The sequence below is a fragment of the Micromonospora yasonensis genome, assembly GCF_026013475.1.
GTDB classification, from domain to species: Bacteria; Actinomycetota; Actinomycetes; order Mycobacteriales; family Micromonosporaceae; genus Micromonospora; species Micromonospora yasonensis.
The window spans coordinates 1-49,997 of record NZ_JAPDPH010000026.1 but is presented as its reverse complement, the minus strand read 5'-3'; the positions used below and the strand labels follow the sequence as shown (position 1 = coordinate 49,997).

Annotated in this window: 44 protein-coding genes; 22 read left to right on the top strand and 22 right to left on the bottom strand. The window is 73.7% G+C overall.

Translation table 11 applies throughout. From position 1 onward, the window contains the following. Window positions 1–994 (bottom strand): aminoacyl--tRNA ligase-related protein (locus ONA70_RS08615; RefSeq protein WP_265005815.1); only part of this gene is annotated, 994 nt, incomplete at its 3' end. A gap of 505 nt (window positions 995–1,499) precedes the next feature. Between ONA70_RS08615 and ONA70_RS08610 the strand changes: the two genes are divergently transcribed. Together ONA70_RS08610 and ONA70_RS08605 are read left to right on the top strand one after the other, a co-directional pair. Then, the gene (locus ONA70_RS08610) at window positions 1,500–2,120 is read left to right on the top strand and encodes a DedA family protein (RefSeq protein WP_265005814.1); all 621 of its coding nucleotides are present in this window, start codon (window positions 1,500–1,502) and stop codon (window positions 2,118–2,120) included. Between the two features lie 86 nt (window positions 2,121–2,206). Continuing rightward, window positions 2,207–2,896 (top strand): DUF998 domain-containing protein, encoded by a 690-nt coding sequence (locus ONA70_RS08605; RefSeq protein ID WP_265005813.1) that lies wholly within the window; start codon window positions 2,207–2,209, stop codon window positions 2,894–2,896. Here ONA70_RS08605 and ONA70_RS08600 read toward each other — a convergent pair. Further along, the gene (locus tag ONA70_RS08600; RefSeq protein WP_265005812.1) at window positions 2,874–4,277 is read right to left on the bottom strand and encodes an NAD(P)H-quinone dehydrogenase; all 1,404 of its coding nucleotides are present in this window, start codon (window positions 4,275–4,277) and stop codon (window positions 2,874–2,876) included. The genes ONA70_RS08605 and ONA70_RS08600 overlap by 23 nt on opposite strands. Before the next feature lie 106 nt (window positions 4,278–4,383). Here ONA70_RS08600 and ONA70_RS08595 point away from each other — a divergent pair, with 106 nt between their 5' ends. After that, window positions 4,384–4,839, top strand: coding sequence for a gamma-glutamylcyclotransferase (locus ONA70_RS08595; RefSeq protein WP_265005811.1), 456 nt, complete (start codon window positions 4,384–4,386; stop codon window positions 4,837–4,839). A 74-nt stretch (window positions 4,840–4,913) separates the two neighbouring features. Here ONA70_RS08595 and ONA70_RS08590 read toward each other — a convergent pair whose 3' ends face one another. From ONA70_RS08590 to ONA70_RS08575, 4 genes are read right to left on the bottom strand one after another with little or no spacing between them, the layout of a single operon-like run. Beyond that, window positions 4,914–5,876, bottom strand: a complete 963-nt coding sequence (locus tag ONA70_RS08590; RefSeq protein ID WP_265005810.1) for a GNAT family N-acetyltransferase — start codon at window positions 5,874–5,876, stop codon at window positions 4,914–4,916. A gap of 42 nt (window positions 5,877–5,918) precedes the next feature. Next, window positions 5,919–6,659, bottom strand: coding sequence for an SCO6745 family protein (locus ONA70_RS08585; protein ID WP_265005809.1), 741 nt, complete (start codon window positions 6,657–6,659; stop codon window positions 5,919–5,921). A gap of 43 nt (window positions 6,660–6,702) precedes the next feature. After that, window positions 6,703–7,629, bottom strand: coding sequence for a coiled-coil domain-containing protein (locus ONA70_RS08580; protein WP_265005808.1), 927 nt, complete (start codon window positions 7,627–7,629; stop codon window positions 6,703–6,705). Between the two features lie 5 nt (window positions 7,630–7,634). Continuing rightward, complete coding sequence (locus ONA70_RS08575; RefSeq protein WP_265005807.1) at window positions 7,635–8,264, bottom strand: MBL fold metallo-hydrolase; 630 nt, start codon at window positions 8,262–8,264, stop codon at window positions 7,635–7,637. A gap of 196 nt (window positions 8,265–8,460) precedes the next feature. Between ONA70_RS08575 and ONA70_RS08570 the strand changes: the two genes are divergently transcribed. Continuing rightward, on the top strand, window positions 8,461–9,405 hold the full coding sequence (locus ONA70_RS08570) for a DUF4349 domain-containing protein (RefSeq protein ID WP_265005806.1): 945 nt from the start codon (window positions 8,461–8,463) through the stop codon (window positions 9,403–9,405). Here the strand turns inward: ONA70_RS08570 and ONA70_RS08565 are convergent. Next, window positions 9,362–10,621 (bottom strand): amidohydrolase, encoded by a 1,260-nt coding sequence (locus ONA70_RS08565; RefSeq protein ID WP_265005805.1) that lies wholly within the window; start codon window positions 10,619–10,621, stop codon window positions 9,362–9,364. The two genes, ONA70_RS08570 and ONA70_RS08565, sit on opposite strands and share 44 nt — an antisense overlap. A 706-nt stretch (window positions 10,622–11,327) precedes the next feature. Continuing rightward, on the bottom strand, window positions 11,328–12,911 hold the full coding sequence (locus tag ONA70_RS08560) for an acyl-CoA mutase large subunit family protein (RefSeq protein ID WP_265005804.1): 1,584 nt from the start codon (window positions 12,909–12,911) through the stop codon (window positions 11,328–11,330). Window positions 12,912–13,121: 210 nt separating this feature from the next. Here ONA70_RS08560 and ONA70_RS08555 point away from each other — a divergent pair, with 210 nt between their 5' ends. Beyond that, window positions 13,122–15,161, top strand: a complete 2,040-nt coding sequence (locus ONA70_RS08555) for a serine/threonine-protein kinase (protein ID WP_265005803.1) — start codon at window positions 13,122–13,124, stop codon at window positions 15,159–15,161. Between the two features lie 49 nt (window positions 15,162–15,210). After that, window positions 15,211–16,878, top strand: coding sequence for a phospho-sugar mutase (locus tag ONA70_RS08550; protein ID WP_265005802.1), 1,668 nt, complete (start codon window positions 15,211–15,213; stop codon window positions 16,876–16,878). An 84-nt stretch (window positions 16,879–16,962) separates the two neighbouring features. Here the strand turns inward: ONA70_RS08550 and ONA70_RS08545 are convergent, their stop codons facing one another. Together ONA70_RS08545 and upp are read right to left on the bottom strand one after the other, a co-directional pair. After that, window positions 16,963–17,637, bottom strand: a complete 675-nt coding sequence (locus ONA70_RS08545) for a GOLPH3/VPS74 family protein (RefSeq protein ID WP_265005801.1) — start codon at window positions 17,635–17,637, stop codon at window positions 16,963–16,965. 161 nt (window positions 17,638–17,798) lie between these two features. Further along, the gene (gene upp / locus ONA70_RS08540; protein WP_265005800.1) at window positions 17,799–18,431 is read right to left on the bottom strand and encodes a uracil phosphoribosyltransferase; all 633 of its coding nucleotides are present in this window, start codon (window positions 18,429–18,431) and stop codon (window positions 17,799–17,801) included. Window positions 18,432–18,567: 136 nt separating this feature from the next. Here upp and deoC point away from each other — a divergent pair, with 136 nt between their 5' ends. The 10 genes from deoC to ONA70_RS08490 all read left to right on the top strand — a co-directional run bounded on the left by deoC (window position 18,568) and on the right by ONA70_RS08490 (window position 30,163). Further along, entirely contained in the window at window positions 18,568–19,596 is a 1,029-nt protein-coding gene (gene deoC, locus ONA70_RS08535; RefSeq protein ID WP_265005799.1) for a deoxyribose-phosphate aldolase, read from the top strand. Window positions 19,597–19,601: 5 nt separating this feature from the next. Beyond that, window positions 19,602–21,032, top strand: a complete 1,431-nt coding sequence (locus tag ONA70_RS08530) for an aldehyde dehydrogenase family protein (protein WP_265005798.1) — start codon at window positions 19,602–19,604, stop codon at window positions 21,030–21,032. Further along, window positions 21,025–21,864 carry an aldehyde dehydrogenase family protein gene (locus ONA70_RS08525; RefSeq protein ID WP_265005797.1) on the top strand — a complete coding sequence of 280 codons (840 nt, stop codon included), beginning with the start codon at window positions 21,025–21,027 and terminating at the stop codon, window positions 21,862–21,864. The genes ONA70_RS08530 and ONA70_RS08525 overlap by 8 nt, the downstream gene beginning before the upstream one ends. 208 nt (window positions 21,865–22,072) lie before the next feature. Next, a complete protein-coding gene (locus ONA70_RS08520) occupies window positions 22,073–22,504 on the top strand; it encodes a BlaI/MecI/CopY family transcriptional regulator (RefSeq protein WP_265005796.1) in 432 nt (143 codons plus the stop codon). Between the two features lie 10 nt (window positions 22,505–22,514). After that, window positions 22,515–23,420, top strand: a complete 906-nt coding sequence (locus ONA70_RS08515) for a M56 family metallopeptidase (RefSeq protein ID WP_265005795.1) — start codon at window positions 22,515–22,517, stop codon at window positions 23,418–23,420. A gap of 90 nt (window positions 23,421–23,510) precedes the next feature. Then, window positions 23,511–24,758, top strand: coding sequence for a cytochrome ubiquinol oxidase subunit I (locus ONA70_RS08510; protein WP_265005794.1), 1,248 nt, complete (start codon window positions 23,511–23,513; stop codon window positions 24,756–24,758). A gap of 11 nt (window positions 24,759–24,769) precedes the next feature. Beyond that, window positions 24,770–25,777, top strand: coding sequence for a cytochrome d ubiquinol oxidase subunit II (locus ONA70_RS08505; protein WP_265005793.1), 1,008 nt, complete (start codon window positions 24,770–24,772; stop codon window positions 25,775–25,777). Then, complete coding sequence (gene cydD / locus ONA70_RS08500) at window positions 25,774–27,450, top strand: thiol reductant ABC exporter subunit CydD (protein WP_265005792.1); 1,677 nt, start codon at window positions 25,774–25,776, stop codon at window positions 27,448–27,450. Before ONA70_RS08505 ends, cydD begins: the two co-directional genes overlap by 4 nt. 101 nt (window positions 27,451–27,551) lie before the next feature. Continuing rightward, a complete protein-coding gene (gene cydC, locus ONA70_RS08495) occupies window positions 27,552–29,429 on the top strand; it encodes a thiol reductant ABC exporter subunit CydC (protein WP_265005817.1) in 1,878 nt (625 codons plus the stop codon). 62 nt (window positions 29,430–29,491) lie between these two features. Further along, the gene (locus ONA70_RS08490; protein WP_265005791.1) at window positions 29,492–30,163 is read left to right on the top strand and encodes a permease prefix domain 1-containing protein; all 672 of its coding nucleotides are present in this window, start codon (window positions 29,492–29,494) and stop codon (window positions 30,161–30,163) included. Between the two features lie 94 nt (window positions 30,164–30,257). On the opposite strand, the gene ONA70_RS08485 is transcribed toward ONA70_RS08490, so the two are convergent. Then, a complete protein-coding gene (locus ONA70_RS08485) occupies window positions 30,258–30,599 on the bottom strand; it encodes a PadR family transcriptional regulator (RefSeq protein WP_265005790.1) in 342 nt (113 codons plus the stop codon). 149 nt (window positions 30,600–30,748) lie between these two features. Here ONA70_RS08485 and ONA70_RS08480 point away from each other — a divergent pair, with 149 nt between their 5' ends. The 3 genes from ONA70_RS08480 (at window position 30,749) to ONA70_RS08470 (ending at window position 35,440) form a co-directional block, all read left to right on the top strand. Continuing rightward, window positions 30,749–31,729: a DNA primase gene (locus ONA70_RS08480; RefSeq protein WP_265005789.1), complete on the top strand. Its 981-nt coding sequence runs from the start codon at window positions 30,749–30,751 to the stop codon at window positions 31,727–31,729. 40 nt (window positions 31,730–31,769) lie between these two features. Further along, complete coding sequence (locus ONA70_RS08475; protein WP_265005788.1) at window positions 31,770–34,082, top strand: transposase; 2,313 nt, start codon at window positions 31,770–31,772, stop codon at window positions 34,080–34,082. A gap of 134 nt (window positions 34,083–34,216) precedes the next feature. Further along, on the top strand, window positions 34,217–35,440 hold the full coding sequence (locus tag ONA70_RS08470; protein WP_265005787.1) for an ABC transporter substrate-binding protein: 1,224 nt from the start codon (window positions 34,217–34,219) through the stop codon (window positions 35,438–35,440). Window positions 35,441–35,563: 123 nt separating this feature from the next. On the opposite strand, the gene ONA70_RS08465 is transcribed toward ONA70_RS08470, so the two are convergent. The 4 genes from ONA70_RS08465 to ONA70_RS08450 form a co-directional block, all read right to left on the bottom strand. Further along, on the bottom strand, window positions 35,564–36,157 hold the full coding sequence (locus ONA70_RS08465) for a GTP-binding protein (RefSeq protein WP_265005786.1): 594 nt from the start codon (window positions 36,155–36,157) through the stop codon (window positions 35,564–35,566). Window position 36,158: 1 nt separating this feature from the next. After that, window positions 36,159–36,536, bottom strand: coding sequence for a DUF742 domain-containing protein (locus ONA70_RS08460; protein ID WP_123242533.1), 378 nt, complete (start codon window positions 36,534–36,536; stop codon window positions 36,159–36,161). A gap of 100 nt (window positions 36,537–36,636) precedes the next feature. After that, a complete protein-coding gene (locus tag ONA70_RS08455) occupies window positions 36,637–37,041 on the bottom strand; it encodes a roadblock/LC7 domain-containing protein (protein WP_265005785.1) in 405 nt (134 codons plus the stop codon). After that, the gene (locus ONA70_RS08450; RefSeq protein ID WP_265005784.1) at window positions 37,038–40,544 is read right to left on the bottom strand and encodes a sensor histidine kinase; all 3,507 of its coding nucleotides are present in this window, start codon (window positions 40,542–40,544) and stop codon (window positions 37,038–37,040) included. Before ONA70_RS08450 ends, ONA70_RS08455 begins: the two co-directional genes overlap by 4 nt. A 343-nt stretch (window positions 40,545–40,887) precedes the next feature. Here ONA70_RS08450 and ONA70_RS08445 point away from each other — a divergent pair, with 343 nt between their 5' ends. Further along, the gene (locus ONA70_RS08445; protein WP_265005783.1) at window positions 40,888–41,343 is read left to right on the top strand and encodes an ATP-binding protein; all 456 of its coding nucleotides are present in this window, start codon (window positions 40,888–40,890) and stop codon (window positions 41,341–41,343) included. Here the strand turns inward: ONA70_RS08445 and ONA70_RS08440 are convergent, their stop codons facing one another. Further along, window positions 41,344–42,420, bottom strand: coding sequence for an adenosine deaminase (locus tag ONA70_RS08440; RefSeq protein ID WP_265005782.1), 1,077 nt, complete (start codon window positions 42,418–42,420; stop codon window positions 41,344–41,346). Window positions 42,421–42,464: 44 nt separating this feature from the next. Beyond that, window positions 42,465–42,878 carry a PPOX class F420-dependent oxidoreductase gene (locus tag ONA70_RS08435; protein ID WP_265005781.1) on the bottom strand — a complete coding sequence of 138 codons (414 nt, stop codon included), beginning with the start codon at window positions 42,876–42,878 and terminating at the stop codon, window positions 42,465–42,467. Window positions 42,879–43,007: 129 nt separating this feature from the next. Here ONA70_RS08435 and ONA70_RS08430 point away from each other — a divergent pair, with 129 nt between their 5' ends. Next, complete coding sequence (locus ONA70_RS08430) at window positions 43,008–43,493, top strand: MarR family winged helix-turn-helix transcriptional regulator (protein WP_265005780.1); 486 nt, start codon at window positions 43,008–43,010, stop codon at window positions 43,491–43,493. A 1-nt stretch (window position 43,494) separates the two neighbouring features. Then, entirely contained in the window at window positions 43,495–44,400 is a 906-nt protein-coding gene (locus ONA70_RS08425) for a putative RNA methyltransferase (protein ID WP_265005779.1), read from the top strand. A 1-nt stretch (window position 44,401) separates the two neighbouring features. On the opposite strand, the gene ONA70_RS08420 is transcribed toward ONA70_RS08425, so the two are convergent. The 5 genes from ONA70_RS08420 to ONA70_RS08400 form a co-directional block, all read right to left on the bottom strand. Continuing rightward, window positions 44,402–45,082: a DUF4272 domain-containing protein gene (locus ONA70_RS08420; RefSeq protein WP_265005778.1), complete on the bottom strand. Its 681-nt coding sequence runs from the start codon at window positions 45,080–45,082 to the stop codon at window positions 44,402–44,404. 102 nt (window positions 45,083–45,184) lie between these two features. Beyond that, window positions 45,185–46,465, bottom strand: a complete 1,281-nt coding sequence (locus ONA70_RS08415; RefSeq protein ID WP_265005777.1) for a thymidine phosphorylase — start codon at window positions 46,463–46,465, stop codon at window positions 45,185–45,187. Window positions 46,466–46,621: 156 nt separating this feature from the next. Then, a complete protein-coding gene (locus ONA70_RS08410) occupies window positions 46,622–47,329 on the bottom strand; it encodes a cytidine deaminase (protein WP_265005776.1) in 708 nt (235 codons plus the stop codon). 107 nt (window positions 47,330–47,436) lie between these two features. Continuing rightward, on the bottom strand, window positions 47,437–48,717 hold the full coding sequence (locus tag ONA70_RS08405) for an ABC transporter permease (RefSeq protein WP_265005775.1): 1,281 nt from the start codon (window positions 48,715–48,717) through the stop codon (window positions 47,437–47,439). Window positions 48,718–48,720: 3 nt separating this feature from the next. After that, window positions 48,721–49,908 (bottom strand): ABC transporter permease, encoded by a 1,188-nt coding sequence (locus ONA70_RS08400; RefSeq protein ID WP_265005816.1) that lies wholly within the window; start codon window positions 49,906–49,908, stop codon window positions 48,721–48,723. Between the last annotated feature and the right edge of the window lie 89 nt (window positions 49,909–49,997).

Here is a 49,997-nt window from a genome sequence, read left to right as displayed (position 1 = left end):
CCCGCAGCCCGGCCGCCTCGGCCCGGCGGGCCAGGTCCAGGGCGGCGTCGGCCTGGCCGTCGTCGACCGGCAGGAGCACCAGCTGCACCGGGGCGTACCAGGCCGGGAAGGCACCCGCGTGCACCTCGATCAGGTACGCGAAGAGCCGCTCCATGCTCCCGACCAGACTCCGGTGCACCATCACCGGCCGCTTCCGGCCGCCGTCCGCGTCGGTGTACGACAGGTCGAACTTCTCCGGCTTGTCGAAGTCGAGCTGGATGGTGGAGATGGTCGACTCCCGACCGGCCGCGTCGACGACCTGGATGTCGATCTTCGGACCGTAGAAGGCCGCCTCGCCGGGGCCCTCGGTGAAGTCGACCCCGTCGAGCGCGGCGCGGAGCAGGTCCTCGGCCCGCGCCCACTGGGCGTCGTCGCCGACGTACTTCTCCCCCGGCCCGCGCAGCGACAGCCGGAACCCGGCCGGCCGCACGCCGAGCGCCGCGTGCGCCTCGCGGATCAGCCGGAGGATCTCCCGTACCTCGTCGCCGACCTGCTCCAGCGCACAGAAGTTGTGCGAGTCGTTCAGCGAGATGGCGCGGACCCGGGACAGCCCGCCGAGCACCCCGGACCGCTCCGCCCGGTACATCCCGCCGATCTCGGCGACCCGCAGCGGCAGCTCGCGATAGGAACGGCCCCGGGCCCGGTAGACCAGGGCGTGGTGCGGGCAGAGCGCCGGACGCAGCACGAACTCGTCGTCCGCGCTCAGCCGCATCGGTGGGAACATGTCGTCGGCGAAGTAGCCGAGGTGGCCGGAGATCTCGAACAGCTCCCGTTTGCCCAGCGGCGGCGAGTAGACGTGCCGGTAGCCGGCGCGGCGTTCCAGGTCCCGCACGTACTCCTCGACCGCGTGCCGGGCGGCGGCGCCGGCCGGCAACCAGATGGGCAACCCGGCGCCCGCGAGCGGGTCGGAGACGAACAGCTCCAGCTCCCGGCCGAGTCTGCGGTGGTCGATCATGTCGCTCTCCTTGATCGGGTACGACCCGGAGGCGAGCTGGCCCGGAACGCCGCGAGGCCCCGGAGCGGTTCGCCCCGGGGCCTCGTCGACGGATACGTCAGTGCGGCGCGCCGGGGATTCCCGGCGTCGTGGTCACCACCGCGCTGCGCATGCCGCGACGGTACGCGCGACGGCTCGGCGGACGCATCCGGATTTCGAGGAGATGGTGCGGGTCGCCGGCTCGGGACCTGCCGGCGACCCGCCGCGACGCGGTCGCCAGGAACGGGGGACCCGGCGCCCACGCGGTCGCGTCCCGTCAACGGTACGCCGCGAATCGGCGATCCGCCGCCCACCCCGGCTCACGGCGCCACGCCGGCGTGGCGTCACATTTGGCGGCGCCGGTTCGTTGTCCATCGGTGGCTCTGCCGTGTCGGCGGTCACCGCCGGGCGGGGCTGCCCTCGGTGACGCCGGACACCCGGGCAGGCTCGGAACGGTTCATCGGGGGAATCCGGCGAGGTGGCGGTCGTGCCCGAACTCATCTCTGACGTCGCGTCGCCGGCGTGGGCGTACCTCGTGCTGCTGGCGCTGCTGGCCGCCGACGCGTTCGTACCGGTGGTCCCGACCCAGGTCATCATGATCACCAGCGGCGCGCTGACCGTCTACGGCGGACTGAGCCTGCCGCTCACCATCGCGGTCGGCGCGCTCGGCGTCTTCTCCGGCGACCTCGCCTGCTACCTGCTGGGGCGGCGCGCCCCGGACCGCCGGCAGGCCCGGCACGTCATGCCGGGGCGGGCCCGCCGGGCCGCCGCCCGGGTGACCCGGGGGCTGCGCGAACCGGGCCCCCTCGTGATCCTGCTCTGCCGTTTCGTGCCCGGCGGCCGGATGGCCGCCTGCTTCTCGGCCGGGCGCAGCCGGTACCCGTACCGCCTCTTCCTGCTCTACGAGGCCGCCGCCGCACTCGGCTGGGCCAGCTACGGCACGCTGGTCGGCCACCTGGGCGGCACGGCGCTCACCCAATCCGCGTGGCGGCTCGCGGTGATCGGCGCGGTGGCGGCGGCCGGGTTCGCCGCGGCCGGCTGGGCGATGACCGCGATCAGCGCCCGCAACACCCGTACCGAGACCCCGGTCAAGGTCCCGGCCGACTGAAGATCGGCCTCTAGGGGGCGACCCGGGGAACGAAGTGGGTGGCCGTCCCGGATCCGTTTCGGGTGGTTCCGGCGACAGGCTGAGGCATGCCTGCAACCCGGAGGAACGGCCTGCTGGCCCTCGGCGGGATCGCCCTGGCGGCGGTGCTCGCCGTGGTCGGCCACCTCGAGGTGAACGACGACCTGAACCCCTGGTCGCTGACCGTCAGCGACTTCGCCGTCTCCGACCGGGGCGGCGTCATCGACACGGCCATGGTGGTGCTCGCCGCGGCGAGCCTCGTACTCCGGTCGGCGCTGCGCCGGGCCGGAGCGCACCGGCCGGCGCGGGCGCTGCTCGCCGTCTGGGCCGCCGGCCTGCTGGTCACCGCCGTGGTCCCCACCAACGAACCCGGCACGGCCATGGGCACCGCCGCCTACCTGCACCGGTACGCCTCGGTGGTGGCCTTCCTCGTCCTGCCGGCGGCCGGCTGGCTGCTCGCCGGCTCGCTGGGCGGGCGGGCCACCGGCTGGCTGCGCGTCCTCACCCTGACCAGCCTGGTGCTGGCCGGGGCCATGGTCTGGTCGGCGTACCCGGGGGACCGGATGCTGATCGGCCTGGCCGAGCGACTGCTCATCCTCGCGGAGGTCGGGCTGCTCGCCGTGGTCGCGGCGACCCTGGTTCGCCGCCGCGAGGTCGGCGAGGTGACGGCATCCCGGGCCCCGGCACACCGCCAGCTCGCCGATGTGGCGCCCGGCGCCGGCCGGGCGCGGCAGATCACTCCAGCTCGTGGAGCATGAGCTGGCGGGCCGCCTCGGCGATCGAGCCCGACAGGCTCGGGTAGATGGTGATGGTCTGGGCCAGCTCGTTGACGGTCAGGTTGTTCTCCACCGCCATGGTGATCGGCAGGATCAGCTCACTGGCCTTCGGCGCCACCACCACCCCGCCGATCACCTGGCCGCTGGCCGGCCGGCAGAAGAGCTTGACGAAGCCGTCGGCCAGGTCGGCCATCTTCGCCCGGGCGTTGCCGGAGAGCGGCAGCATCACCTGGCGGGCCGGGACCTTGCCGGCGTCCACCTCGTTCTGCGAGACGCCGACGGTGGCCAGCTCGGGGTCGGTGAAGACGTTCGCCGCGACGGTACGCAGTCGCAGCGGCCGGACCGCCTCGCCGAGCGCGTGCCACATCGCGATCCGGCCCTGCATGGCGGCGACGCTGGCCAGCGGCAGCACCCCGGTGCAGTCGCCGGCCGCGTAGATGCCGGGGACGTTGGTCCGGGACACCCGGTCGACGGTGACGTAGCCGCCCCGGGCGAGCTGGACGCCGTACTCGGCGATGCCCAGGTTGGCGGTGTTGGGGATCGAGCCGACCGCGATCAGCGCGTGCGAGCCGACCACCACCCGGCCGTCGGCGAGCACCACCTCGACGCCGTCACCGATCCGGCGGACCGCCTCGGCCCGGGAGTTGTTGAGGATGGTCATGCCCCGGTTGCGGAACACCCGCTCGATCGCCATCGCGGCGTCGGCGTCCTCGTGCGGCATGACCCGGTCCCGGCTGGAGACCAGGGTGACCTGGACGCCCATCGCCAGGTACGCGCTGGCGAACTCGGCGCCGGTCACGCCGGAGCCGACCACGATCAGGTGCTCGGGCAGCTCGGACAGGTCGTACACCTGGCGCCAGGTCAGGATGCGCTCGCCGTCCGGTACGGCGGTGGGGAGCTGGCGCGGGGTGGCCCCGGTGGCGATCAGGACGGTCGACGCGTCGATCGCGTACTCCGCCGCGCCGCCGGCCGGGGTGACGATCACCCGGTGGGTGTGACCGAGCGTGTCCTCGCCCAGCCGGGCGGTGCCCGCCACGAACTCGACCCCGGACTTGACGAGCTTGGTGTGGATGTCGGCGGACTGGGCCAGGGCGAGCCGCTTCACCCGCTCGTGCACCGCCGGGGCGTCGACGGTGACCGCCTCCAGCCCGTCGGAGTGCACCCCGAACTCCTCGGTGTCCCGGTAGCCGGTGACCACCTCGGAGCTGGCGATGAAGGTCTTGGACGGGACACAGTCGGAGAGCACGCAGGCGCCGCCGGCCCCCTCCGCCTCGACCACGGTGACATCAGCGTCCAGCTGGGCGGCGACCAGCGCCGCCTCGTACCCGGCCGGTCCCCCGCCGATGATCACGATCTGGCTCACAGCGCTCGCCCCTCGTCAATGCTCACAGTGACTTTCTTCTCCCCATCGCGTTCGACACGCTCCGTCGTATTCTCCCCCACCCGCCCACCGGGCTATCGTCATCGCCGTGCGTCTGTACGCCGCTTATGGCTCAAACCTGGACCCCGCTCGCATGCGCGCCTACTGCCCGCATTCGCCGATGGTGGGCACCGGCTGGCTGGAGGGGTGGCGGTTCACCTTCGCGGGTGAGGGCGTCATCGGCTGGGAGGGCTCGGTCAGCACCGTGGTCGAGTCCCCGGGCGACCGGGTCTTCGTGGCGCTCTACGACATCAACCCGTACGACACCGCCCAGCTCGACGAGATCGAGGGCGTGACCGCCGGGACGTACCGGAAGCTCACCGTCCGCGTCTCGACGCTGGACGGGGACGTGACCGCGTGGGTCTACGTCTTCGACGGCTACGAGGGTGGCCTGCCGACGTCGTGGTACGTCTCGGAGATCGCGAACGCGGCGGAGAAGGCGGGCGCGCCGGACGACTACGTCACCGAGCTGCGGTCCCGCCCCACCGGCACCGCGTCGGCCTAGAGGCTCTGCCACGCGTCCAGTCTCCTCCGGCCGGTCCCCCGGGCGGGCGGCGACCCCGGAGCGCGGGTCGCGTGTCACACACCCGTGGCGGTGACGCTCCGCTCGTACATGTCGGTCCAGCGCGCCTCGCGCAGCCCGACCGAGCGGTAGAGGGTGACCGGGACGGTCGGGTTGGCCAGGTCGACCCCGAGCCCGGCACCGGACCGGCCCTTGGCGGCGTAGACGGCGAAGGCCCGGCGCAGCAGCGCCGCCCCCACCCCGCGCCGCCGCTGGGCCGGCAGCACCGAGAGCGTGCGTACCCAGCCCATGTCGTGATCGAGGGCCTGGTCGGAGGACTGGAGGGCGCCGGCCGGCACGCCGTCGACCTCGGCGACGAACCACTCGTCCCAGACCTTGCCGTACGAGGGAATCAGCTCCCGCCACTGGTCGAAGCCGAGCGGCTCGTAGTCCGGGGTGTCCCGGAACGCGGTGTCGAAGATCCGGTGGAACTCGCGCAGGTCCGACTCGTCGTCGGGGCGCAGCGGCCGGACGGTCACCCCGGGCGGTGCCGGCGGCTCGGCGGGCAGGTCGGCCAGCGACCGGGTCATCCGCACGTACCGCTTGATCCGGGTGAAGCCCGCCTCGACCAGCTCGGCGGCCCAGCGGGTCTCCGGGGCGAAGACGCCGGTGCGAGCGGTGAGGCCGGGCAGGCCGCGCTCGGCGGCCCGCTCGGCGACCCGGTCGAGCAGCCGCGCCAGCAGCGGGGCGCGCAGGTCTTCCCCGCGCTCCGGATCGACGTAGACCTCCACCCACTCCCGGCCCACGCCGGTGGGGTTGCTGAGGATGGTCCAGCCGACCGCGACGCCGTCCGGGTCGGTGACGAGCCACGAGTCGCGGGCCATGTCGACGAAGGGAGCGGTCAGGGCATCGCGGACGTCCTCGGCGTCGAAGTCCGGGTAGCCGACGGCGAAGGTGTCGGCGGCGTGCACCACCGCGAGGATCGCGGGCACGTCGTCGAGGGTGGGGCGGCGGGCGGTCCAACCGGCGGGAAGCGTCACGCCGGCGATCCTGGCAGCCCGTCCCGGCTTCGCGCCGCTGATTTATCCGCCGCGCAGGTGCAGCCGCGTGGCGGTGAGCAGGTTGAGCAGTTCCGCCCCCTCGCCGGGGTCGAGCGCCCGGAACGCGGTCGAGGCGAGCCGGTCGGTGACCGCCTCGGCCCAGAGCCGCCGCCGGACCAGCGGCCCCACCGGCGGGTACGGGGGTGACCAGCCGCAGGCCGCAGCCCCCGCCTCGCCCTCGGGCCCGGCCAGCACCGCCTCGAGCGGGGTCATCCCGGCGGCCCGCACGGCCAGCAGGTACGCCCCGGCGAAGTGCTCACGGAGCAGCAGCAGCGCCACCGCCACCCGGGCGCCCGGCGACCGGTCCGGGACCGGCATCGCCCGCCAGGCGGCGAAGAGCGGCATCCCGCTGCCCTCGGCCGCGTCGACCACCCGTTCCAGCAGGCCGGCCAGGCGGGTCGCCACGGGGGCGTCGCCGAGGCGGTCGGCGCCCCACCGGCAGCACTCGGCCAGGTTCGCCAGGGCGACCTCCAGCGGCCGGACGGTCCGCGCCGCCGCGTCCCAGCCGTCGGCGACGGCATCGGGGGCGATGAAGCCGAGCGCGGCGGCGACCGTCTCGGCGCGGACGTCCCCGAGCGCGCCGGCCCGGCCGGTAATGTAGAACGCCCAGCCGGAGATGCCGAGCAGCCGGGCCCGGCGCAGCGTCGACGGGGAGCGGGCGAACGCCTCCCCCAGCTCCAGCACCAGCGGCTTGCTGGCGGCGGCGACCTGTTCCGGAGTCATCGGCGCGGCACCGCCGCCCGTCCATCCTGGTCGTCCATCACGGTCAGTCTGCCCGGTGACCACCCTCCGCGGCATCCCCCTCTTCGGCGTCCAGCGCCTCCAGCGCGCCCTCCACCTCCCCGGTACGCCGGCGGGCCGCGGTGACCGACCGTTCCGCGCCCCGCCGGGCCAGCTTGGCGCGGCTCAGGTCCTGCTCGGCGACGGCCCGCCGGCGTTCCAGCTCGGCCAGCTCGGTCTCGATCCGGTCCAGGGCCGCGGCGCCGTCCTGCTCGGACCGGGTGGCCTCGGCCAGCTCGCGCTCGGCCCGGCCCTGGTCGTCGCGGGCCTTCGCGAGTTCGCGTTCCAGGGCCCGGCGGCGTTTCGCCCGTTCGGCCCGCGCGGCCCGTTCCGTGGCCCGCTCGTCGCGCGCCCGCCTGCTCTCCGGCCGCTCGGCTACGGGTGGCTCCTCGCCGCCCCCGGTGACCAGCCGCAGCTGTGGCCGGGGCACCTCGCCGAAGCCGGCGTAGTGCACCGACCGGAGCAGCCGGCCGGCCCGGATCTGCTCGGCCACCTCCGCGTCGGAGAGCGCGGCGTTGAGGGTCGCCTCCACCTCGGCCAGCGGCAGCTTCCCGACCGGCGGGGCACCCGGCTCGGCGGCGGCCAGCTTGCGTACCTCGGTGACGAGGGCACCAACCACGGCCCGGCGCTGCGCGGACAGCTCGCGCAACTTGGCGCCGCGCAGCTCACGCTGAGCGGTGCGCAGCGACTCGGCGAGCTGGGCGAGGTCGGCGACCAGTTCGGGGCGGCGGATGGCGAGCAGGTTGACCAGCCAGGCGGCCACGGTGGGCCGGCGCAGCCGGCCGATCTCCCGGGCCGCCTTGGGATCGCCGGAGCGGCGCGCGTCGGCCACGGCGGCGTCCCGGGCTGCGACGAACCGGTCCGGTGGGGTCGCGTACAGCCGCTGGACCGGGTCGGGGGTGGGTCCGGGCACGGTGGTCAGGCGTCGATCCGGGTGCCCGGTTCGAGTCGACGGTAGTCGGTGTTCGACAGCGCGGTGTACTGCCGGTCGAGCACGCCGAAACCGTTGGCGTTGAGCAGCCCGTCGTGCAGCGCGTACGCCCGTCGCGGGGCGACCGCCCGGATGAAGTCGACCACCTCGGAGAACTTGTTCCAGGGGGCGTGGATCGGGGCGAAGAGGGTGTCCACCTGGATGTCGTCCGGGACCACCAGCGAGTCCCCCGGGTGGTAGATCACGTCGTTGAACACGTAGCCCAGGTTCTGGATCACCGGGATGTCCGGGTGGATGACCGCGTGCTGGCCGCCGTACGCCCGGACCGGCACGCCGGCGGCGGTGAACGACTCGCCCGGCGCGACCGCGACCAGTGCCTCCGCCGCGTCGCCGAGGACGCCGGCGAGCGAGGCCGGGCCGTGGACCGTGGCCGGGCGGCGCTCCAGCGCGCGGGTCAGCGCCTCGACGTTCACGTGGTCGGGGTGCTCGTGGGTGATCAGCACCGCGTCCGCCCCGTCCAGCGCCTCGGGCTCGCTGTAGCCACCGGGGTCCACGACGACCACGCCCCCGTCGTGCTCGATCCGGAGGCAGGAGTGGCCGTACTTGGTGACCTGCATCGTGACTCCTCGATTATCGAATCGTGACGTCCTCGTCGCAGTCTGCCGGAACCGGCGCGATGGCGCGTCGCGTCCGAGGTATCGGCCCCGGCGCGGGGTCGTCGAGGAGCGGAGCGGGGATATGAGCGAGCGCGAGCGAGCGAATCATCAGTTGAGGGCACGAGGAAGACGCCGCGGGGGCGTACTCCTGGCCGCGATGGGGTTGGCCGCAGTGCTGGTCGCGGCGGGTTGCGGCGCGGACGGCGGGAACAGCGCCTCCGATTCCGGGCGGGCGCCGGCAGCAGGCGGCGTCGCGGACGCGGGGGCCGGCGCGGCCCCGGAGAAGGCGGCCCCGGCCGCGACCGGCTCGGGCGGAGCCGACCTGCGGGTGGACCAACGGTCGATCATCTACACGGGAACCATGCAGGTCCGGGTGGCGGACGTGGACCGGGCGGCCCGCAAGGCGACCGACCGGGTGACGGCGGCAGGCGGTTTCGTCGGCGGCGACCAGCGCAGCAGCGACTCCTCGGACGCCCGGGCCGAGCTGACCCTGCGGGTACCGGCGGACCGGTTCACCAGGGTCATCGACGAGCTGGCCGGCCTGGGCGAGCAGGAGCGACGGGAGATCCGGACGCAGGACGTCACCGAGGAGACGGTCGACCTGGACGCCCGGATCGCCACCCAGCGCGCCCGGGTGGACAGTGCCCGCAAGTTGCTGGCCCGGGCCACCACGATCAACGAGTTGGTCAACCTGGAGAACGAGGTGGGCCGGCGGGAGGCCGACCTGGCGTCGCTGGAGGCGAAGAAGCGTCGCCTGGCCGACCTGACCGCGCTCTCCACGATCACGGTGACCTTCCGCGGCCCCGATGCCACCACCGCCGACGAGGGACCGGAACTCGGCTTCCTGGTCGGGCTGAAGGGTGGCTGGGACGTCTTCGTCACCACGTTCTTCGTGCTGCTCACCGTGCTGGGCGCGGTGCTGCCGTTCGCGCTGGTGATCGGCGTACCGGTGGGGTTGCTGGTCCGGCGCGCACGCCGCCGACGGGCCCGGCGCGGGCCGCCGGCCGGTCCGACCCCGGCGGTGCCGGGACCGGCCGGTCCGGTCGATGGTCCGGCGCCTAGCGGGCCGCCGCCAGTGCCCGCAACGCGGTCTGCACCATGAGGCGTACGCCGACCGGGATGACGCGCTCGTCCACGTCGAACGAGGCCCGGTGCAGGTCCACGTTGGGCCCGTTCCGGCCGACGCCGAGGCGGGCGAGCGCGCCCGGCACGTGCTCCAGGTACCAGGAGAAGTCCTCGCCGCCCATGCTCTGCGGGGTCTCCGCGATCCCCTCGGGGCCCAGCGCCGCCGCGGTGGCGGCGGTGAGCACGCCGATAGCCCGGGCGTCGTTGGTCACCGGCGGGCGGCCGCGCAGGTACTCCAGGTCCACGGTGGCCCCGGTCGGGGCGATGACGTCCCGGACCACCTGCGCCACGATCTTCGGGGCCTGGTCCCAGGTGTCGCGGTCCATCACCCGCAGGGTGCCGGCGGCGCACGCCTCGGACGGGATGACGTTGTAGCGGGTGCCGGCCGACGCGTGGCCGAACACCAGCAGCAGCCCGCTGTTGGCCGGCACCCGGCGGCTGACCAGGGCCGGCACCTCGGTGACCAGCCGGCCGAGCGCGTCGACCAGGTCGACCGTCAGGTGCGGTCGGGCGGTGTGCCCGCCCGGGCCGGTGAGCCGGACGGTGACGTTGTCGGCGGCGGCGGTGATCGGGCCGACCCGCAGGCCGACCCGGCCGACCGGCAGGTTCGGGTCGCAGTGCACGGCGAAGATCTGCACCACGTCGTCCAGGCCGCCGGCCTCGATGACCTCCAGCGAGCCGCAGGGGAGGATCTCCTCGGCCGGCTGGAAGATGAGCCGGACCCGCCCGTCGAGCTGGCCGAGGTCGGCGAGCTGGGCCAGCAGCATGCCGACCCCGAGCATCACCGTGGTGTGCACGTCGTGCCCGCAGGCGTGGCAGACCCCGTCCACGGTCGACTGGTACGGCACGTCCTTCGGGTCGGTCAGCGGCAGCGCGTCGATGTCGGCGCGGAGCGCGATCACCGGGCCGTCCGGGCGCCCGTCGATGTCGCAGATGACGCCGTTGCCCTTGGGCAGCAGTCGCGGCTTCAGCCCGGCGAGGGAGAGTTCCCGGTGGATCAGGGCGGCCGTCTCGAACTCCTCGCCGGACAGCTCCGGGTGGGAGTGGATGTGACGCCGGGTGGCGATGAGCCCGGGTACCCGGAGGGCGAGCAGGTGATCCAGCTCGAAGGGCAGGGGTTGGGACCCGGATGGCGCCTCCGGCCAGGACGACGCCAGTGGGCTGCCGGACGGCAGCGTCAACGCACTCGTCACGTCGAATTCTCGATCACTAGAGATGGATGGATCTTCGGGAAGAACAGCCGACAGCCTAGACCTTCGACGGTGACGCTGTGCAACATCTTTCGGGTAACGGTCGGACCGCACAGCGTCACGAATGCCCTGGTGGGAGGGCTCGAATATCTGCGGGACAGCAGGTAGATCGGGGTTGAGTGCCGTCATCTGTCCCACACCTCCTACAACGCGTAACCGATTCAGCGGTCACAAATCCTGGGCCGCCGTTCCGAATTGTCGCATTAGTCGCGCCAATTAACTGCCGCTCGGACAATTGCGCGACAACGCTCAGCTGTCGAACGACTCCCGAGGGTGACACGGCGTTCCGGAGTGCGACCGCACACGCTGTCCGTCCCGATCACCCGATCGGGTTACCCGCATTCCGACCGACCACTCCGGCTCGGCGCGTCTGACGCCACGCCGCGACCCGCAGCAGTCGTCCGCACACGTGCCCGGGCGGCGGGCCGGGCCGGGCGACGTCGCCCGGGAGGGCCCGCATCGAAGGTGCCGCCGGCACCTTCGCGGAGCCGTCACCGCCCCGCCCGTGTACGGGGAGACGATCGACTGTACGCCCGCGAGGACCCCTGTGACGAGAGCATCCGCCCAGCTCAGGGGTTCCCCTAGCGAAAGCGGGCGGCCCACGCCGGGCACCCGGGGAGGTGCCGCCGCAGGCCGCCGTCGGAGCAGCTCAGAACCGGTCGCTCGGCCGGTACGTCCCCCACACCTCGCGCAGCGTCCCGCAGACCTCGCCGACCGTGGCCTTGGCGCGCAGCGCGTCCTTCATCGGGTAGAGCACGTTCCGGTTGCCCCCGGCGGCGGCACGCAGCTCGGCCAGGGCCCGTTCGACCGCGCCGGCGTCCCGCCCGGCGCGCAGCTTGGCCAGCCGCTCGGCCTGGGCGACCTCGATCGCCGGGTCGACCCGCAGCGGCTCGTACGGCTCCTCCTCGTCGATCTGGAACCGGTTGAGCCCGACCACCACCCGCTCGCCGGAGTCGATCTCCTGCGCGATCCGGTAGGCGGACTGCTCGATCTCCCGCTTCTGGAAGCCGGCCTCGATCGCGTCCACCGCCGAGCCGTGGTCGAAGACCCGCTGCATCAGCTCGTCGGCGGCCGCCTCGATCTCGGCGGTCATCGCCTCCACCACGTACGACCCGGCGAACGGGTCCACGGTGGCGGTCAGGTCCGTCTCGTACGCCAGCACCTGCTGGGTGCGCAGGGCCAACCGGGCCGCCTTCTCGGTGGGCAGCGCGATCGCCTCGTCGAAGCTGTTGGTGTGCAGCGACTGGGTGCCACCGAGCACCGCGCCGAGGCCCTGGATCGCCACCCGGACCAGGTTCACCTCCGGCTGCTGCGCGGTGAGCTGCACGCCGGCCGTCTGGGTGTGGAACCGCAGCATCATCGACTTCGGGTTCTTCGCCCCGAACTCGTCGCGCATCAGCCGGGCCCACAGGCGGCGGGCCGCCCGGAACTTGGCGACCTCCTCCAGCAGGGTCGTGCGGGCGACGAAGAAGAACGACAGCCGGGGGGCGAAGTCGTCCACGGCCAGCCCGGCCGCGAGCGCCGCGCGGACGTACTCCACGCCGTTGGCCAGGGTGAACGCGATCTCCTGCGCGGGCGTCGCGCCGGCCTCCGCCATGTGGTAGCCGGAGATGGAGATGGTGTTCCACTTCGGCACCTCGGCGCGGCAGTACGCGAAGGTGTCGGCGACCAGCCGCAGCGACGGCTTCGGCGGGAAGATGTACGTCCCCCGGGCGATGTACTCCTTGAGGATGTCGTTCTGGATGGTGCCGTTCAGCGCCGAGCCCGGCACCCCGGACTCCTCGGCGACGAGCTGGTAGAGCAGCAGCAGCACCGAGCCGGGCGCGTTGATGGTCATCGAGGTGGAGACCTTGTCCAGCGGGATGCCGTCGAAGAGCAGCCGCATGTCCTCGATGGAGTCGATGGCGACGCCGACCTTGCCCACCTCGCCGTGCGCGATCGGGTCGTCGGAGTCGTACCCCATCTGGGTGGGCAGGTCGAACGCGACGGAAAGGCCCATGGTGCCGGCGCGCAGCAGCTGGTGGTAGCGCGCGTTGGACTCGGTGGCGATGCCGAAGCCGGCGTACTGCCGCATGGTCCACGGGCGGGAGGTGTACATCGTCGGGTAGACCCCTCGGGCGTACGGGTACTCGCCCGGGGCACCCAGCCGCTCCGCCAGTTCCCCGGGCAGGTCCTCCGCCGTGTAGACGCCCTTGATCGGGAAACCGGACTCGCTCGACCGCCGTTCGCTCATCCCCGGATGGTAGGACGCGGCCAGACATCGACGAGTGAGGGATTCCGCACAATCGGGGCTGGTCCTAGGGGTGGTCGGCCGGTGAGTGGGCCGCCACGTACGGTCGAGTTAGGTAAAGGTCCGCCGCGTCGGGTTTCGCATCGGCCGTCGGAACCAGCAAGATAGGGGGGTTGTGTCCCAGCCCCCTCGATATCCCCCGGTGGCTTTTCAGTGACTCAGATCCCGACGTGGAGCAGCGGACCAGTCAGTCCCCCCACTGGACGTGCGGCACCCGGCACCACCATCGGTGGTCGCTACTCGCTGCGGTCGCCGGTGGGCAACGGTGGCATGGGCACGGTCTGGCGGGCGACCGACACGCTGCTGCGCCGCGACGTGGCGGTGAAGGAGGTCGTCCTGCCGCCAGGTCTGGCCCCCAGCGACCGCGACGCGATGTACGAACGGACGCTGCGTGAGGCCCGCGCCGCCGCCGCGATCCAGCACCCGGCCGTGGTCCAGGTGTACGACGTGGTGACCGAGGACGGCCGCCCGTGGATCGTGATGGAACTGCTGGACGCCCGCAGCCTCGCCGACATGGTGATCGAGGACGGGCCGATCGCGCCCCGGGCGGTCGCCAAGATCGGCATCGCGCTGCTCGGCGCCCTGGAGGTGGCGCACGCGATCGGCGTGCTGCACCGCGACGTCAAGCCGGCCAACGTGCTGATCTGCTCCGACGGCCGCTGCGTGCTGACCGACTTCGGCGTCGCCCGGATGCCCACCGACGTGCAGCTCACCACGCCCGGCATGGTGCTCGGCTCGCCGCACTTCATCTCCCCCGAGCGGGCCATGGGGCAGGATTTCGGCCCGCCCAGCGACCTCTTCTCGCTCGGCGTCACCCTCTACACCGCGGTCGAGGGGCGGCCCCCGTTCGACCGGGGCGACCCGATCGAGACCATGCACGCCGTGGTCGAGGACCCGCCGGCCACGCCCCAGCGCAGCGGCCCGCTGACCCGGGTGCTGATGGGCCTGCTGGAGAAGGACCCGGCCCGCCGGCTGGACGTGCACACCGCCCGCGCCATGCTGCGCGAGCTGCTCGCCGGCCCGCTGACCAGCACCGCCACCGCGGTCAACTCGGTCACCGACCCGTACGCGGTGGTGCCGGCGCAGCGGCCGGCCACGCCGCCGCCGGTCGCCCCGGAACCGAAGCCGAGCGGGCAGATCGGCGGCCGGGCGATGATCGGCCCCGGTGAGTCACTGACCGACCGCCTCGCCGCCCTGCGCCGGGGCGAGCGTCCCGAGCCGACGGCCGCCGCGCTCGACGACCCCAGCGCCGAGGCCCTGGCCGGCCCGCTGCACACCCCCACCGGCGCCATGCCGGAGGCGACCCAGCGCATCTCGCCGGACGCCACCCCGTGGGCCGGGGGCGGCACGACGCCGGACGCCACCCAGCGGATCACGCCCGGCGTGCGGCCCGACGCCACCCAGCGGATCACGCCCGGCTTCCGGCCGGACGCCACCCAGCCCGTCTACGGCCGGGGCGCCGAGGCCACCCAGCCCGTCTACGCCGGCAACCAGTGGTCGGTGCCGGGCACCGGCCAGCCGTGGGCCGCGCCGGCCCCGGCATCCGGCAGCGGCCCCGGCGGGGCCAAGGGCGTCGGCCAGCTCGTCGGCACGGTCAAGGGCTGGCCGCGCAAGGTGCAGCTCGCGGTGGCCGGCGCGGTGGCCGTGGTGCTGCTGGTCACGGTGATCGCCCTCTCCGGCGGCGACGACAAGACCCCGCCGCCGATCGTGACCTCGATGCCCAGCGGGACGGCCCAGGCCGCGCCCCCGGTGGACATGCAGGAGCAGTCCGTCAAGGGCGTCACCCTCCAGGTGCCGAAGGGCTGGGAGAAGAAGTCCGGCGGCGTCTTTGTCGACTTCGTCGACCCGCAGCAGGACGGCCGTAAGGTGCGGGTCCTCGCCGAGAAGTGGGAGGGCACCTCGACCAGCTGGGCGGAGTCCGCCTCCCGCAACCTGGGGACCAAGGCCAAGTCCTGCGTCAAGCCGTACGAGCAGCTCGCGATGACCGAGACGACGCTGGCCGACAAGCCGGCCGCCGAGTTCGAGTACACCTGCGGCGACGGCGACGCCAAGCGGCACGGGGTGTGGCGGGGCGTGGTGCAGGACGGCAAGGTCTACTCGTTCTTCCTGACCGCGAACGAGGCCGACTTCGCCGCCAGCAAGCCGATCTTCGACACGATGGCGAGTTCGTTCAAGTTCGGCGGGGGCAGCTGAGCCGAGGCCGACGGACCGTGGTGATCCGCCGCCGTGCTATCAAGAGGCAATGGCGGCGGATACCACTGATCTTGACGAACTTCGCGACCAGGCCCGGCGGTGGCTCGACGACGACCCCGACCCGGCCAGCCGCGACGAGCTGCACGCGGTCCTGGACGGCCTGCCGGGCACCGCGCCCGAACTGGCCGACCGGTTCGCCGGGCCGCTGACCTTCGGCACCGCCGGGCTGCGCGGCCCGCTGCGGGCCGGTCCGAACGGCATGAACCTCGCGGTGGTCACCCAGGCCGCCGCCGGGCTGGTCGCCTGGCTCGCCGACCAGGGTGGCGAGGGCCCGCTCGTGATCGGGTACGACGCCCGGCACGGCTCGCGGGCCTTCGCCGAGCGCACCGCCCAGGTCGCTACCGGCGCGGGTCGCCCGGCGCTGCTGCTGCCCCGCCCGCTGCCCACCCCGGTGCTCGCGTACGCCGTGCGGCACCTGGGCGCGGTGGCCGGCGTGATGGTCACCGCCAGCCACAACCCGCCGCAGGACAACGGGTACAAGGTCTACCTGGGCGCCGGCCTCGGCGGGGAACTCGGCGCGGGCGCGCAGATCGTGCCGCCGGCCGACACCGGCATCGAGACGGCCATCCGGACGGTCGGCCCGCTGGCGAAGGTCCCGCTCGGCCCGCCCGGCGAGGTGCTGGGCGACGATCTGGTCGCCGCCTACGTGCGGCAGGCCGCCGAGGTGGTCGACCCGACCGGCCCGCGCGACCTGAAGGTGGCGTACACCCCGCTGCACGGGGTCGGGGCGGCTGTGCTGACCGCCGCCTTCGCCCAGGCCGGGTTCGCGGTGCCGGGCGTGGTGCCCGACCAGGCCGAGCCGGACCCGGCCTTCCCGACGGTGAGCTTCCCCAACCCCGAGGAGCCGGGCGCGGTCGACAAGCTCGTCGCGCTGGCCGGCACGATCGGCGCGGACATCGCCATCGCCAACGACCCGGACGCGGACCGCTGCGCGGTGGCCGTCCCGGACGGCGCGGGCGGGTGGCGGATGCTGCGCGGGGACGAGGTGGGCGCGCTGCTCGCCGACCACCTGATGCGGCGCGGGGTCACCGGCCTGTACGCCACCACCATCGTCTCGTCGACCCTGCTGCGGGCGATGTGCACGGCCCGGGGCCTGCCGTACGACGAGACGCTGACCGGGTTCAAGTGGATCGTCCGGGCCGGCGGCAGGGCCGAGCCGCTGGTCTTCGGCTACGAGGAGGCGCTCGGCTACTGCGTCGCCCCGGAGCACGTCCGCGACAAGGACGGCATCACCGCCGCGCTCACCGTCGCCGAACTGGCGGCCGGCCTCAAGGCCCAGGGCCGTACGCTCACCGACCGGCTGGACGAGCTGGCCGCCGAGTTCGGCGTGCACCACACCGACCAGCTCTCGGTCCGGGTGGACGACCTGCGGGTGATCGCCGACGCCATGGCCCGGATCCGGGCGGCCACCCCGACCGCGCTGCTCGGGCACCCGGTCACCGAGGCGTCGGACCTGCTGCCCGGGGCGGACGTGGTGATCCTGCGCACCGATGCCGCCCGGGTGGTGATCCGCCCTTCCGGCACCGAGCCGAAGCTCAAGGCGTACCTCGAGGTGGTGGAGCCGGTCGCGGACGGCGACGTCGCCGCGGCCCGGCAGCGGGCGCACGCCGCGGTGGCCGCGCTGCGCACCGAGATCGCCACCGCCCTCGGCCTCTGAGACCCAAGCACGGGCCCCTTCTTAACACCTGCTTGTTAAAAGGGGGCCCGTGCTCTACCGGAGGCGTTAAGAAGGGGCCCTTCCTTACCGCTTGCCGAGGGCGGCGTCGACGGCCTGCGCCAGGGCCGCGATGACCAGGCTGATCGACGGGCGCACGACACTGTCGTCCAGGCTGATGTCGCCGGAGAAGCCGGCGCTGCTGGCGATCTCCTCCAGCCGCTTGCGGGCCTCCGCCGCGGCGGTCCCGCTCAGGCCGAGGGCCGGCTCCATGCGCAGCACCGCCACCAGGGTGGCGAGCGCGGCGGTCCGCTCGTCGGGGAGTTGCCCGCTGGTCAGCGCCTCCGCCAGCCGGCGCCGGATTTCCGCCTCCACGGAGGCGTCGGCCACCGGGTACCGGTGCACGTGGATGAAGCCCAACTCGGTCTCGTCGACGTCCCGCACCACGCCCCGGCCGCACAGGTCGCCGAGGATCCGGTCGCGCAGGCCGTGCCGCAGCCGCTGCACCCAGGACGACGGGGTGTGCGGGGTGTCGGCGGCGACCTTGGCGAGGACCGCGTCGGCGATGGGCTCGCCGGTCGGCGCCGGGTCGACGACCGCCAGGGAACCCTCGGCGTACGCGATCCGGCCGGCCAGGGCCAGCTCGACCAGCACCGCGGCGGCCATCCCGAGGTCCAGGCTGATCCGCGGCATGGTCGCCTTGCCGGTTTCGTCGTCGTAGGCGAGGAGCAGCAGCTCTTCGGCGAGCGCAACACCAGTCATGGCCCGGAACGCTAGCGCCTCTCCGCACCCCCGCGCACGGACTCGCCCACGCGCTCTCGGCACTCGCCTGATTCACGGAAAGAGGGCCAATCCGAGGCGGAATGAGCCCTCTTTCCATGAATCAGCGGCCTCGGGCCGGGACGCGGCCGCGCAAGCGAACGTCAGAAGCGGGGCATGCCGCCGAACTGGCGGTCGCCCGCGTCGCCGAGGCCGGGGACGATGAACATCCGGTCGTTGAGGCCCTCGTCGATCGCGGCGGTGACCAGGCGCAACGGCAGGCCGCTCCGCTCCAGCCGCTCGATGCCGACGGGCGCGGCGAGGACGCACAGCACCGTGATGTCGGTGCAGCCCCGGTCGGCGAGCAGCCGGCAGCAGTGCTCCAGCGAGCCGCCGGTGGCCAGCATCGGGTCGAGCACCAGCACCGGCAGGCCGGCGAGGTCCCGGGGCAGCGACTCCATGTACGCACGAGGCTCGTACGTCTCCTCGTCGCGGGCCAGGCCGACGAAGCCCATCGACGACTCGGGCAGCAGCCCGAGCGCGGCGTCGGCCATGCCGAGACCGGCCCGCAGCACCGGCACCAGCAACGGCGGGTTCGCCAACCGGGTGCCCTCGGCGGCGGTGACCGGCGTCTGGACCGGGTACTTCTCCACCGGGAACGAGCGCGCCGCCTCGTACACCAGCATCATGGTGAGTTCGTGCAGCGCGGCCCGGAACGTCGCCGAGTCGGTCCGGGCGTCCCGCATGGCGGTCAGCCGCGACTGGGCGAGCGGGTGGTCAATGACGTGTACGTCCACGATCGCTCAACCTACCGCGCTCCGACGCGCCGCAGTGCGGGTGCCGGTTCACCAGCGACGCCGCTCACGTGCCGCGCTCACGAACGGGCAGACGTGACCAAGATCACTCGACTCGCGGGTGCGTACTATTCGGGGCATGACGGCGACAGCGACGTCGGCCCGGTCGGACCTCTCCGAGCTGGGACGATCCGAGACCGCTCTGCGGACCTTCCTGCACGGCCTGCCCGGCGTGGACCAGGTCGGCGCGGAGCAGCGGGCGGCACAACTCGGCACCCGCTCCATCAAGACCACGGCCAAGGCCCAGGCCATCGACCTGGCGATCCGAATGGTCGACCTGACCACCCTCGAAGGGGCCGACACCCCCGGCAAGGTGCGGGCGCTCGCCACCAAGGCGCTGCGCCCCGACCCGGCTGACCCGTCCTGCCCGCACGTCGGCGCGGTCTGCGTCTATCCCGCGATGGTCCCGTACGTCGCCGAGGTGCTGCGCGGCAGCGGTGCCGGGTCCGGGCGGCCATCCGGCGGACCGGGACAGGCGGACGGCGCTGCGCCGGCCGGACTTGGCATTGTGCACCTGGCCAGCGTGGCGACCGCCTTCCCGTCCGGCCAGGCTCCCCTCGACGTCAAGCTCGCCGACACCCGGGCGGCGGTCGCGGCCGGCGCCGACGAGATCGACATGGTGATCAACCGGGGCGCCTTCCTGGCCGGCCGCTACCAGGAGGTCTACGACGAGATCGTGGCCACCAAGGAGGCCTGCGGGGACGCCCATCTCAAGGTGATCCTGGAGACCGGCGAGCTGGCCACGTACGACAACGTGCGGCGGGCCTCCTGGCTGGCCATGCTGGCCGGCGGCGACTTCATCAAGACCTCCACCGGCAAGGTCCCGGTCGCGGCCACCATGCCGGTGACCCTGGTGATGCTGGAGGCGGTCCGCGACTTCCGCGCCGCCACCGGGCGGCAGGTCGGCGTGAAGCCGGCCGGCGGCATCAAGACCAGCAAGGACGCGATCAAGTACCTGGTCATGGTCAACGAGACCGTCGGCCCGGACTGGCTGGACCCGGACTGGTTCCGGTTCGGCGCGTCCAGCCTGCTCAACGACCTGCTCATGCAGCGCACCAAGCTGACGACCGGCGTCTACTCCGGTCCCGACTACTTCACCCTGGACTGAGCGCGATGTTCGAATACGCCCCCGCCCCCGAGTCGCGCTCGGTGGTGGACATCAAGCCCTCGTACGGGCTCTTCGTCGACGGCACGTTCGTCGACCCGGTCGACGGCGGCAGCTTCAAGTCGATCAACCCGGCCTCCGAGGAGGTCCTCGCCGAGATCGCCGAGGCCGGCAACGAGGACGTGGACCGCGCGGTCCGCGCCGCCCGGAAGGCGTACGAGAAGGTCTGGGGTCCGATGCCGGGCCGCGACCGGGCCAAATACCTGTTCCGGATCGCCCGGCTCATCCAGGAGCGCTCCCGCGAGCTGGCCGTGCTGGAGTCGCTGGACAACGGCAAGCCGATCAAGGAGTCCCGGGACGTCGACGTCCCCCTGGTCGCGGCGCACTTCTTCTACTACGCCGGCTGGGCCGACAAGCTGCCCTACGCGGGGTTCGGCCCCGACCCCAAGCCGCTCGGTGTGGCCGCGCAGGTCATCCCGTGGAACTTCCCGCTGCTCATGCTGGCCTGGAAGATCGCCCCGGCGCTCGCCGCCGGCAACACGGTGGTGCTGAAGCCCGCCGAGACCACCCCGCTGACCGCGCTGCTCTTCGCCGAGATCTGCCAGCAGGCCGACCTGCCGGCCGGTGTGGTCAACATCGTCACCGGCGCCGGCGACACCGGCCGGGCGCTGGTCGAGCACCCGGGCGTGGACAAGGTGGCCTTCACCGGCTCCACCGAGGTCGGCAAGGCCATCGCCCGCGCGGTCGCCGGCACCCGCAAGAAGCTCACCCTGGAGTTGGGCGGCAAGGCCGCCAACATCGTCTTCGACGACGCCCCGGTCGACCAGGCCGTCGAGGGCATCGTCAACGGCATCTTCTTCAACCAGGGGCACGTCTGCTGCGCCGGCTCACGGCTGCTGGTCCAGGAGTCGGTCGCCGACCGGGTGCTGGAGTCGCTGAAGCGGCGGATGGCCCAGCTGCGGGTCGGCGACCCGCTAGACAAGAACACCGACATCGGCGCGATCAACTCGGCCGCCCAGCTGGCGAAGATCCGCGAGCTCTCCGAGGTCGGCGCGGCCGAGGGCGCCGAGCGCTGGTCGCCCGCCTGCGAGCTGCCGGACCGCGGCTTCTGGTTCGCGCCGACCATCTTCACCGGGGTCACCCAGGCGCACCGGATCGCCCGCGAGGAGATCTTCGGCCCGGTGCTGTCCGTGCTGACCTTCCGCACCCCGGCCGAGGCGGTGGAGAAGGCGAACAACACCCCGTACGGGCTGTCGGCCGGGATCTGGACCGACAAGGGCTCCCGGATCCTGTGGCTGGCCGACCGGCTCCGCGCCGGCGTGGTCTGGGCCAACACGTTCAACAAGTTCGATCCCACCTCGCCCTTCGGTGGCTACAAGGAGTCGGGCTACGGTCGCGAGGGCGGCCGGCACGGGCTGGAGGCGTACCTCAATGTCTGAGCGGGTCGCGGTACGCAAGACGTACAAGCTCTTCATCGGCGGGAAGTTCCCGCGCAGCGAGTCGGGACGGTCGTACATCGTGCAGTCCGGTGGGGAAGAAACTGCGAACGTGGCCCTGGCTTCCCGCAAGGACGCGCGGGACGCCGTCGTCGCCGCCCGGGCCGCAGTCAAGGGCTGGGCCGGGGCCACCGCGTACAACCGCGGGCAGATCCTCTACCGGGTCGCCGAGATGCTGGAGGGCCGGCGCGACCAGTTCATCGCGTTGGGTGCCTCCGCCGACGAGGTCGACGCCGCGATCGACCGCTGGGTCTGGTACGCCGGCTGGTCCGACAAGCTCCCGCAGGTGTACGGCGGGGCGAACCCGGTGGCCGGACCGTACTTCAACCTGTCGGCGCCCGAGCCGACCGGCGTGGTGGCCGTGGTGGCCCCCGAGGCTCCGGCGCTGCTCGGCCTGGTCAGCGTGATCGCCCCGGCGATTGTCACCGGCAACACCGTCGTGGTGGCGGCTTCGCCAGCCGCGCCGCTGGCCGCGGTGGCCCTGGCCGAGGTGCTGGCCACCTCCGACCTGCCGGGCGGAGTGGTCAACATCCTCACCGGCCGGTTGTCGGACACCGTGCCGACGCTGGCCGCGCACATGGACGTCAACGCGATCGACCTCACCGGAGTGACCGACGCCGACCTGGCGGCGGAGCTGGAGGTCAAGGCGGCGGAAAACCTGAAGCGGGTGCTCCGGCCGGCACCGGTCGGCCACGACTGGTTCGCCGACCCGGGGGTCACCCGGATGACGGTGCTCCTGGAGACGAAGACCGTCTGGCACCCCAAGGGCGTCTGAGCTTTGGGGTTCCCGGCTCGTGGCTGCTGCCCGGCGTCGGGTCCCCGATCATCGGGGTCGCGGTGCCCGTCCCGAGGCAGCAGTTTCCCTGAAATTGGGGCCAGCGGCGGGGCGGAGGCAACAATTTCCCCGGAAGTTGTGGCCTCGGCCGTGGGCGGGCTCGGAGGTGCTGGCGGGGAAGGTCTACTACGAGGAGTAGGATTGAGGGGTGACTCGGCTGGGGGATCTTGAGCGTGCGGTGATGGACGTGCTGTGGGACGTGGTCCCGGGCACGTCGGACGGAGTGACCGTGCGGGAGGTCGCCGACGCCCTGGCCGGCCGGGAGCTGGCGTACACGACGGTGATGACGGTGCTGGACCGGCTGGCCGGCAAGGGCATGGTGCAGCGCGAGCGCGAGGGGCGGGCCTGGCGCTACCGGGCCGCTGCCAGCCGCGAGGCGCACATCGCCCAGCTCATGCTCGACGCCCTCGACCTCGGTGGCAGCCGGGACGCCGCGCTGGTGCGCTTCGCCCGCTCGGTGACCGGGACCGAGGCCGAGGTGCTGCGCGCGGCGCTCGGCGACGAGGCCGGGCTCACCGACCGGGTCGAGGACCCGCGGGCGGGGCGCCCGGCGCTGGCCGACGAGGCGACGGACCGGTAGGGCGGCCGCCGTGGCGTACGCCCTGCACTTCGCCGCGACCGTCCTGGCCTGCTGGCTGACCGCGCAGGTCCTGGCCGTCTCGAAGTGGACCTGGCAGGCCCCCCGGGTGGCCATCCTGTGCTGGCAGGCGGTCGGGCTGGCGCTCGGCCTCTCCGCGATGGGCCTGCCGATGGCGGTCGGGCTGAGCGCGTACGACCTGCCGACCGGGAGCGCCCTGCTCGCCCTCACCGAGGACCTCGCCCACGGCAAGCTGCCGGCCGGGCTGGGTGCGATGCACCTGGGCCTGGTCGGGATCGGCTTCGGCATCGGCGCGGTGCTGCTCACCACGACCGTGCGCAGCGTCCACGGCACCGTCCGCGCCCAGCGCCGGCACCGGGAGCTGCTCAGCCTGGTCGCCCGCCGCGACCCGACCGTCCCCGGCGCGCTGGTGCTGGATCACCCGAGCGCGGCCGCGTACTGCCTGCCGGGGGTACGGCCCCGGGTGGTGGTGAGCGCCGGCACGCTCAGCCTGCTCGACCGGGCCGAGCTGGCGGCGGTGCTCACCCATGAGCGGGCGCACGCCCAGGAACGGCACGACCTGGTGCTGCTGCCGTTCACCGCGCTCCGCAAGGCGCTGCCCTGGTTCCGTTGGGTCCGGGACGCGTACCAGCACGTGGCGCTGCTGGTCGAGATGCGCGCCGACGACAAGGCCCGCGAGCTGCACGCGGAGGCGCCGCTGGCCGGGGCGCTGCGCCGGTTCGCGGCCGCCGGTCACCGGATCGCCCCGGCCGGCACCCTCGGCATCGGCGATCGTGACCTCGACGTACGGGTGCAGCGGCTGCTGGTCCCGGACCGGACGCCCCGGCTGCTCGGCGCCACCGCGCTGACCATCGCGGCCACCCTGGCCGCCCTGCCGATCTCCCTCTTCCTGAGCTGACCCTGATCTCACCCCTAGGGCCCCGCATCAGTAGGCAACCTACGTGTAGGCTCGCTACGTCAAGCGAGCCGACCCGTGGGAGCCACGGCCATGGACACCCTGTTCCTCGCCCGCCTTCAGTTCGCCGCCACCACCTCCATCCACTTTCTCTTCGTGGCGGTCACCCTCGGCCTGGTCACCCTGCTGGTCGGGGTGCAGACCGCGGGCTTCATCACCGGCAAACCGGTGTACGAGCGACTGACCCGCTTCTGGGGCCAGCTGTACGTGATCAACTACGTGCTGGGGATCGCCACCGGTCTGGTGATGGAGTTCCAGTTCGGGCTCAACTGGAGCGGCCTGTCGCGCTACGTCGGCAACGTCTTCGGTGCGCCGCTGGCCGTCGAGACGCTGCTCGCCTTCGTCCTCGAGTCCACCTTCCTCGGCATGTGGATCTTCGGTTGGCACCAGCTGCGCAAGGGGGTCCACCTCGCCCTGCTCTGGGGCGTCGCGCTCACCGCGTACGCCTCGGCGTTCTGGGTGATGGTGGGCAACGCCTGGCTGCAGCACCCGGTCGGATACGAGATCCGCGACGGGGTCGCCCACCTCACCGACTTCGGGGCGATGCTCACCAACCCCACGCTCGGCTTCGCCTTCGGGCACGTGATCGCGGCCAGCCTGGTCACCGGCGGGATGCTGATGGCGGCGGTGAGCGCGTACCACCTGATCCGGCGTACCCCGGACTTCGCATTCTTCCGGAAGTCGCTGCGGATCGGCCTGCTCACCACGGCGGTCGCGGTGGTCCTGCTGATCGGCTTCGGCTTCGCCCAGTTCGGCCCGACCGGCGAGCTCCAGCCGACGAAGTTCGGTGGCGGGCCGGACCGGGACGCCCTGGTCGCCGAGTGGACGGCGAAGTTCGGCCCCGGCGACTACGTCCCGCCGACCCTCTCCAACGTGGGCCTCGGCTTCATGATCCTCATCGGCATGGGCCTCTTCTTCGGCCTGCTGATCGTCCCGCTGCTCTGGCGGGACTGGCTCATCCGGCTCCGCTTCCCGCTCTGGCTGGTGCTGCTCGCCCTGCCGTTCCCCTTCGTCGCGGTGATCCTCGGCTGGATCGCCCGCGAGGTGGGCCGGCAGCCCTGGGCGGTGTACGGCCTGCTCCCCGTCGAGAAGGCCGTCTCCCCGGTCGGGGCCGGCCTGATGCTCACCTCGCTGATCGGCTTCACCCTGCTGCTCGGCACCCTCGCCGTCACCAACTGGGTGCTGCTGGCCCGGCACGCCGCCCGGGGCGCGCACGACCCCGCCCTCGGCCGCCCGCCCGCGCCCGACACCGACACCCGCCCGCAACCCGTGTTCGCCTGAGGGAGCCCGCCGTGGAACTCGTCTGGTACGCCCTGTTCGGCCTCTTCCTCGCCACCTACCTCGTCCTCGGCGGCTACGACTACGGGGTCGGGCTGCTGCTGGCCCGGGGCGCCACCGAGGAGCGCCGGCGGGCCGCGCTCACCGCCCTCGGGCCGTTCTTCCTCGGCAACGAGGTCTGGCTGGTGGCCGCCGCCGGCACCCTGCTCGGCGCCTTCCCGACCCTGGAGGGCGAACTCCTCTCCGGCTTCTATCCGGCGGTGTTCGGCGCGCTGGCCGGTGTGGTGCTGGTGACCGCCGGGGTGCAGCTGCGCAGCCGGCCCCGGGCCGGGTCGGCCCGTACCGGCTGGGACCGGGTGGTGGTAGCCGGCAGCGTGCTCGCCGCGCTGGGCTGGGGCGCGCTGCTCGGCGGGCTGCTCCAGGGCCTGCCGCTGCACGCCGACCGGCACGTCGACGGGGTGGGGCACCTCTTCACCCCGTTCGTGGCCGCCGTCGCGCTGGCGATGCTGGCCCTGGTCGCCGTGCAGGGTGCGACCTTCCTCACGCTCCGGCTGCCGGCCGCCGGCGCCGCCTCGCTCGGCCGGGTGGCCCGCCGGCTGGTGCCGGTGGCGCTCGCCGCGGTCGCCGTGGCCACCGTCCTGGGCCTGCTCTCGGACCGGGTACGCGCCGCCGTGGCGCGGCCGGCGGTCGCCGTACTCCTGCCGTTACTGCTGGTGGCGGCGCTGCTGATGGCCCGCGCGGCGCTCGGCCGGGCCCGGTCCGGGGTGGCCTTCACGGCAACCAGCGCGGCGCTGGCGCTGCCGGTGGTGCTGGTCGGCGTGGCCCTCTGGCCCCGGGTGTTGGTCTCCACGGTCGACCCGACCGCCTCGCTGACCGTGGCCGACGGCGCGGCGAGCGGCCCGACCCTGTCGCTGCTGGGCTGGCTCGTGCTGCCGCTGGTGCCGGCCCTACTAGGCTTTCAGGCGATGTGCTGGTGGGTGTTCCGGGGACGGACCGACGGCAGGGCACCGGTGTACTGGTGAATCGCCGCCCGTTCGACCCGCGTCTGCTGCGCCGGGTCCCCGCGGCCCGGCGTGACCTCGCCGTGCTCGCGGTGTTGGGCGGGCTGACCGCGCTGCTGGTGGTCGCGCAGGCCACCGCGCTGGCGACACTGCTGGCGACCGCGCTCGACGGGCGGCTGCACCGGCCGGCGCTGGCCGGCTTCGTCCTGGCGGTGGCGGCCCGGGCGCTGGTGAGTTGGGCCCAGGGCACGGTCGCGGCCCGGGCGGCGGCCACCGTGAAGGCCACGCTGCGCGCCGACCTGCTCCGCGCGGTCGGCCGGCACGGCCCCACCTGGGTCGCCGGCCAGCGGGCCGGGCAGCTCGCCACCCTCACCGGGCGCGGCCTGGACGCGCTCGACCCCTATTTCACCGGCTACCTGCCCCAGCTCGTGCTCAGCGTGACCGTGCCGCTGGCGGTGCTGGCCCGGATCGTCCTGGCCGACTGGAGCTCGGCGCTGATCATCGCGCTGACCATCCCGCTCATCCCGGTCTTCGGGGCCCTGCTCGGCTGGCAGGCGCAGGCCGCCACCGAGCGGCAGTGGCGGCGACTGTCGCTGCTCGGCGGGCACTTCCTCGACATGGTGGCCGGCCTGCCCACGCTGCGCGCGTTCGGTCGGGCTCGGGCCCAGGTCGACGTGGTCCGCCGGATGGCCGACGGGCACCGGCAGGCCACCATGAAGACGCTGCGGATCGCGTTCCTCTCCGCGCTCGTCCTGGAACTGGTCGCCACCCTCTCGGTGGCGCTGGTCGCGGTGCCGGTCGGCATCCGGCTGCTCAGCGGCGGGATCACCCTCTCCACCGCCCTGCTGGTGCTGCTGCTCACCCCGGAGGCCTACCTCCCGCTGCGGGCCGCCGGCAGCCGGTTCCACGCCAGCATGGAGGGGCTCACCGCGCTCGACGAGGCGCTCACCCTCTCGGCCACCCCGGCGGCCGCCGCGCCGGCCGGCACCCCGCAGCCGGCTCCGGACGGCCACGGCGAGATCCGCTTCGAGGGCGTCACCGTCGAGTACGAGCGCACCACGGCCCTGCGGGACGTGACCCTGACCATCCGGCCCGGCGAGCGGGTCGCCGTCATCGGGCCCAGCGGCGCTGGTAAGAGCACCCTGCTCAACCTGCTGCTCGGCTTCGTCACCCCGACCGCCGGCCGGGTCACCGTCGACGGGGTGGACCTCGCCGGGGTCGACCTGGACGCCTGGCGGCGGCAGCTGGCCTGGGTACCGCAGCGCGCCCACCTGTTCGCCGGGTCGCTGGCCGACAACATCCGCCTCGGCGCCTCCGACGCCCCGGACCCCGCGCTCGCCCGGGCGGTCCGCGACGCCGCGCTGGACGAGGTGGTCGCCGCCCTGCCCGACGGGCTGGCCACCGTGCTCGGCGAGCGCGGGCACGGCCTGTCCAGCGGGCAGCGGCAGCGCGTGGCCCTGGCCCGGGCGTTCCTCCGGGACGCCCCGCTGGTCCTGCTCGACGAGCCGACCGCCCGGCTGGACACCGCCAGCGAGGCGATCGTGCTGGCCGCCACCCGGCGGCTGGTCGCCGGACGTACCGCGCTGCTGGTGGCGCACCGGCCCGCGCTGCTCGAGGACGCCGACCGGATTCTCCGGGTCGAGGACGGCCGAGTCACCGAACTGACCCCGGCGCCGGCCGGGAAGGGGTCCTGATGAGCGACGCGCTCGACCGGCCCGACGACCAGGACGACGCCGTGCCTGGGCGGCCGGACCAGCCGGTCCGGGCGGTGCCGGGCGGCGTCTCGCGGGACGGGATGACCCCGGCCGGTCGCGACCCGGGCGCGCCGACCGCCGCCGAGGCGAACCCGGGCGAACTGCTGCCCGGTGGACCCGCCCCGACCACCGCCGTCCCGGACAGCGGGGCCGCGAGCAGGGTGCGGGCGGAGCGGGCGGTGCTCCGGCTGGCCCGGCCGTACCTGGGCCGGCTGGTGGGGGCCGGACTGCTCGCCGCCGCCACCGAGTTCGCCGGGCTGGCCCTGATGGCGACCGCCACCTGGCTGCTGATGAGTGCCGCCGGACGGCCGACCCTGGACCGGCTGACCGTGGCCATCGTCGCGGTCCGGGCCCTCGCCGTGAGCCGGGGCGGGTTCCGCTACGCCGAGCGGCTCGCCGGGCACGACGCCGTGCTCCGCATGATCACCGACGTTCGGGCCCGGGTCTTCGCCACCCTGGCCGCCGGGCGGGACGGCGCCGTCCAGCGCACCGGGGACGCGCTGAGCCGGCTGGTGTCCGACGTGGAGGCGGTGCAGGACCTGTTGCTGCGGGTGCTCGTGCCGGGGGCGGCGGCCGCGCTGGTGAGCCTGCTCGCGGTCGGCGCCGCCGCGCTGATCTCGCCGCCGGCGGCCGGCGTGCTGGCCGTCGGGCTGCTGATGGCCGGGGTGGCCCTGCCCGCGCTGGCCGCCGTGCTCACCCGCCGGGCCGCCGACGAGGTGGCCCCGCTGCGCGGCGCGCTCGCCGTGGACGCGGTCGATCTGACCCACGGCGCCGCCGACCTGGCCGCGTTCGGCGCCACCGGCATCGCGCTGGCCGCCGCCGAGGGGCGGGCCGGCCGCCTCGCCCGGCTGGAACGCCGGCTGGCCGCCACCGGCTTCGCGGTCGACGCGGCCGGGGTGCTGGTCGGCGGGCTCACCGCCGCCGGCGTGGTGGTCGTGGCGCTGCGCGCCGGCGTCGGCGGGGTGCTGGTCGGCGTCCTGGCCGTCGGCGCCCTGGCCGCCGTCGAGATCGCCCTCGCCCTGGTCGGGGCGGCGCGGCAGCGCGCCCAGCTACGGACCGGCCTGAGCCGGGTGGCCGCCCTGCTCACCGCCGCCGAGCCGGCTCCCGCGGGCCCCGCCGGACCGGCCGCTGCGGAGCCGGCCGCCACGGTCGGGCACGACGTACGGTTCGACGGCGTGACCGTGCGGTACCGGGCAGGGGCGGCGCCAGCCCTGGACGGCGTGGACCTCGACCTGCCCGCCGGCCGCCGGGTCGCGGTGGTCGGGCCGAGCGGCGCCGGCAAGAGCACCCTGGCCGCCGTGCTCACCGGCGCGGTACGCCCCGACGACGGCCGGGTCACCCTGGACGGGACGGAGGTGGCGGCGTACCGGCCCGAGGAGCTGCCCCGGGTGGTCGGCGGCCTGCTCGCCGAGGCGTACGTCTTCCACGCCTCGGTCCGGGAGAACCTGCTGCTCGGCCGGCCCCGGGCCGAGGAGGCGGAGCTGACTTCGGCGACCCGGGCGGCCGGCCTGCTGGACTGGGTACGCGCCCAGCCGGAGGGCTGGGAGACCGTGGTCGGCGAGCAGGGCGGGCAGCTCTCCGGAGGCCAGCGGCAGCGCCTCGCGCTGGCCCGGGCACTGCTGGCCGCCCCGGCCGTGCTGGTGCTCGACGAGCCGACCGAGGGCCTCGACCCGGCCGCTGCGGACGCCGTGCTCGCCTCGGCGTTGGCCGCCACCCCGGCCGGGCACTCGGTGCTGCTGATCAGCCACCGGCTCAGCGGCCTCGCGGAGCTGGACGAGATCGTGGTGCTCGACGCGGGCCGGGTGGTCCAGCGCGGCCGGCACGCCGAGTTGGTGGCGCAGCCGGGCTGGTACCGGGACCAGTGGCTGCTCCAGGAGGCGGCGGAGCGCGGTTACCTCGCCCTCGGGCCGGCCGCCTAGCGGCCTCGCTTCAGGGGAATTCCCGGACGCGGGCGACCGGGGCGGGGTGGCAGGGTGGGGCCATGCGCGCGTACCAGGACGTGCTCGTGGAGGAGCGGCTGCGCGAGCTGGCCGGCCGGCTGCGTGGCCCGGCCCGGCTCAAGGCCGACCTGCTGACCGAGGCACGGCACTCGTTGCAGGACGCGGTCGAGGCGTACCGGGAGGGGGGCCTGCCGCGGGCGGAGGCCGAACGACGGGCGGTGGCCGACTTCGGCAGTCCCGCCCAGCTCGCGCCGGGCTACCAGGCCGAGCTGGCGGCCGGGGCGCTGCGCCGGCTGGCGCTCCGGGCCCTCGCCGTGGCGGTGGTGCTGATGGCCGGCGGCGACCTGACCTGGCGTGGGTCGAGCTGGAGCGAGGGTTCCCGGCCGCCGGAGGGCTACCTGCTTCTCTCGGCCTCGCTGAACGGGATCTGGGGACTGGTCGCGGCGCTGGCGCTGGCCGGGCTGCTGCTCGGCGTCCTCGCCGCCCGGTACCGGTCGTCCCGGCTCCCCCAGCTCGGGCAAGCGGTGGGCTACGGGCTGACCGGTGGCCTGCTGGGCGGCGCACTCGCCGGTAGCGCCCTGTTCGGCTGGTCGATCAGCCTCTGGGAGGCGGCGCTGAGCTGGCCCCCGATGATCATCGGCGCGGTGCTGGTCAGCGTCGGCTGGTTCGCGCTGGCGCGGGCAGCCCGCTGCTGGCTCCAGGCCACCTGCTGACGTCCGAGCCCGGCCACGGATCGATGCCAGGTCGGCGAGGTGGTGGCGGGTCCAGGGTGGCGGGATGCGGCCCGGCCGGTGAGGCGGCGGGCGGTCAGGCCGGGGCGGCGGGTGGCTGGTCGGTGCCGAGGAAGCGGCCCACCGTCGCGCTGAACTCACGCCAGCCGGCCCGTTCCCCGGCGAGCGCACGGCCGCCGGCCTCGGTCAGCCGGTAGGTGCGCCGTTCCCGGCCGTTGACGGTGCTCCACGAGCTGGCCACGTAGCCGGCTCGCTCGAGTCGCCGCAGCGCCGGGTAGATGGTGCCGGTGGGCAGGTCGAGGGTACCCCCGCTGCGGGCCCGGAGCGCCTCGATGATCGCGTAACCGTGCAGCTCGCCCTGCTCCAGCACCGCCAGCAGCAGCGCGTCCAGATGTCCGTGCAGCGCCTGCGCCTTCATACGTAGCAACGCTACTTGTCCGCCGGTCGGGACGCCACCGGGGTGCGGGTCCCGACTCCACCGGGACGCCCACTAGGGTATGTGCGCAGAGTCACTCGGCGGCCCGACGCGTCGCCGGGTGGGCAACCCGACAGCACACGGAGGTCAGCGTGGCCCGCCAGTCGCCCCAACGGCCCGACGCCGACGAGCCCGAGCTCGACGACACCACCGCGTCGACCGCAGATGACGAGGTCGAGGTCGACCGCCCGGTGGCGGACCGCGCGCTCTGGGACGAGCTGCGGATCGACCCGGTCGAGATCGCCCTGCCGTCCGGCACCGGCTTCACCCTGCGGGCGTACCGGCCGGCCCGGGAGCTGACCCCGACCGACGTCGCCGAGCGCGACCAGGACGACCCCTTCCTGGCCCGCCGCCAGGTCGTCGAGACCGAGGACGACGAGGAGGTGGTGATCCTCGACGAGGAGTTCGCCGCCCTCGCCGCCGAAGAGGACGAGGACGAGGACGAGCGGCCCGAGGGCCGCCGGCGCCGCCGGGCCGAGGCGTCCGACGAGGAGGCCGAGGCCGACACGGACGAAGAGGACGAGGACGAAGCCGAGGCGGACGAAGCCGACGAGGACGAGGACGAGGCGGACGAGGACGCGGGCGACGAGGAGGTGCCCGCCTTCCTCAGCCACCGGGGCAAGCTGCTGCTGTTCAAGACCCCGGAGTCGTTGGTGAGCTTCGTCCGTTCCGGCGCGCCCAACGACCTGTCTCAACTGGACAGCTGGAATGAACTGTCCGAACGGGTGGAACCGGACGACATCGCCCCGCTGGACGAGGACACCTACGAGCTCGACCTGGTGGTGGAGAACCTCCGCGGTGGCCACGACGCGTGGGATCCCACGCTCCTCATCGAAGCCGGCGAGATCGCCCGTGACCTGGCGTACGCCCTGCGTCTACCCGCCGTGCTGGACATGCTCTCCGCAGGCTCCAGCCTGGACGACCTGGACGAGGCGCTGCGGGCGAGCGTCAACGGCGGAGTCGGTGGTTTCCTTGGCCGGCGCCGGCTGAAGAAAATCGGGGCACAAACCGCAAGTCTGGGATGGCGCACCATTGTCGGCAAGATCTCTGCTGTGGTGGACTGGCGCGACTGACCCGGACCGGGGAGCATCAGTCTCTGGCAGAGAAAGACCTGTGTCCCGGGAGGAGGACGACGCCGTGGCGCTCGTGCGCGTGTACTGCGGTCTGGCCTCGGCGGATCCGGCCGACCGGTCGGGTTCGACCGGTTCGACGCTGACGTCCGCAGTGGTCGACGACGCAGGCCGTCTGCTGCATGTCCGCGAGATCGGTGACGACCCCGCGGGTTACGCCCAGCTGGTCGCGCTGCTCGTGGAGCGGTCGGGCGGGCCGAGTGGTGCGGCCATCGCCGCCGACAGCGACGACCACACGGTGACCTCGCTGCTCAGCGCGGCCGGGAGACCGTTGGCGATCGCCGACGACGACTCGGTCGACGACTTCGCCGAGCGGTTCGCCGACGACGACTCGCTGGAGGAGATGCAGTCGCCGGCGGTCGAGCGCCGGGCGGTCGGGCTGGCCCGGGCCCTCCAGGCCGGCGCGCTCTCCGCGGTCACCCTGCCGGCGCCCCGCGACCTCGCGGGCTACAAGCAGGTCCTCGCCGCGCACGCCGCGCTGACCAGCGGGCGGCACTCGGCCGCGGTGGCCCTGCGCGAGGTGCTCCGCGAGCTCTACCCGGCCGCGCTCCGGGCGTACCCGGATCCGGCCGAGCCGGTCTCCCTGGCCGTGCTGGACGCGCTGCCGGAACCCGGCATGCTGGCCGGCACGGTCGCCGCGGACGCCGTCGCCGCCCACCTCGCGGGTGAGGGCGTCGCCGACGCCGACACGATCAACGAGGCGGTCACCGCGCTGCGGGTCGCCATCTCCGAGACGCCCCGGCGCGCCGCCGTCAACCGGGCGCTCACCGCCGCCGTCGCCGAGACCGTGCGGCAGGCGGTCGCCTCCGTCCGGGCCTGCGACGCCGGCTGCGACGCGCTGGTCGGCGCGCTCAGTGCCCGGGTCACCACGCCCGCGCCGGTCCCCGGCCGCCGAGCCGCCGCCCGACGCGGTGAGCCGGTCGGCGAGCTGACCAACGCCGGCACCGGGTTGCGCCCGGTCCGGCCGGCCGAGCCCGAGCCGGTGGGCCGGCGCGGCCGTCCCGAACCGGTCTCCGGCCCTGCCGCGCCGGCGTCACCCCGGCCGCTCGGCCCGCCGCCGGTCGCCCCGGCCCCGATCGCACCGCCGCCCGTCGCGCCCGCCCCGGTCACCCCGGCCGCGGCTGCCGGCCGGCCGACCTCCGCGCCGCCGGCGCGCCCCGAGCCGGCCGGCGCCCCGACGCCGCCGCGGCGGGACGCCCCGACCAACCGGCCGATCTCCGCGCCGCCCCCGCCGCCGCCCGGGATCACCCCGTTCGCCCCGGCCCAGCGCGGCAACGTGCCACCGGCCGAGGCCGGCGAGCCGTTCCGCCCCACCCTCACCACGGCCGCGATCAACAGCGCCCGGGCCGAGCGGCAGCGGACGATCATCCCGCCCCGGCCCAAGACCACCCCGCCGGAGCCGCCGACCGGTGGCTTCAGCGCCACCGACCTGAGCATCCCGGTGCCGGCGCCACGCCCCGGCCAGGAGTCCGCTCCCCCGGGCTCCCGGGCCAACTGGCCGCTGGTCAACAACAGCGACGACCAGGACGACCAGGCCAACGAGGCGCCCCCCGGCTACGGGTACGGCAGCCACGGCTCGGACGCGCCGAGCGATCCGGGCCGGGTCACCCCACCGTGGCTGGCGGACGACCTCCCGCAGGAGCCGCCGATGCTGCGGCTGGTGGAGCCGCCGCCGCTGGCCGACCGGGCACTGCGCGACGAACTCGACCCGCCCACCGATCCGGGCCTGGGGGCCCCCTCGCTGCGACTGGTCGACCGGGGCGGAGCCGACCAGGCCGGCCGGCCGGCACCCCGAGCCGAACTGCCCACCCCGCCGGAGCGGCGCCCCGCGCCCAAGGAGCACCGCCCGCCGCCGGTCTCCGACGAGGGTGACGGCGATCTGCTGATCTTCGCGCAGGCGAAGTCCGCCTGGTTCGTCGGACACGGCGAGGACGCCGACCTCGACTGGTCGACCACCGCCGACAGCGGCTGGCAGGCGGCCTCGCAGGCGGCCCGCCCGTCGGTGGGCGCGGAGACCAAGGCCGGCCTGCCGAAGCGAGTGCCGCAGGCCAACCTGGTGCCGGGCTCGCCGCTGCGCGAGGAGCGCCCACTGCGGATCGTCCGGAACGCGGCCAGCCTCGCCGAGAACACCACGGGATACTTCCGGGGTTGGCGACGCGGCCAGGAGATCGGTGGCTTCGCCGTCGGCGGTCGCCCCGGTCGGGAGGCGGCCGGCGGCTGGGACTTCACCCGCGACACCGGCGACCGGGACGACGATCGGGAGTACGAGTTCCGGTCCGCCGGTTACCGGTCCTGATCGCGCCGTGGCCGCTTTCCACCTGCGTGTTCCTGCCCACACCGGGATAATTTGACGCCGGGTCGGGCCGGCCGGGAGCATACCCGGCGGAACAGCCGGCGGCGGGGGGTCGCCGGGGTGGGAAGGCGACTCCATTGGCGACACCGGCAATCGACTCCTCCGTGCTGACCCGACGCGGCGTCCTCGCCGCAGCGGCGAGCACCCTGCTGCTCACCGCGTGCGGCCGGCCGGGCCAGCAACCGGACGACGCGGCGAGCAGTACCGCACCGGCCGGCCAGGAACTGGTGATCGGCGCCAGCCTCGAGCTGACCGGCAAGGGCGCCGCGCTGGGCGTGCTCCAGCAGCGGGCCATGGAGATCACCGCCGAGTCACTGAACGTCTCCGGATTCCCGGTCGGCAACCTGCGCCGCACGATGCGGCTGGAGATCCGGGACAACGGCAGCAATCCCGGGCTGGCCGCCCGGCAGGCCACCGAGCTGACCCGGCGGGACGAGGTGCACGCCCTGGTCGGCGGCACCCTCGCGGAAACCTCCATGGCCATCGTCGGGGTGGCCCAGAAACTCCAGACGCCGTTCCTGTCCCTGGGCTCCGGCGACGACATCGTGCTGCCCCTGGCCGAGCGGACGTACATCTACAAGCTCACGCCGGAGGCCGGCGACGTGGCGCGCCGAATGGCCCAGCTGATCGAGTCGCAGCGGGTTCGGCGGGTCGCGCTGCTGGCCGCGGCGGGCCTGCACGGCGACTCGGGCGTACGGGCCGTGCGGGCCGCGCTGCGCACCGCCGGGGTGGAGCTGCGGCGCACGGTACGGCTCTCCGCGGACGGCCGGGGCTTCGCCTCCGCCGCCCAGCGGGCGGTGGCCGTCGAGCCGGACGGGGTCATCGTCTGGGGCACCGCCCCGGACTCCGGCAACGCGGCCCGGGCGCTGCGTGGGGCCGGCTACCGCGGTCCGCTCTTCTTCGACGCCGGCGCGGTCGCCGACGACACCCTGGCCGGGCAGAACGCCGCCGCGGTCGAGGGGGCGTTCGCCGTCCATCCGGCCTGCCTGGCCAGCTCCCTGTTGACCACGACCACCACGGCGCAGATGGCACGGCGGGACTTCACCTACCGCTACCTCCAGCGGCACGGCAGCTTCAGCGGCTTCGCCCCGTACGCCTCGGACGCGCTCCAGCTGCTCGTCTCGGCGGCGCGGTTGGCGAGCAGTGCCGACCGTGGTCGGCTGCGGGCGTTCCTGCAGACCCAGGTGACCGAGGGCATCGCGGGCGGATACGCGTTCGCGCCGATCCGGCACGGGGGCATGGAGCCCGACTCGCTCGGTGTCTACGTGGTCAACAAGGGCAGCTGGACGCCCTGGTCCTGACCGTCCACGCCGGCCGTCCGCAGGGGATCGTCCCGCGCGGACGGCCATCGCGTTCGGCGGCCGGGACGCGGACAGCGAGAAGCGCCCGATGACCCCTGGCCATCGGGCGCTTCACATCACCGCTCAGGCGGGCGCGACCGCCCGCGAACGCCGCATGGTGAGCACGTACTCGACCAGGGAGATCAGCACGTGCTTGGTCGACTCCCGGTTGCGGGCGTCGCAGGCCACCACGGGCACGTCGCGCGAGATCGCGAGCGCGTCCCGGACGTCCTGCGGGTCGTGGTACTGCATCCCGTCGAAGCAGTTGATGGCCACCAGGTACGGCAGCCGCCGGTGCTCGAAGAAGTCGATGGCGGCGAAGCAGTCCGCCAGTCGGCGGGTGTCGACCAGCACGACGGCACCGATGGCGCCGCGCACCAGTTCGTCCCACATGAACCAGAACCGGGTCTGGCCCGGCGTACCGAACAGGTACAGGATCAGGTCGCGGTCGATCGAGATACGACCGAAGTCCATCGCCACCGTGGTCGTCGTCTTGCCCGGCACCTGCCGGGTGTCGTCGACGCCCACGCCGGCGGAGGTCATGATCGCCTCGGTGGTCAGCGGCGTGATCTCCGAGACCGAGCCGACCAGCGTCGTCTTGCCGACGCCGAATCCCCCGGCAATAACGATCTTCGCCGACGTCACGCGCCCGCTCGGGGCCGGCGGCCGGTGCGACATGTCAGAGCCTGCGAAGTCCACTCAGCACCCTCTCCAGCAGTTCAGTGCCCACCGCGTCGTCGGAGTCGTCCAGGATGGTCGGCTCGTGGACCGCGACCAGGCCGTCCGTCGCCATGTCGGCGATGAGCACCCGGGCCACGCCGAGCGGAAGCTGCATCCGCGCCGCGATCTCGGCCAGCGATTGCACGCGTCCGTCACACAGCGCGGCTATGTACTGGTGTTCACGGCCCTGGCCGCCGTTGCCGGTGGCAACGGCGCGGCCGCGCACCGTCGTCTCGACGAGCGCCTCCAGGGCGATCTCCAGCCGGGGGCGGGTACGACCGCGGGTCACGGCGTATGGACGGACCAACGCTCCGGTCGGCTCGTCACGATCGGCCATGTCGCCGCTCACCTCCCTCGTACCCGGCACCGGCTCGCCCCGGTGGCATTCGTCGATGTCGTAGTTGTTGCCGCTCCTGACCCACCGGTCAGCGCGTCGATCAGCCCATCATCCCCACAGCCGTACGCGGCTGTGGGGTCAGGGCGTCGCCCACCCGGTCGACGAGCAGGGCCATCTCGTACCCGACCTGCCCGACGTCGCAGCTGCGCGCGGCGAGGACCGCGAACGACGAACCGTCCGAGATGGACATCAGGAACAGGAAGCCGTTGTCCATCTCGACGACGGTCTGGAGCACCGCCCCGCCCTCGAAGCAGCGAGCCGCGCCCTGGGTCAGGCTGACCAGGCCGGACGCGATCGCCGCGAGCTGGTCCGCGCGGTCCCGCGGAAGGTCACGGGACGAAGCGAGGAGCAGGCCGTCGGCGGAGACCGCGACCGCGTGCGCCACACCGGGCACCCGGTCGGAGAAGTTGGCGAGCAGCCATCCGAGATCCTGCGTACTTGTCATCCTTGTTGCTCCTTCTGCCCGCTCCCGGCCACTGGGCCTGAGCCAGGCTGCGAGGACTGCTGACCGCCCGGCGTCGCCTCCGGGCCGGCCGAGTTGCTGTCGGACGGGTGGTTACGCCCCCGCTGCACACCGCGATGGTAGGCCGAGAGCAGACCCCGGACGCCCTCCGGCGTCCGCCGCTGCACCGACGCGGAAGGCTTTTCGATGCCACCCGGCACCAGCTGCGCCATCGGGGTCCGCTTGGGCAGGCCCTTCTGGGTGGTCTCGGCGACCGGGACCTCGGTGGCGGCCGAGGCCGCCCGCCAGCCGTCGTCAGCCGCGGTCTGCCAACCGGGAGACTGCTGCTGCGTCCGCCGGTTGGGCAGCGCCTCGGCGTAACCGGGGCGGCTGCCCCCGTTCGCCGATCCGTTGTCGCGCGGCGCTCCGCCGGCCGCCGGGGTGTGTGCCATCGGCGTGTTACCTGTCGTTGCGGGTGTTGTCTGCTGGGCGGCCCGGCCGGTGGCGTCGACCCTGCCGAACTGCTGGGTCGCCGCCGCACCGTTCGCCGCCGCGGCCTGGGCCGTGGTGGCCTCCTCGTTCGGCCCCGGCCGCCGGGTACGGAACCAGGCCGACTCCAGCTCCCGGAAGATCGGCAGCTCCATCGTCTCGTCCGCGTACCGCTGGCGGTTGCCAGCCTGCTGCGGGGCCGGCCGCGGCGCGGGCACCGGCCGGTTGACGGCCGGCGGCGGGGTGTCCGGCCGGGGCACCCGCGGCAGCTCGGTGGTCATGTCCAGGCCGGCCGCGAGGCGCTCCGGCACCGCGGGGGCGGCCGGGTCGGCGGCGACCGGCGGCCAGGCCGGCGGGGCACCGACGCTCGGCGGCCCGGCCTGCGGGACCGGACGCGGCGGCATCTGGCTCAGCGGCGGCGCGGAGACCGGCTGGCCCGGGGCGGGCGAGGCCGACACCGGCTGACCGGTGTAGGGCTGGCCGGTGTAGGGCTGGCCGGAGTACGGCTGGCTGGAGATCGGCTGCCCGGAGACCGGCGACGCGGACACCGGGACACCGGAGACCGGCGGCAGCGGCGGAGCCGAGACCGGCGGCGGGTTGTACGGCCTCGCCTCCGGGCTGCTCGGCAGCTGCCGCGGGATGGTCGGGTCGCCCTCGGCCGGGTTGCGCCGCTGCGGCAGCGGCTCGATCGGCTGGCCATTCGACGGCCGCGGGCTGAAACTGTCGCCGCCGGCGAGGGCGCTGGCGCCGGTGAGGTCGGACCAGGCCGGCATCGAGCGCGGCCCGCCCGGCGTGCTCGGGGCGCCGGAGCCGTTGTGCGGTACCGGGTCGAACGTACGGCCGCCGAGGGTGACCTGGTTGCCGGACGCGCCGGGGCGCGGGGCCGGCGGGGTGTGCGGGCCGTTGCCGAAGGCGGCGAGGGCACCGAACGCCGGAGCCGGACCGCCCGGCTGCAGGCCGCTGTTGGCGGCCGGGAGGGCCGGCGCGGCCTGCGGGCCACGGCCGGAGAGGGCGCGCGGCACCAGCACCGCCGAGGGCAGGGTGACGTCGGCGACCGTACCCCGGTCGGCGCCGGGCCGGAGCTCGACCTTGACGCCGTGCCGGGACGCCAGCCGGGCGACCACGACCAGGCCCATCATCCGGGAGACCGCCACGTCCACCTGCGGCGGCGTGGCCAGCCGCTCGTTCAGCTCGTACAGCTGCTCCGGGCCGATGCCGATGCCCCGGTCCTCCACGTAGAGGGAGGCGCGGTCACCCACCCGCCGGGCCTCCACCATGACGTGGGAATCCGGTGGGGAGAAGGCCGTCGCGTTGTCGAACAGCTCGGCGACCAGGTGCACGAGATCGTTGACCGCGTGCGCGGCGATCTCGATGTCCCGGTCGATCACGCCGAACTCGATCCGGGTGTAGTGCTCGACCTCGGACTGGGCGGCGCGGAGCACGTCGATCAGGGCGGCCGGCTCGCGCTGCACACGGGTGGAGTCCGCACCGGCGAGGACCAGCAGGTTCTCGTCGTTGCGGCGCATCCGGGTGGCCAGGTGGTCGAGCTGGAACAGCTCGGCCAGCCGGTCCGGGTCCTCCTCGCCGCGCTCCAGCCGGTCGAGGTGACCGATCAGGCGGTCGACCAGGATCTGCGACCGGCGGGCCAGGTTGACGAACATCGTCGCGACGGACGACCGGAGGGCGGCCTGCTCGGCCGCGGTGCGGACCGCCTCCAGGTGGACCGCGTTGAACGCCTCGGTCACCTGGCCGAACTCGTCCCTGGTCCGGACCGGCAGCGGCTCGGCGATCTGGTTGGCCAGCTGCACCGGGGAGAGCTGGCCGGTGACCTGCGGGTCACGCAGCCGGGCCACCGCCTGCGGGAGTCCGTACTGGGCCACCGACAGGGCGCCCTGGCGCAGTTCGCGCAGCGAGCGTGCCATCGAGCGGGCGACCAGGTACGCGAACAGGATCGCCAGCAGCAGCATGGTCAGCAGCAGGCCGGTCTCCAGGAACACCTGGCGCTGCGTGTCGCTGCGGAGGCTCTCGGCCTGGCGGACCACGCTGCCGTCCAGTCGCGACTCGACCGTGAGGATCAGCTTGTCGTTGGCCACCATCGCGGCGTCCCACTGGTCCGGGCCGAACTTGAGGCCGGCCAGGCTGCCGGTGACGCTGGTGTCGATCGAGCGCTGGTAGGCGGTCGACTCGCGCAGGTCCGGGCCCGAGACCGTCTGGTCGTAGAACTCGGCGTCGGACTGGCTGGCGACCGCCTTGAAGCTCTGCAGCGCCTGCTCCTGGCCGGTGCCGGTGGCGATGTACTCGTCCCGCAGGACCGGGCTGAGGCTCTTCTGCAACAGGGCCTGATGGATGACCACCCGGCGCTGCGACAGGTACTCCTTCTGCCGGGCGACCGCCGCGGCGGCCCGCATCCGGTCGCTCAGGTCGTTGTTGCCGGCGAGCTGGGTGGACGAGTCGCGGATCGCGAGCAGGTCGTTGATCAGGACCTCGTACGTCTTCTCCGCGTCGCTGGTCTTCAGCTTGCCGTTGAGCACCTGGCTGCGGGTGCTGGGCAGGTCAGCCAGGCTCTGGTCGACCTTGCCGAGCAGGACCTGGAAGCTCTTCGGCAGGTTGTCGATGGTCTGCCGCTGCCGGGAGTACGGCGTCTTCTCCTGGTCGACCCGCTGGTTGGCCCGGTTGTAGGCCTCCTGGTAGCGGGCGTTGATCTGCACCTGTTCGGCCTTGGTCGGAGCACTGTTGTTGGCGTTCAGCCACAGCACCGCCGCGACCCGCTCGTCCTGCAGGGTGTCGACCAGATTACCGGAGTAGCCGATGAGGTTGGCCAAGTCACCGGCCCGGTTGGCATTGTTGAGCGTCTGCAGGTGGTCGACCAGACCGCTGGTGCCGACCACGACCGTGGCGATGGTCGGCACGATCATGATCAGACCGAGCTTGGACCAGATCGGCATGTCGCGGAGCCGGCTGGCCGGCCGGCGCAGACGCGACAGGAAGGAGCCCGCCGTCGTTGGCCGTTTGCTCACGTCACCGCCCTCGCATTACCGCGTACGGACGTCGCCTCTGGGCAACGCCGAGCGACCGACCCGGCGGGTCGGACCTCCGAGATTCCATCACGCCGCCCCCCAAAGAGAAAGCCCAGGTTGTCCCTCGCGAGAGGTGTGATGAGATGTTGATGCAATTTGATAGCAATCCGTCTGGCCGGAGTCACTCGAAGTAATGGAACATCGTCACCGCGTCGTCCTGCTCGCCGGCCCCTCCGGCTCCGGAAAGTCGTACATTGCCCAGCGAACCGGACTTCCGGTGCTGTGCCTGGACGACTTCTACAAGGACGGCGATGACCCTACGTGTCCGCGGCGAAACGGACAAGTGGACTGGGAATCCCCGCTGTCCTGGGACGCGGACTCGGCGGTGGACACCATTGCCCGACTGGCCCGGGACGGCAAGGCCGAAGTGCCGGTTTATGCGATCGGCGCAGACCGGAGGGTGGCCACCCGGCCATTCGAGGTAACCGGTTCGTCATTTTTCGTCGCCGAAGGGATCTTCGCCGCCGAGATCGTCGCCGAGTGCCGGCGACGCGATCTGCTCGCCGGGGCGTACGCGCTGCGCCGGCCGCGCGGGGCGACCTTCGTCCGCCGGCTGGCCCGCGACCTCTCTGAGCAGCGCAAGGCGCCCCAGGTGCTGATCCGCCGCGGGGTGGCGCTGCTGCGGGCCGAGCCCGCGGTGCTGCGCCGGCAGACCGGGCTGGGCGCCGAGGCCGCCCGGGCCGGGGAGGTGCTGCGCCGGGTGGCCCGACTCGCCGGCCACCCGCATCAGCACCAGTGATCAGCCGATCAGCTTGGCGTACGCCGGCTTGATCACCTCGTCGATGATCCGCAGGCGCTCGTCGAACGGGATGAAGGCGCTCTTCATCGCGTTGATGGTGAACCACTGGAGTTCCTTCCAGCCGTAGCCGAAGGCGTCCACCAGCAGCGCCATCTCCCGGGACATCGAGGTGCCGCTCATCAGCCGGTTGTCGGTGTTGACCGTCACCCGGAAGCGCAGGTCGCGGAGCAGCCCGATCGGATGGTCGGCGATCGAGGCGGCCGCGCCGGTCTGCACGTTCGACGACGGGCACAGCTCGAGCGGGATCCGCTTGTCCCGGACGTACGCGGCCAGCCGGCCCAGCACCGGCGGGTTTCCCGGAGTGATGTCGTCGACGATGCGGACGCCGTGGCCGAGCCGGTCGGCACCGCACCACTGGATCGCCTGCCAGATCGACGGCAGCCCGAACGCCTCGCCGGCGTGGATGGTGAAGTGGAAGTTCTCCCGCTGGAGGTACTCGAAGGCGTCCAGGTGCCGGGTGGGCGGGAAGCCCGCCTCCGCGCCGGCGATGTCGAAGCCGACCACCCCGGTGTCCCGGTGCCGGACGGCCAGCTCGGCGATCTCCTGGGACCGGGCCGCGTGCCGCATCGCGGTCAGCAGCGTGCCGATCCGGATCGGGTGGCCCGCCTCTGCGGCCAGCGCGCTCCCCTCCCGGAACCCGGTGACCACCGACTCCACCACCTCGTCGAGGGTGAGGTTCTGCTCCAGGTGCTGCTCGGGGGCGAACCGGACCTCGGCGTAGACCACGCCGTCGGCGGCCAGGTCGAGAGCGCACTCGCGGGCGACCCGGCGCAGCGCCGACGCGGTCTGCATCACCGCCACGGTGTGCGCGAAGGTCTCCAGGTAGCGCTCCAGCGAGCCGGAGTTCGCCGCCTCGGCGAACCAGCGACCCAGCGCCTCCGGGTCGGCGGTCGGCAGTTCGTGGCCGACCTCGGCGGCGAGCTCCACGATCGTCGCGGGCCGTAGCCCGCCGTCGAGGTGATCGTGCAGCAACGCCTTCGGGACCTTGACGATGTCCTCGTACGAGATTGCGACCATGCTCAGACACTAGGGCATGTGCTGCGGCACGGGACCGGGCCGGCTCACGGCCGCCAGCCGTACACCCGCTCGACGGCGAGCCGGACAACGAGCCGGCGGTCGGCCACCATGGCCGCCCGGTAGTCCGTCCAGTCCGGATGCTCGCCCCGGATCCGCCGGTAGACCTCGACCAGTTCGTCGACCGTGGCGTCGTCGGCGGTCGCCGCCGGTGGGGTCAGAGTCACGACGCCCTCGGCCACCGCGTACGCCCCGCCGTCGGCGGTGGTGACGTGGAAACTGGCACGCGGGTCACGGCGCAGGTTGCGCACCTTGGCCCGATCGCCGGTGGTGGAGCAGCGGATCAGTCCCGGCTCCGCCAGGTAGTCCACGTTCGAGAGCTGCGGGCGACCGTCCCGGCGCAGGGTGACCAGCACCCCGCGCCCGCGCTCCCCGAACAGCTCCCAGAGGCGGGCGGTCATGCCGCCACCAGCGGCGGCGCGAGCGCGGCGGCCAGCCGGCCGAGCTGGTCGAGCGGCGATGTGATTGACATGTCACCGACCCTAGGAGCCGCTTTGATGACATGTCAACCACCTGGCTAGGATCGGGGCATGGACGCACCACGCTGGCTCGACGAGCGCGAGGACCGGGCCTGGCGCGGGTACCGCCGGATGCGCCGGCTGCTCGACCTGGAGCTGGCCCGGGAGCTGATGCAGGACGCCGGCCTCTCCGAGCCGGACTACGACGTGCTCTCCGACCTCTCCGAGACGCCCGACCAGCGACTGCGCCTCAGCGAGCTGGCCGACCGGATGCTCTGGTCACGCAGCCGGCTCTCCCACCACCTGTCCCGGATGCAGCAGCGCGGCCTGGTCATCCGGGAGGAGTGCCCGTCCGACGGCCGGGGCTCGGTCGTAGCCCTCACCGCGGCCGGCCGGCAGGCCGTCGAGGCCGCCGCCCCCGGCCACGTCGCCGCCGTCCGCCGCCACCTCATCGACCTGCTCACCGCCGAGGAGATCGAGGCGCTCGGCGCGCTCACCCACCGGGTCGTCGACCACCTCGCCGCCGGCGAGCAACGGCGCGGCCGGGCGGAGGTCTGACATGGACCCCCGGATCCTGGACCGCCTGCGCTGCCCGGTCTGTGGCGAGCCACTGGCCCAGACCACCGCCGGCACCGCCCGGGCACTGCGCTGCCCGCGCCGGCACAGCTTCGACATCGCCCGCCAGGGCTACGTCAACCTGCTCGCCGGCCGCGCCCCGCACACCGGGGACAGCGCCGAGATGGTCGCCGCCCGCGCCGACTTTCTCGCCGCCGGCCACTACGACACCGTCGCCGCCGCCCTCGCCGCCACCGCCCGCCAGGTGGCCGACCGGGTACGCGCCGTCGGCCCGCCGGCCCGCTTCACCCGGACGGACACCGCAGCAGGCGGGGCGTACCCCCTGGTGGTGGATGCCGGTGCCGGGACCGGCTGGTATCTCGCGGCGGTGCTGGCGGCGCTGCCGGAGGCGGTCGGCCTGGCCCTGGACGTGGCCAAGCCTGCGCTGCGCCGCGCGGCCCGGGCCCACCCGCGCGCCGCGGCGGCGCTGGCCGACACCTGGCAGCGGTTGCCGCTGGCCGACCACTCGGCGGCCGTGCTGCTGAACGTGTTCGCGCCGCGCAACGGCGCGGAGTTCCACCGGGTGCTCGACCCGGCGGGCGCGCTGTTGGTGGTCGCCCCCGCCGCGGACCACCTCGCCGAACTGGTGGATGCGCTCGACCTGCTGCGGGTGGACCCGGCCAAGGCGGACCGGGTCGCCGGCAGCCTGGGCGCCCACTTCGCCGAGGAGTCGGCCACGGTGCACCGGGCCCGGCTGGCGCTGACCCGCCCCGAGGTGTCCACCCTGGTCGGGATGGGACCCAGCGCCTGGCACACCGATCCGGCCCGGCTCGCCGAGCGGATCGCCACGCTGCCCGAGCCGGTGCCGGTGACCCTCGCCGTCCGGCTGGCCGTGCACCGGCCGACGTAGCTCAGGTGGACAGGTCCACCTCTTCCCAGCCGGGCGGCTCGTCGTGGTACGGCCCGCGTAGCACCACCGCCCACTCCAGCGCCCACCGGCGCTGCCCGATGGCGTTCGCGTCGACCAGCCCGGGCAGCGCCCGCCCGGCCTCCTCCGACTCCAGGTACGCCCAGTCCAGGCAGTAGTGCAGGTCGAGCAGGGCGGCGGCGTCGGCCGGATGCTGCGGGGCGGCCAGGATGCGGGCCCGCCACTGCGGGAAGGTCTCCCCGGCGACGAGGTTGGGCATCCGCTCGACCAGCCGCTCGTCCACCGGCACGGTGGGGTCCAGCTCCTTGGTCAGCCCGAGCACCCAGGCCAGTGAGAAGAGCGCGTCGTGGTGCAGCACGAAGGAGCGGTGGTCACCCTTGCCGCCCATCACGAACTGCCACTCCGGCGGCGTCACTGTCTCGACCAGGTGCGACTCCAGCAGCCAGCTCATCGCCGCCTGCGGGGGCATCCCGAAGCACCGGGCCAGGATCAGGTGCAGCACCGCGATCCGGGCCTCGAGGTCGACGGTGGGACGCAGCTCGATCTCGTCCCCCGGCTCCCAGACCAGCGGGAACTGCTGCGGCGGCAGCGGAAGACCCAGCCGGGACAGCTCGTCGAGGCTCGCCTCACGGACGGCCCGGGGGTCGGGGGCTGGTACGCGCACGGCTCAGGTCCCTGTCTGCTCGCGACGGCTCATCGCCGGCCGATTCCCCGTTGGCCTGCGAGAATAGCCGCTCGGCCGGCACCGCACCATGACTGGGAACGATCAGCCGATCCGCTCGATGACCAGCGGCGCCGCCGCCGGGGCGGCCGGCGCGATACGCACCGCCCGGTCCGCCTCGGCGAGCGCGGCCGGGATCCGCTCGGCGTGCTCGGCACGCAGCTCGTACAGCGGCTCGCCGACGCGTACCGGGTCGCCGGGGCGCTTGTGCAGCACCACCCCGGCCGGGACGCTCACCGGGTCCTCCTTGCGGGCCCGACCGGCGCCGAGTCGCCACGCGGCCACCCCGATGGCGTACGCGTCGATGCCGGCGATGTAGCCGTCGTCGGTCGCGCGGACCACCTCGACCTCGTTGGCGGCCGGCATCGGCGCGTCCGGGTCACCGCCCTGTGCGCGGATCATCGTCCGCCAGGCGTCCATCGCCCGGCCGTCGCGCAGCGCCGCCGCCGGGTCGGCGTCCGGCAGGCCGGCCGCGTCCAGCATCTCCCGGGCCAGCGCCAGGGTCAGCTCCACCACATCGGCGGGGCCGCCGCCGGCCAGCACCTCCAGCGACTCGGTCACCTCGACCGCGTTGCCGACGGCCAGGCCGAGCGGGGTGGACATGTCGGTGAGCAGGGCGACGGTCCGCACGCCGTGCGCCTTGCCCAGCTCGACCATGGTCCGGGCCAGCTCGCGGGCGTCGTCGACGTTCTTCATGAACGCGCCGGAGCCGACCTTCACGTCGAGCACCAGGGCGCCGGTGCCCTCGGCGATCTTCTTGCTCATGATCGAGCTGGCGATCAGCGGGATCGCCTCGACGGTGCCGGTCACGTCGCGCAGGGCGTACAGCTTGCGGTCGGCCGGGGCGAGCGCGTCACCGGCCGCGCAGATCACCGCCCCGACGTCGCGGAGCTGAGCGATGAACTCGTCGTTGCTGAGCGCCGCCCGCCAGCCCGGGATCGACTCCAGCTTGTCCAGGGTGCCGCCGGTGTGCCCGAGGCCGCGTCCGGACAGCTGCGGCACGGCGGCACCGCAGGCGGCGACGAGCGGGGTCAGCGGCAAGGTGATCTTGTCGCCGACGCCGCCGGTGGAGTGCTTGTCCACGGTCGGCCGGGTCACCGGGGAGAGGTCCAGCCGCTCCCCGCTCGCGATCATCGCGGCGGTCCACCGGGCGATCTCCGGGGCGCTCATGCCGCGCAGCAGGATCGCCATGGCCAGCGCCGACATCTGCTCGTCGGCCACCAGCCCCTTGGTGTACGCGTCGACGACCCAGTCGATCTGCCCGTCGCTCAACACGCCCCCGTCCCGTTTGGTCCGGATGACGTCAACCGCCGTGAAAGCACTCACTGTCAGAAGTTCCTATCAATAGATCAATCAAAGCGTCGGGCACGATCGAACCGACCTGCGGACGGCGACCACGGAGGGATCGGGCCGACCGTGACCGGCGGAGGGATCAAGCCTGACCGCCCGGAGCCGGTCACCGTCGGCCCGATCCCCAGAAGCTCAAGCACCAGACCAACGAACCGGGATCTCCAGCGGCGGCTCACCCTCACCAGCCCAGAAAATGGTGCCCGACGCGTCCACCACCACCACGCGGGGCGTACGGGCCAGCCCCCAGGTGACCGCCTCGGCCGGGTCGTCCCAGGTCGGGCCCTCCTCCAGTACGCCGGTCTCGGCACCCTCGGTGTCCCCGGCCGACCGCTCCCAGTAGGCCGTCCAGACCTGCTGCCCGGCGGAGAGGTCCGGGTGCACGAAGACGGTGCCACGACCGCGCCAGGCGGCCAGCCGGTCCGGCACCACGGGCACCGGATGCTCGCCGGTCACCGCGTCCAGGTCGGCCACGTCGAAGGCGTGCGGCAGCAACTCGGCCATCCGCAGCGGGCCGCCCTTCGCCTCGATCAGGCACTCTGGGCCGCCCTGCTCCCAGAGGAGCTGCCGGCACCGGCCGCAGGGCATCAGCGGCTCGCCGGTGGCGTCGACGCAGGAAAGGGCGACGATCCGGCCGCCCCCGGTGGCGTGCAGCGAGGAGACCACCCCGCACTCGGCGCAGAGCACCACTCCGTACGCGGCGTTCTCCACGTTGCAGCCGACCACCACCCGGCCGTCGTCGACCAGGGCGGCCGCCCCGACCGGGAACTTCGAGTACGGCACGTACGCGTGCCGCATCACCTCGGTGGCGGCGGCCCGCAGCCGCTCCCAGTCGATCTCCATCACATCCCCCATTCTGCCCCAATTCACGCTGATCGGTCGCGGTGGCGGCCCGGAGACGAGGGTGCCCGGCGAGGCCTCCCTCGCCGGGCACGGTGCGTCGCGAGGGGTCAGCCCTTGACGTACGGCTTGCCGTCGGCGGCCGGCGCCCGGACCCTGCCGACCAGCCCGGCCACGGCCAGGATGGTCGCCAGGTACGGCAGCATCGCCAGGAACTGGCTCGGGATACTGCTGCCGATCGCGCCCAGGTAGGTGGCGAGCTGGTCGGCGAAGCCGAAGAAGAGTGCCGCGAGCAGCGCCCCGGTCGGGCTCCACCGGCCGAAGATCAGCGCGGCCAGGGCGATGAAGCCCTTACCGCCGATCATGTTCTTGGTGAACGAGTAGAGCGCCAGGGTGTACGAGGCGCCACCGATCCCGGCGACCATGCCCGCCATGATCACGTTGCGGTAGCGCAGGCCCAGCACCTTGACGCCCAGGGTGTCCGCGGCGGTCGGATGCTCGCCCACCGAGCGGGTCCGCAGGCCCCACCGGGTACGGAACAGCGCGATGTGGATGACCAGCACCAGCAGCAGGCCGAGGTAGAGGAAGATGTTGCCGCGGAACAGCGCCGGCCCGATCAGCGGGATGTCCTTGAGCAGCGGGATCTCCCAGTTGCTGAACCGGGGCGCACTGTTGTACTTGGTCGCGTCGGTCTGCATCAGCCGCTCGTAGAGGAAGCCGGTGACGCCGACCGCCAGCAGGTTCAGCACGATGCCCATGACCACCTGGTCGACCAGGTATCGGATGGCGAAGACGGCGAGCAGCAGCGAGATGATCGCGCCGCCGATCGCCGCGGCGACCAGCCCCACCCACACGCTGCCGGTGATGCTGCCGAAGAGTGCGCCGCTGAACGCGCCCATCAGCAGCTGGCCCTCGATCGCCACGTTGACCACGCCGGACCGCTCGCAGAGCACCCCGGCCAGGGCGCCGAAGATCAGCGGTAGGGCCAGGATGAAGGTGCCCCGGACGACGTTGACCAGCGGCATGAAGTTGCGGCCCGCCGGGGCCGCGGAGACCTGCCAGCAGAGGAAGCTGAGCACGAAGGCGACCAGCCCGGCGCCGAGCACCAGGGTGAACCAGCGCTTCGGCACGCCGGCGAGCAGCGCGGCGCCGGCCACCGCGGCGATGATCCCGAACAGGATCGCACCGACCGTGCCGTTGATCTCCAGGGCGGCACCGCCCTCGGTCTCGCTGAGCGTGAACCGGGCCTGCTCGCCGGTGGCGAGCGCGCCGAACAGCACCGCCGCGAGCACGCCCAGGGCCAGCAGAACGGCGCCGGTCTTGCGGTGCCGTGTCCAGAAGCGCTCGTCGACGGTGGTGACGGCGACGTCGGGGACAGCCATGGTGGACATGCCTCACCAGCCCTTCGCGAGGCTCGTCTGCAGCCGGGCGGCGCGGGCGGCCCGGAGCTGGAAGATCGCCTTCACCAGGGCCGGCGCGGCGATGAAGATGACGATGAGCGCCTGGAGCACGGTCACCAGTTCCAGGGAGATCCCGGAGTAGGACTGCATCCGGTTGCCGCCGGCCTGGAGCGCGCCGAACAGCAGCGCGGCCAGCAGCACGCCCCACGGCCTCACCCGGCCGAGCAGCGCGACCAGGATGCCGTCGAAGCCGATCTGCGCGACCACCTGCGGGGTGAGCGCGTCCGCGGTCGAGCCGAGCACCATGTTCGAGCCGCCCAGGCCGGCCAGCAGGCCGGCGATCGCCATGACCAGTACGTACGTCTTGGTGACGCTGATGCCCGCGGTCCGGGCCGCGTCCGGGTTGTCGCCGACCGCGCGGAACTCGAAGCCGAGCGTCGAACGGTTCAGCAGCCAGGCCACGAACCAGGTGGCCAGCACGGCCAGCAGGATGCCGGCGTGCACCCGCAGGTTGTCCCCGAGCAGCCGGGGCAGCTGGGCCGAGGAGTCGACCGGCTTGCTGATCGCGTCGGACCGGTTCGGGTTCTGCACCCCGCTCTGGATGATGATCCAGGACAGGAAGTAGACCGCGACGTAGTTGAGCATGATCGTGTTGATCACCTCGTGGGCGCCGGTCCGCGCCTTGAGGATGCCCGGGACGAAACCCCAGAGCGCGCCGCCGGCCGCGCCGGCGATCAGCGCGACCAGCAGGTGCACGCCGGGCGGCAGCGGCAGCGCGAAGCCGGCGACGGCGGCGAGGATCACGCCGATGGTCGCCTGGCCCTGGGCGCCGATGTTGAACAGGCCGCCCCGGAAGGCGAGCGCCACCGACAGGCCGGTGAAGACCAGCGGCGCGGTGTACGTGAGCGTCTCGGAGATCGGGCTCAACGCGGCGGTGAAGCCGGACGCGTCCGGGTCGAAGATCGCGCCCTTGAACAGGTTCGCGTACGCCTCACTGACGACCGTCCAACTGGAGGTCAGCGCGTCCGACGGGCGGGCGGTGATGTAGCCGTAGGTGGCCAGCACGTCGGGGTCGGAGACGATGATCAGCACCGCGCCGACCAGCATCGCCAGCAGCACCGCGAGCACGGTGACGGTGACCGTGTTCGCCGCCCAGAGGTTGTCCAGGAAGAGCCGGCCCAGCGACGGGCGGGGCTCCTGGGCCGCGGGCTGCTTCGTCGCGGTGGCGGGTACCGCCCGCTCGGTGTCGCCGGCGGGCGCGGCCCGGGGGG

Excerpts from the sequence above, each read along its gene's own strand:
- ONA70_RS08605 (WP_265005813.1), top strand. The coding sequence starts at position 2,207 with ATGCCTGCAACCCGGAGGAACGGCCTGCTGGCCCTCGGCGGGATCGCC.
- ONA70_RS08585 (WP_265005809.1), bottom strand. The coding sequence starts at position 6,659 with ATGACTCCGGAACAGGTCGCCGCCGCCAGCAAGCCGCTGGTGCTGGAG.
- ONA70_RS08575 (WP_265005807.1), bottom strand. The coding sequence starts at position 8,264 with ATGCAGGTCACCAAGTACGGCCACTCCTGCCTCCGGATCGAGCACGAC.
- ONA70_RS08570 (WP_265005806.1), top strand. The coding sequence starts at position 8,461 with ATGGGGTTGGCCGCAGTGCTGGTCGCGGCGGGTTGCGGCGCGGACGGC.
- ONA70_RS08560 (WP_265005804.1), bottom strand. The coding sequence starts at position 12,911 with ATGAGCGAACGGCGGTCGAGCGAGTCCGGTTTCCCGATCAAGGGCGTC.
- ONA70_RS08550 (WP_265005802.1), top strand. The coding sequence starts at position 15,211 with ATGGCGGCGGATACCACTGATCTTGACGAACTTCGCGACCAGGCCCGG.
- ONA70_RS08545 (WP_265005801.1), bottom strand. The coding sequence starts at position 17,637 with ATGACTGGTGTTGCGCTCGCCGAAGAGCTGCTGCTCCTCGCCTACGAC.
- deoC (WP_265005799.1), top strand. The coding sequence starts at position 18,568 with ATGACGGCGACAGCGACGTCGGCCCGGTCGGACCTCTCCGAGCTGGGA.
- ONA70_RS08530 (WP_265005798.1), top strand. The coding sequence starts at position 19,602 with ATGTTCGAATACGCCCCCGCCCCCGAGTCGCGCTCGGTGGTGGACATC.
- ONA70_RS08525 (WP_265005797.1), top strand. The coding sequence starts at position 21,025 with ATGTCTGAGCGGGTCGCGGTACGCAAGACGTACAAGCTCTTCATCGGC.
- ONA70_RS08510 (WP_265005794.1), top strand. The coding sequence starts at position 23,511 with ATGGACACCCTGTTCCTCGCCCGCCTTCAGTTCGCCGCCACCACCTCC.
- cydC (WP_265005817.1), top strand. The coding sequence starts at position 27,552 with ATGACCCCGGCCGGTCGCGACCCGGGCGCGCCGACCGCCGCCGAGGCG.
- ONA70_RS08490 (WP_265005791.1), top strand. The coding sequence starts at position 29,492 with ATGCGCGCGTACCAGGACGTGCTCGTGGAGGAGCGGCTGCGCGAGCTG.
- ONA70_RS08485 (WP_265005790.1), bottom strand. The coding sequence starts at position 30,599 with ATGAAGGCGCAGGCGCTGCACGGACATCTGGACGCGCTGCTGCTGGCG.
- ONA70_RS08465 (WP_265005786.1), bottom strand. The coding sequence starts at position 36,157 with ATGTCGCACCGGCCGCCGGCCCCGAGCGGGCGCGTGACGTCGGCGAAG.
- ONA70_RS08460 (WP_123242533.1), bottom strand. The coding sequence starts at position 36,536 with ATGGCCGATCGTGACGAGCCGACCGGAGCGTTGGTCCGTCCATACGCC.
- ONA70_RS08455 (WP_265005785.1), bottom strand. The coding sequence starts at position 37,041 with ATGACAAGTACGCAGGATCTCGGATGGCTGCTCGCCAACTTCTCCGAC.
- ONA70_RS08440 (WP_265005782.1), bottom strand. The coding sequence starts at position 42,420 with ATGGTCGCAATCTCGTACGAGGACATCGTCAAGGTCCCGAAGGCGTTG.
- ONA70_RS08435 (WP_265005781.1), bottom strand. The coding sequence starts at position 42,878 with ATGACCGCCCGCCTCTGGGAGCTGTTCGGGGAGCGCGGGCGCGGGGTG.
- ONA70_RS08430 (WP_265005780.1), top strand. The coding sequence starts at position 43,008 with ATGGACGCACCACGCTGGCTCGACGAGCGCGAGGACCGGGCCTGGCGC.
- ONA70_RS08425 (WP_265005779.1), top strand. The coding sequence starts at position 43,495 with ATGGACCCCCGGATCCTGGACCGCCTGCGCTGCCCGGTCTGTGGCGAG.
- ONA70_RS08410 (WP_265005776.1), bottom strand. The coding sequence starts at position 47,329 with ATGGAGATCGACTGGGAGCGGCTGCGGGCCGCCGCCACCGAGGTGATG.
- ONA70_RS08405 (WP_265005775.1), bottom strand. The coding sequence starts at position 48,717 with ATGTCCACCATGGCTGTCCCCGACGTCGCCGTCACCACCGTCGACGAG.